The sequence below is a fragment of the Bradyrhizobium sp. 138 genome (assembly GCF_023074075.1).
Taxonomy (GTDB): Bacteria; Pseudomonadota; Alphaproteobacteria; order Rhizobiales; family Xanthobacteraceae; genus Bradyrhizobium.
The window spans coordinates 114,495-169,200 of the sequence record NZ_JADPKT010000007.1; the positions used below are offsets into that span (position 1 = coordinate 114,495).

Genomic DNA, 54,706 nt, shown 5'->3' on the forward strand with positions numbered 1-54,706 from the left:
CGTCCAGGATACCGCGCACGGTGGAAATGGTGACGTAAGGCATGTCTCTCTCCGTTCATGTCATGTGACGAGACCGGAAGATTGGACCGGACAGCGCCGGCAAGGCAGTGGCGGATAAGACAGAGATCGCGCAATTTCCGCCATGCGGCTCGCACAGCGATCGGGTAACATCGCGGCACCTGTCCGGAGGACCCATGAAGGTCGCAATTCTCGCGGTGGAAGGTTGCATGCATTCGGCGATCGCGGGGATCGCCGACATCCTGTCGCTCGCCAACCATGTCATGCAGCAGAGCGCCGCAAAATCCCGCTTCACCTGCCAGACGCTGTCGCTCGACGGCAAGCCCGTGCGTGCCGGCGGCGGCCGGATGGTGGCCGTCGATGGCGCGATCGATAGACACGCTCGCTTCGACGCGATCATCGTACCAGGCAACCTCGTCGATCACGTAACGGCCGAGCGGCTGCAACCGCAATATGCCCGTGCCGGCGCCTGGCTCCGGCAGCAGCACGCTAACGGCCGGCTGATCGGCGCGTTCTGCAGCGGCGTGTTCCTGCTGGCCGGCGCCGGGCTGCTCGACAACCGCCGCGCCACCATCACCTGGTGGCTGCAAGGCGAGCTGCGGCAACGCCATCCCACGATCGACCTCGCGGCCGACGCAGTCATCACGGCTGCGGACCGCCTCGTCTGCGCCGCCGGGCCGATGTCATGGGTCGACCTCCTGCTCAGGCTGATCGAGATGATCGAAGGCAAAGAGATCGCGAAGTTGTGCGCGGACTACGTCGTCATCGACACGGCCCAGCGGACCCAGTCGATCTTCATGCCCGTCGGCTATTTGCTCTCGCAGGACCCGCTGCTGACCAGAGCCGACCTGCTGGTTCGCCGCACCGGCAAGGCGCCGATGACGGTCAAGCGCCTTGCCGGCGCGCTCGGCCTCAGCGAGCGTACGCTGAACCGGAAATTTCAGGAGCTCACGCACGAACCGCCGCAAGCCTTCATCATGCGCCGCCGCGTCGAGCACGCGCGCACGCTGCTGGAGACGACGACGCAACCGATCAAGGCCATCGCACGCACGGCCGGCTACGAGGATGAGAGCAGCTTTCGCAAGGCGTTCCGCAAGCTGTACCTTGATGTCACCGCAGGCCTATCGCGCCCGGCGGATGGAGCGGACGGTGTAGAGACAAGCCTTGCGTGTCAGATCCGTCGGTTTTCGTTCTGCATCTGACTCCACTTCGTTCTCAAAGAACAAATCAGATCCGCAAAAACGGGGACGGACCAATTCCTACTGATTGGTTTATTCCGTCCGAGATTTGGAATGCGGCTTGAATGCATGGAGCCAGTTCTCGTAGGGCGGATTAGCCGAAGGCGTAATCCGCCGACTGTTCGCGACGCTCACGCAGATTCGCCAAAGTCACCGTCCGCGCTGCTATCCCCCGCCCAATCCTCGGGAAACAGCCCGGCCTCGACATCTCGGTGAAACGACGAATGTGGCCAGTCCAACACGCGGGTCACATATCCGTGCTTGACTGGATTGATGTAACAATACTCGACATGGCGTGCATAGTCGGCCTCGTCGCTGATGAGGTGCTCCCAGAATCGGTTCTGCCATATGCCACGTTCCCGTCCTGCGATCTGTACCGCCGTGAGGGGCTCCGTCTTCGGCAAGGTCTTGACGAATCGCGTCTTGATCAACCTCCACCGCATGGAAAAATCGGCATCGCCGTCCGGAAGCGTCCAGACAGCATGAGGGTGGTTCGGAAGAACGACAAACGCATCGATTGTGAAAGAATAGTCCCGACGCGTCGCTGCAACGGCCGCGCGCAGCGCTGCGATGTGCTCGACAAGCAGCCTCTGCTTCCGGTCGAGAAGATTGACCGTGAAGAACCAGCAACCACCCGGAACAAATGCACGGCGATAGTTTGGCATTGAAGCTGCCCGATCAGGTCAAGATGGCGGATTACGCCTTCGGCTAATCCGCCCTACGCACCAGCACACATCGTCACTTGTCCGGAAAGTTGACGAAGCGGATCGTCATCCGACAGCCACCTTGCATCTGACGGCCAAGCGCGCCGCCCGTCCAGTCGGTGACGAAGCCGCTCCCATTCGAAGCCGCTGACGAGGAACGGCTTGCCGTTGGCCTTCTGCACATCGGCAAGGCTCGATCCGATCGTGACGCCGGCGACGTTCCAGAGGCTGGTCTTGCCGGCGTCGCGCAAAGTCAGGCCGGAGGCGCGCCCGGCCTTGTCGTCGGTGAAGGCGACCTCGATGCGGCGGTCCCTCGCCTTTGGAAACAGCACGATCCCCTTGTCTCGCCCTCGGCGCCCGGCAGGTCCTGCACCACGGCGTCCTTGCCGTAGCGCTGTTTCAGGGTCTTCTCGGTGTCGTCAGGCCGCCACCGGCGAAGTGCAGGTGATCGGCCCCTCCTGCGCCGGAGCGCTTTGGGCAAATGCGGAGGACGCGAGCAAGAGAAGGACCCTGACGGTGACGCTGCGCTTCGTCGCGAGACAATCCAACAGTTGGCTTCAGCAGGTCCAGCTCAGGAATACCCTGCGGTAGGGCCTAGGCGCTCGTAATGACGGAAAGCGCGTTCCCCAGTCCAGCTCACAGCCGCGCATCGCGGATCGACTTTCGCAATCTCGCCGATGCTTTCGAGTTGTGCCGGATGATCGACGCGCGCTACCTTCCAGTTCGTTCGAAAGCAACTGCCGCCAGTTCCGAACAGCCAAATGCTGGACTCCGAATGCGACATCATGAACGAGGCCCGCCCCGACGATCCATCGCACACTGGCTCTGTTGCATTTGGCAGAAGGCCGCGCACCACTTCGGCTGTTGCTGGGTCGAGATAAAAAAGGTTCGTACCTTCCGCAGCAATGCAGAAGGTGATCAGGCCACCATCTCGAGGAATCAGAGCAGCGCGTGGGCAGGGCGCGGGTCCCACCCGAGTTTGAACGATCGTCTCCGGAACGTCCTTCTGCCACAAAACCTGCCCCTGAGCCCATCACCGCGATCAAATCATTCAGGACAGCGACCGAAGCGCCTCGTCCTGTTCCGAACGTCTTCTCCCAGATGATCTTTCCATCGCCAGATATCCGCGCGAGCCAATTTGTATCGTCTTCTCTGCCGACAATTACCGCGTCGCCGGAGGACAAGACCGCCATGTCAAATATGGCATGCTCACGCTTGCGCGCAGTTACAATTTCCCAAACCAGATGTCCGTCCGGGCCGAGCTTTGCGAGGTAGGCATCTGACAAAGGAGCGCTGGCATATGATCGCCCAATATTCGTCGTCCCACCGATCCAGATCGAGCCGTCGGCCGCCACTGCCGAATGAATGTCGTACGGAATTAGCTTCTTCGCGCTCTGAAGCGGAACGCGCGATCCTACACCCAGCGCGCTCGCGCTAATCAACAATGACAGGCGCTGCTCACGATCCTGGAGAACGAGAACGGCCGTTCCGTTCGCTGCTGGGGCAATGTCGACTATCCTGACGTCCGGGATGGACCAAAGGTATTTGGACGACGTTATCAGACCATGGCCATCGTTCGGCTCCGCCGACAGGGGTCCGTTCAGGCAGGCTAACAAGCCAAGAGCGAACAATAAGGCGCCTAACTTCCGAAGGGCCTGCGAAATGAGACTATACCCATCGAGCCTCGACAATTCTCTGATCTGTCGTATGTCTGGCATGTTCGTCCCTACAGCGCGCAGGCTATTTGAAATGTGTGAGCGCACAAGGGGAAAGTTGACGACGGCAAACGCAGCACACCAACACGCACCGTCGGTCGTGGCGGCCGGCACATCAAGAGTCATTGACGTCTTCAACGCTCCGCTTCTTCTCCGTCATGCTTGGCATGCCTGCGGAGCACAAGGTCCAGAATGACGAACAGAGGTCGAGCCCCCGCGAGGCGTCGGGCAAAACACCCCGTCAAGCCCTCCTCGCAAAAATATTCCACTTTCCCGAATTTCGGATTTGTGGCATACAGCCGCCATCCCGGCCCTTGCCAAAGGGGCGCTTCGCGATCGTCACGAGATGCGGGCCGGGTGGCGGTGGACGCGGTAGCGCCGGCGCGGCATGCATGAGACAGGGCGGGCGACCGTGAGTCCTCAGGCGGCGCGATACGACACGGCGCGGTCACAGCGGTCTCGTTGATGTCCGGGGGCGAGCACACGCAAGCCTCCAGGCATTTCGGCGGGATCGTCCGCGGACGGAGAAGTCGTGTGGTCCTGACGCCCGGGGTTCTGGCGTCAAGTCATGTGGTGATGTGGCGGCCAACCGGTGCGCGCATCGATCATCCGCAAGGCGACGGGGGCAATAGTGCAACGCTCCCCGGGGAGAGCACGAAGGACACCGTTAAAACCATCCGCGCAGGGAAGGCCGGGCGACCGGCACACCTGTGGTCCACCCCGTGTGCGTTTTTCGATGCACGCGGACCGCGGGTGCCGCCGGCGCCCGGCCTTCCCTGCGCCCTTTGGTCCTCATGGGGTGCAAACGACAGCAAGCCTCGGGCGAAACGGGCCGCGAGATTGCGAAGGCGCGTCTGCGAGTTGAACTGAGAGTTGGGGGATGCCGACGATCGACCTTGCTCCGTCATTGCAAGGGGCCCTTGCGACGAAGCAATCCAGGCTGCCGCTGCGGAACGACTCTGGATTGCTTCCGCCTTCGCCAAGGCTTCGGCGGACAAGTCGCTGCGCTCGCAATGACGATGCCGCTGAAGACTCGCGCCAAACCACCCTCGCCGCGTGCGGCTCAGGCCGCTGCCTTCTGCCTTGCGACCATCGCTTCGCCGAACGCCTCGAACAGCTTGCGGTTGATCGGATTGTGCTGGGGATCGTATTCGGCGTGCCATTGCACGCCGAGTGCAAAGGTCGGGGCTTCCGCGATGCGGATCGCCTCGATGGTGCCGTCCTCGGCGATGCCCTCGATCAGCACGCGCTTGCCGGGCTCCAAGATGCCCTGCCCGTGCAGCGAATTGACCCGGATCTTCTCGCAGCCGAGCAATCTTGCGAACGCCCCGCCGGGCGTCAGGTCGACGTCGTGACGGTCGGCGAACACGACGGTCGGATCGGGATGGATCTCGCCGTTCTCGAGCCGGGGCATGCGATGGTTCATGCGGCCGGGAATTTCGCGGATCTCGGGATGCAGCGAGCCGCCGAAGGCGACGTTCATCTCCTGCAGGCCGCGGCAGATGCCGAACAGCGGAATGCCGCGGGATACGCAGGCGACCGAGAGCGCCAGCGCCACCTCGTCGCGGTGGATGTCGTAGGGCTCGTGCCGCTCGCACGGGTCGACATTGAAGCGGGTCGGATGGACATTGGCGCGGGCGCCGGTCAGCACGATCCCGTCGACCACGTCGAGCAGCGCGCCGATATCGGTGATGTCAGGCGCGCCCGCGAACATCATCGGCAAGCCGCCGGAGACCTCGGCCACGGCCCGCAAATTGCGCTCGCCCACCATCTGGACCTGAAATCGATTTTCGACGCGATGGGAATTCCCGATCACGCCGACGACCGGCTTTCTCATCTATCTTTCCGCGCCTCTCCGTTAAGAAGATTCCCAAACATGCCCCTCCGATGGAACAAATTCAACAGAAGGGATCGCGGGACGGCAATGCTATTTTCGCGCAAATGCCTCCCGTGCCTCGCCCCCGGCGGGCAGGCCGGCGGCCTGCAGTGCGGTTGCCGCCGGATCGCCCGGCGCGGCCAGCCAGGGCAGTTTCGCGTTGATTCCGCGCGTCACGGGGTCCCCGAGCGCGCCACCGAAATCAATCGGCCAGAACCCGTTGGGCACGATTTCGGCGTTAAGGCCACGGATCGCGTAGCCCTCGCCGAGAGCCGCCTCCGCATGGTCGCCGGCGACAAGGCGCGCGGTCTTGGGATCATTGGGATCGCCAAAGCTCACGAGCACCGGGATGAGGTCTCCCTGCACCGGGACTACGCCGGTCTGCCGGTGGATATCGTTGAACGAGACGCGGCTGCCGCGCGCGGCGCCATAGGCGCGGAGCGCGACATAGTTGATGTCATCGAAGTCCAGCTTGGCGCCCTGCCGGTGCGCCAGCAACGCCACCAGATTCTTGCCTTTGCCACGGTCTTTGCCATGGTCTTGCCCGAGGTCGACGAACACCGCCTCCCCGCGCATCGTGGTGCGGCCGCCGCGGTTATAATTGCGGTCGGGCACGACGGCGAGAATGCCGGACCCGGTCTTGATCCCGTCAGGCGTCATCACCTCGACCGTGAGGCGAAATTTGTGGCCGGGCCGGTTGATGCGGATCTGATCGCCGATCACGAGCACGGCCAGGAGCCCGAGCAGACCGGCCCATTTGCTGATGAAGCTCAAACGGCCCCCGTTGTTCTTTCCTCATCGCTCTGCACCGTCGGCGCGCCGGCGTCAAACTAGCGCGTTGACGCGGCCTTGATCGGACGCGCATTTGCCGAGAGAGTGCGGCGCGAACCGCGCTGAAAAGGACCCGATGTGACCATGTCCAAAGATGAACGCACCCGCACCCAGGCTTGGGATCAGGCTTGGGCGATCACGGTCGGGGGCATCGGCGTGGTGCTGTTCACCGCGCTGCTCGCCTTCACCTGGTATTTCGCCGCCACGGTGCTGCTGATCTTCACCGGCATGCTGCTCGGTCTCGGCCTCAACGCGCTGACGATCGCGCTCGGCCGCCGCGTGCCCCTGCCGCATGCGCTGCGGCTCGCGATCGTCTGCACCGCGCTCGCTTTGATGCTCGCCGGCATCGCCTATCTCGGCGGCGCCACCATTGCCGAGCAGGCTTCGCTCTTGAGCAAGACCCTCAAGTCGCAGCTCGCCAATGTCCGGTCCTTCCTCGACAGCCACGGCATCGACACCAGCTTTTTCGATCTCGGCAACACTGCGTCTGAGTCCTCGGTCAATGCGCCATCGGAGGCGACGCCCGTACCGGCAGCGCCCTCGCGCGGTGCCTTGCCGGGCGCGGGCGCGCTGGCGTCGAGCGGCGGCGCGATCGTGAGCCAGACTTTCAAGCTGCTGCTCGGCACCATCCACGGTGTCGGCAACATCTTCATCGTGCTGTTCCTGGGCCTCGCCTTCGCCGCCCAGCCCGCCGTCTATCACGACGGCCTCTTGTTCCTGGCGCCGGCCAGGCACCGCACCCGCGTCGCTCTCGTCATCGACCGTATCGCCGAAACACTGGAGCGCTGGCTGATCGCGCAGATCATCGTCATGCTCGCGGTCGGCGCGGTGACCTGGATCGGGCTGGCCCTCATCGGCATCCCCGGCTCGTTCATCCTGGGGATTCAGGCCGGCCTGCTCGCCTTCATCCCGACCGTCGGGGCCATCATCGCCGGCGTCATCGTGGTGCTGGCAAGCCTGGCCTCGGGCTGGATTCCGGCGCTCTCGGCCTTTCTGCTGTTCATGGGCGTGCACGCCATGGAGAGCTACGCGCTGACGCCGATCCTGCAGCGGCAGGCGCTCGACATCCCGCCGGCCACGCTGTTCGCGTTCCAGATCCTGCTCGGCGTCGTGTTCGGCATCTGGGGCCTTGCGCTGGCGCTGCCGCTGGTCGCCATCGCCAAGGTCATGATCGACCATTTCAAGACGTATGAGGAGATGCCGCTGGCCGAGGCGGCCTGACCCGCCTCAGGTGGTGAGCACGATCTCGGTGTGCTCGACCTCCGGGGGCGCGGCAAAATACTGGCCGACGAGGCCGCGCCATTCGGTGAAATTCTCCGAGCCGCGGAAATCGACGGTGTGGTTTTCCAGCGTGGCCCATTTCACCATCAGCCGGTAGCGCTGCGGTTTCTCGATCGACTTGTGCAGCTCGAAGCCGTGAAAGCCCTTGGAGCGGCCGAAAGCGGCCTTGGCTTTGGCGACGGCGGCCTCAAAATCCTTCTCGCTGCCCGGCTTGACGTCGATTTGCGCGATCTCGGTGATCATGGTTTTCCACCCGTTTTTGTTCGATCGGCGTGTCTAGCGCAGCCGACGAAAAAGAAAAAGGCGCCGAAACGGCGCCCTGGTCGGCTCAAAAATGCAGGTCTCTCAGACCAGCAGCAGCACCGTGCCCGCCACGATGAGGGCGCAACCGACGAACATGACGAGCGGCCAAGTGCTGCGGCGGCTTTGCGTGTAGCGCCCCTGCGCGCGGCGCTCGGTGATCAGCGCGCTCTCATATTCATCTGCGGTCGAGAACAGACAGGCGAAACCGCTGCGAGCCGAAGTCGCAGCGGCTTCGAGCGACATCAGGGCAGCCTGCGGGTTCTGTCGACGGATCGATTCCATGACCGCAATGGTAGGGATCGAATGGTAAACAGAGCATTACCGCAAAGCCGCCTTGCGTCTCAGGCGGTGGCCGGCCGCACCTGCGGCGCACCGATCCGCGCGGCGCTCTGGCGGCGCCAGTTCTCCAGCGACAGCGGCAGCTCCTCCGCCGCCTCGACGCGGTTACGGCCGCCGCGCTTGGCCTGGTAGAGCGCGGTGTCGGCCGAAGCCAGCAGCACTTCGAGCTCGGTGCCGGCGGGCCCGCCGGCGACGCCGATGCTGACGGTGGTATCGACCGGGCCCTCGTCGACCACGACGCCGGAGGTCTCGAATGCCTCGCGCACGCGCTCGGCGACCAGCACGCCCTCCTCCAGCGAACACGGCAGGAGCGCTGCGAATTCCTCGCCGCCGATGCGGCCCGACAGGTCGGAGATGCGCAAATTACTGACGACGACGGTCGAGAACAGTTTCAGCATCTCGTCGCCGGCAGGATGGCCGAAGCGGTCGTTGATCGACTTGAAGTGGTCGATGTCGAAGATCATCACGGTGACGGGACGTCCGGCCTTGGCCTCACGCTCGATGACCCGCGAGCAGGCCTCGGAGAAGCCGCGGCGGTTGAGCATGCCGGTGAGCGGGTCGGTGGAAGCTGCGGTCCGGTGCGCGGTGACGGTGCGCTCGGACACCAGCATGAAGATCACGAAGACGGTGCCGACGGCATAGAGCACGAGCTCGACCGCGAACACGGTGACCCAGATGCTCGAGGAGAAGCCGGCATCGTGCGGACGCAGGAAGCTGCCGATCAGGATCGGCAGCATCAAGACGCAGCCATGAATCACCGGCACTACGAAGGCCGGCCAACGCCGTTGCACGCTCTTGCGCCGCTCGGTCCAGAGCTCGCTCGCGGTCAGCGCCGCATAGACCGAGACGATGCCGGCGCCGACGATCATGCGCAGCATGGACGCTGCGGGATCGAGCAGCGTGACGGCGGCGGCCCAGGCGAGTGCGCCGAGCACCAGGCCGGGCCAGTTCGGCTTGCGGCCGTGGAAGACGCGCGCCGCGTTCCACACCATGCCGCAGGCAACGAAGCCGACGGCATTTAACGCGAGATAGAGATGCGGACCGAGCTTGTCGCCGGCCGCGGTCCATAACGCGACGGAGGCGGCACCGAGCAGATAGGCGGTGCCCCACCATTTCAATGCAGGGCTGTTCTCCTGCCTGCCGAAAAACACCATCATGGCGCCGAGCAATGCGGCAACCATGGTGGCGACCAAATAGAGCGTGATGCTATCGAGCGACATCATGTCGGCCCCCTCTAGATATAGCAGTTACGCGACCGGCCCAGCCGGTTTGCGCGCCCTTCCGAATGCGACGCTAGGTCGGCCGGGTTCCATTCAGGTTTTCGCGCGCGCCTAAGTTTTCGGGAAACACGCCATCAATTTGCGTACAAACGAACAGCAAAAAGGGCGCTGAAATCAGCGCCCTTTTGCATCTCATTGAAGCCGCTTTCGCGGCGAATGCGACCGAAGCGATTAACGCTTCGAGAACTGGAAGGACCGGCGGGCCTTGGCCTTGCCGTACTTCTTGCGCTCGACCACGCGCGAGTCGCGGGTCAGGAAGCCGCCCTTCTTGAGCACGGAGCGCAGCTCCGGCTCGAAATAGGTCAGCGCCTTGGAGATGCCGTGACGGACCGCACCGGCCTGGCCGGACAGGCCACCGCCGGCAACCGTGCAGATCACGTCGTACTGGCCGGAACGCGCGGCCACGGAGAACGGCTGCTCGATCATCATGCGCAGCACGGGACGGGCGAAATAGACCTCGACCTCGCGCGAGTTGACGGTGACCTTGCCGGCGCCCGGCTTGATCCACACGCGGGCGACCGCGTCCTTGCGCTTGCCGGTGGCATAGGCGCGGTTGAACTTGTCGACCTTCTTCTCGTGCTTGGGCGCGTCGGGCGCCGCCGCCGTCTTGAGCTGCGAGAGCTGGTCGAGCGACTGGATGGATTCGGCCATGTTATGCGGCCCTCGTGTTCTTGCGGTTCAACTTGGCGATGTCGATCTTCTCGGGCTGCTGCGCCTCGTGCGGATGATCGGCCCCGCCATAGACACGCAAATTGCCCATCTGCACGCGGCCGAGCGGGCCACGCGGGATCATGCGCTCGACGGCCTTCTCGAGCACGCGCTCGGGATGCTTGCCTTCGAGGATCTGGCGCGCGGTGCGCTCCTTGACGTGGCCGACATAGCCGGTGTGCTTGTAATAGGTCTTCTGCTCGCGCTTGCGACCGGTGAGGACCGCATGCTGCGCGTTGATGATGATGACGTTGTCGCCGCAATCAACGTGCGGGGTGTAGGTCGGGAGGTGCTTGCCGCGCAGGCGCATGGCGACGATGGTGGCGAGACGGCCGACGACCAGACCCTTGGCGTCGATCAGCACCCACTTCTTCGTCACCTCAGCCGGCTTTGCCGAAAAGGTTTTCATGTCAGAGTTTCCGTGGACGGGGAGCATCGGCGCGAACACCGCACCGGACTGCGCGGCTTTCTAGAGAAGAGAGGCGCTACGGTCAATGCCAACAGATGGAATTTATATTCGCAATATCAATAGCTTAAAAATATGGTGCGATATTACCTGCAAAAAGCTCAAATAGTTGGAATGGAATAGGTCGAGGTGACATGAGCGATCGGATCGGGCGAGGTGCCGGACAACAGCTTCACCTCCCCCACCGCCAGCCGCTTGCCGAGCTTGAGCAGCCGCGCCTCTGCCAGCACGTCCTGGCCGGGCTGGCCCTTGCGCAGGAAGTTGATGTTGAGATTGGTGGTCACGGCGAGCCCGATCGGCCCGATTGCGGACAGGAGCACCACGTACATGGCGAAATCGGCGAGCGCCATCAGCGTCGGGCCGGACACGGTTCCGCCCGGCCGCAGCATCCTTTCGCTGTAGCGCTGGCGCAGAAGGCAGGTCTGGCCGTCCGCGCTTTCAATTGTAATGTCGTCGCCGCTGAAGGCCTGGGGAAACTCGTGACGGAGGAATTTCTCCAGCTCCGCCACGCTCATTTTCGCTGATGCCATGCTGTTCCCCACCCTCGCTTCACGTCCCCTGTTACATTAAGTTATCTGCGTCATCCAAATGCAATAATCCAACGGAAACGCTTCGATGTCCGGCCAGGCCGCCCGCGCCCCCTCCCCGCAACCACCGATCCTGCTGCGCGAGACCGCAGGCCCCATCGCCATCCTCACGCTCAACCGACCGGCCGCGCGCAACAGTCTGTCGGAAGCGATGATTGCAAGCCTGCATGCCGAGCTCAATGAGATCCGCGACGACAAGGCGGTCCGCGGCGTCGTGATTGCGGCCAACGGCCCCGCCTTCTCCGCCGGCCATGACATGAAGGAGCTCACCGCGCGCCGCACCGATCCCGATCGCGGCCGTGCCTTCTTCGCCGAGATGATGACCGCCTGCAGCGCGATGATGCAGGCGATCGTGCACCTGCCAAAGCCGGTGGTTGCTGCCGTCCAGGGCATCGCGACCGCAGCCGGCTGCCAGTTAGTCGCAAGCTGTGATCTTGCGATCGCATCGGAGGACGCGAAGTTCGCCACACCGGGCGTCGACATCGGCCTGTTCTGCTCGACCCCGATGGTGGCGCTCTCGCGCAACGTTCCGCGCAAGCAGGCGATGGAGATGCTGCTGACCGGCGAGCCTGTCACGGCCGAGCGAGCCCGCGAAATCGGCCTCATCAACCGCGTGGTGCCCGCCGGCACCGAACTCGGTGCCGCGATCGAGCTCGCGCAGCAGGTCGCGCTGAAATCCGCCTACACCGTCAAGCTCGGCAAGGAGGCGTTCTATCGCCAGGCCGAGATGAGCCTTGCGGACGCCTATCGTTATGCGGCCGAGGTGATGACCGAGAACATGATGGCGCGCGACGCCGAGGAAGGCATCGGCGCGTTCATCGAGAAGCGCACGCCGACATGGCGGGATGAGTAGTTAACTCCTCATCCTGAGGAGCCGCGGAACGCGGCGTCTCGAAGGATAGAGGCCCGACTGTGGCTTCATGGTTCGAGACGCGCGTGCCGCGCTCCTCACCATGAGGGTCCGAGAAAGAACAAGATGAACCACGACGCCTATCCCGACAATTACATCCGCGGCATCCTCAACAGCGTGAAGTCGATCGCGATGGTCGGCGCCTCGCCGGTCAATGTACGGCCGAGCTATTTTGCGTTCAAATATCTGGCGCAGCGCGGCTACGACATGATCCCGGTCAACCCCGGCCATGTCGGCAAAGAGCTGCTCGGAAAGCCTTTCGTCGCCTCGCTCGCAGATATCGACCGTCCCATCGACATGATCGACATCTTTCGCAATTCCAGCCACATCATGCCTGTCGTCGAGGAGGCGCTCACGCTCGATCCGCTGCCGAAGGTGATCTGGATGCAGCTCGGGGCACGTGATGACGCCGCGGCGGCGAAGGCGGAATCGGTCGGTATCAAGGTGGTGATGAACCGCTGCCCCAAGATCGAATATGGCCGCCTGTCGTCCGAAATTTCCTGGATGGGCGTGAACTCGCGCACGCTCAGCTCCAAGCGGGCGCCGGCACCGACGCAAGGCATGCGCCTCTCCCTCAATCGGATGAGCGTCGGCGGTGGCGACACTGCCGCCTCCGATCGCGCCGCCAAAAACAAGACTGAGCAAAGCTGACGCAAGCGCGAAGGATTCGTTTCGCGAACGCGACAATGCGTAGCACGATCATGCCCAAATGGCATTGATGTGAAGCGGCGCCTTGACGGCGAGCACCGCGCCCATCAGCATGCCGCGCGATTTCAGACCAAGAGCACAGGACGCCTCAATGAGCGATCGCCTTCCGGGATTTTCAACCCTCGCCGTGCATGCCGGTGCGCAGCCCGACCCCACCACCGGCGCGCGCGCGACTCCGATCTATCAAACGACCTCGTTCGTCTTCAACGACGCGGATCACGCCGCCTCGCTGTTCGGCCTGCAGGCATTCGGCAACATCTATACCCGCATCGGCAATCCCACCAACGCGGTGCTGGAAGAGCGCGTTGCCGCGCTCGAAGGCGGCACGGCCGCGCTTGCGGTGGCCTCGGGCCATGCCGCGCAGGTCGTGATATTGCAGCAACTGCTCCAGCCCGGCGACGAGTTCATCGCAGCGCGAAAACTCTATGGCGGCTCGATCAACCAGTTCACGCATGCCTTCAAAAGCTTCGGCTGGAATGTGGTGTGGGCCGACCCCGACGACATCGCAAGCTTCGAGCGCGCGGTGACGCCGCGCACGAAGGCGATCTTCATCGAGTCGATCGCCAACCCTGCCGGCAGCATCACCGACATCGAGGCGATCTCGACGGTGGCGCGCAAGGCGGGCGTGCCGCTGATCGTCGACAACACGCTGGCCTCGCCCTATCTGATCCGCCCGATCGACCACGGCGCCGACATCGTCGTGCACTCGCTGACGAAATTTCTGGGCGGCCACGGCAATTCGCTCGGCGGCATCATTGTCGATGCCGGCACCTTCGACTGGTCGACGGGCGGCAAATACCCGATGCTGTCGGAGCCGCGGCCCGAATATCACGGCATCCGCCTGCAGGAGACGTTTGGCAATTTCGCCTTCGCGATCGCCTGCCGCGTGCTCGGCCTGCGCGACCTCGGTCCTGCACTGTCACCATTCAACGCCTTCATGATCCTGACCGGCATCGAGACGCTGCCGCTGCGCATGCAGAAGCACTGCGACAACGCCAAGGCCGTCGCCGAATTCCTCGCCGGACATCCGGCGGTGGCCTCGGTGAGCTATGCCGGCCTGCCGAGCGACAAGTACCACCAGCTCGCGCGCAAATACGCGCCGAAGGGCGCGGGCGCCGTGTTCACCTTCAGCCTGAAGGGCGGCTATGACGCCGGCGTTAATTTGGTGTCGAAGCTGCAGCTGTTTTCGCACCTCGCCAATGTCGGCGACACCCGCTCGCTCGTGATCCACCCCGCCTCGACCACGCACAGCCAGCTCGACGACGCCGCCAAGGTGAAGTCCGGTGCCGGCCCCGACGTGGTGCGGCTCTCGATCGGCATCGAGGACAAGGAAGATCTGATCGCGGATCTGGAACAGGCGCTGGGCGCGTAGTTGGCAGTCATTCCGGGATGGTCCGAAGGACCAGACCCGGAATCTCGAGATTCCGGGTTAGGTGCTTCGCACCGCCCCGGAATGACCGGCCCCAGTTAACAGTCATTAACCATATCTGCCGCATAGATCGTCGTTGGATCGCCCCTTTGATTCGGAGCCGACGATGTTGCGCTGGATGGTGCCTGCCCTTGCGGCCATGCTGACGGTCTCGGCTGCCGTTGCCGCCGACTTGCCGGCCACACCGAAGCGGCGCGCCGTCGCGCCGGACCCGCCGAAGGTCTATGTCGAAACCGATCCGGATGCGTTGATCTCGCCGGCCTATGGCATCGGCAGCTACATTCGCAACCTGCCGGGCACACCGCTGCTGCCGGGCTCCCACACGTTGCCGGGCTACTACGGCCGCCCCTGGAGCTACGATTATCAGGGCGCGTATTACGGCGGGAAGCAGGTCGATTATTTCTGGCGCCTGCCCTACGCGTGCGGCATCTACGGCTATTGCTGATCTGATCAGCCGGCTGATGGTGATCAGCCGGCCTGACCGACCGGAACCACGCGCGGCTGCGCGTGCGTCTGCTGACGCGCAGCAAGCCGCTCGACCTGAACCACAGCAAGCGTCAAGACCACGATCGCGACTGCCTGGTGCGACAGCGCGAGATCAATCGGCACCTGGTTGAGCAGCGTCAGAATGCCGAGCACCGCCTGCAGACCCACCGCGGCGAGCAGCCACAGCGCCCCGCCCGCTGCTGCGCCTGCGCGCGCGCGCACCGCGTCGATCGCGTGCAGCAGCGCCAGCACGAACAGCGCATAGGCGGTCATGCGGTGCTCGAACTGCACCGTCAGGACATTGTCGAACATGTTGCGCCACCACGGCGTCTCGAACCACAGCCGCTCGGCCGACGGGATAAACGCGCCGTCGATCTGCGGCCAGGTGTTGTAGGCGCGCCCGGCGCGCAGACCCGCGACCAGCGCACCGAAATAGATCTGCACGAACGTCAGGACGAGCAGCAGCGCGCTCGTGAACCGCAGCCGCGCTGATGCAGCGATCTGCGGCCGCTGCTTGAGCCGCCGCACCGTCCAGACGATGCCGGCGAAGATCAGCAGCGCGAGCAGCAGATGCGTCGCCAGCCGATATTGCGAGACCTCGACCCGTTCCGTGAGGCCCGAGGCGACCATCCACCAGCCGACCGCGCCCTGAAGACCGCCAAGCGCGAACAGCAGCCACAGCCGGCGCTTCAATTCGCCCGACAGGCCGCCACGCCATAGGAAGAACAGGAACGGCAGGAGATAGGCGACGCCGATGAAGCGGCCGAGCAACCGGTGGCTCCACTCCCACCAGAAGATCTGCTTGAACTCGGACAGGCTCATGCCCGTATTGAGCTCGCGATATTGCGGGATCTTCTTGTAGGCCTCGAACGCCTCGGTCCACTGCGCCTCCGACAGCGGCGGCACGCTGCCCGTGACCGGCTTCCATTCGACGATCGAGAGGCCGGATTCCGTCAGCCGCGTCGCGCCGCCCACCAGCACCATCAACGCAATCAGCGCGGCGACGGTGATCAGCCACCAGCGCACGGCACGATGCGGGTTGTTTGGAACGGGATTCGTCGCCATTTCAGGAGCTAAAACCAGGGCTTGAACCGGATTGCGTGCCCCTTATAGTCCCCCGCTCCCGCAGCGCAAGTTACGCGAAAGCCGCTAAGCCCAGCCATGACGATCCGCACCCGCAAGTTCCTCGGCGCCATCCTGCTCCTGGTGCTGGCCACGGTCTGGGCCCTGCTCGGCATGGCCGCGGCGCAGATGCCCTGGATTGCCGAATCCGGCTGGCGGCAGGCGATCTATTACGTCGTGGTCGGCATGGGCTGGGTGCTGCCGGCGATGCCGATCGTGAGCTGGATGCAGCGGCCCGACCGCGCCAAATCCAGTTCGTAGCGTCTCTAGCTCGCAGCGCTGCCGGTCGGTTTCACCGGTGCAAAAGCAACACCCGACACCAGCACGCGCAACATGCGCAGCGAGCGCACGCGACCGTCCCAGGCGATCCGCGGCAGTGCGCGCAGATTGGTCCGCCCCTCCGCATCCACGATGCCCGGGATCGTCGACACCGCGCTGGCAAAGCCGGCCTCCTCCGCCATGACGACATGGCTGCGCCGGAACGAGGTGCGATCACCGAACGGAAAGGCAAGATGGCGGATCTCGCGCCTGAAAGCCGCTTCGGCGACCGCCTTGCCCATCGTCATCTCGCGCAGCGCGGCGGCGTCCTTCATGTTGGCGAGGATCGGATAGTTCACGGTGCCGCTGCCGATCGTGACGAGCGGGTCCGCCGCCAGCTTCGCCAGATCCTCCCAATCCATCGACGCCTGCCGCGAGAGCGCGGCGAGGTCGATCCGATAGCGCGTGCAGAGGTCGGCGATCGCCGCCGACAGATCGGCCGGCGGCAGCGTCTGCAGCCAGCTCTCGAGATGCGAAAACAGCGCCCGCTTCCCGGCAACATCAATGACTGTGAAGCGCTGCTCCTTCTCCCCCATCATCAGGCTGATACGGCTCTCGCGCGCGATCACCTGCTCGAGTCCGAGCCACCAGGCCTGTCCGACGCCGTCGGGAAAGGCGGTGGGCACGTAGATGGTGAAGGGCACGGCGTGATGCGTCAGCACCGGGTAAGCAAAATCGATCAGATCCTTGTTGGCACCGTCGAAGGTGAGTGCCACGAAGCGTCGCTGCTCCGGCAACGTCACCGCACGCCGGCAGACCTCGTCCATGCCGAGAAAATCGTATTTCCAGCGCTTGAGCGCGCGAATGGCGCGGTCGAGAAACTGTGGCGTGATCTCATGCGCGCGCAGCGGCTGAAACCCGCCGCGCTGCCGCGGGCGCACCCGCGCAAAGCGCAGGATGGCGCCGGCACCGCGGCTGCCTAGCGCGGCCCGGCCGGTGAACCAGGTCAGCTCGAGGCGCAGCCGTTCCAGCCATCTGTCGTCGGATGCCAATATCCCACCCTTCGCGCCCGCCGGCGCCTGTTCCCTCTCCCATTGTCCTTACCCTTTGTTGACATTTCTTTGCAAAGGTCGGCCACAGGCCGATTGACGTATATTTCTGTTTTCTCGACAGGTTTCGCGAATGACCATGGCTGCGGCGATGCAAAGCCGGACGGCAGAAGCGCCAGCGCGGTCGAAAGCAAGCCGTATCGCGCATGTCGATATCGTCACCGATCTCGGCGCCGCCGAGACGGTCTGGCGCGCCTTCGAGGAGCCCGGCCATCTCTTCACGCCCTATCAGCGGTTCGATCTGCTGAGCCCCTGGCAGCGACTGGTCGGCGAGCGCGAGGGCGCGCGCCCCTTCGTGGTGATCGGCCGCGACGCCGATCAAAAGCCGCTCGTGCTGCTGCCGCTCTCGCTGCGCCAGGGCCACGGCGTGCGCACCGCCTGCTTCATGGGCGGCAAGCATACGACCTTCAACATGGGCCTGTGGAACGCCGAATGCGCTGCGCAAACCGCTGCCGCTGATCTCGAGGCTCTGCTTGCGCCGCTCCGCGAGCACATCGACGTGCTCGCGCTGACGCAGCAGCCGCTGCGCTGGCACGACCAGCAGAACCCGTTTGCATCGCTGCCGCGGCAGAGCGCGATCAACGGCTGCCCGCAGCTTGTGATGGAGCCGGGCGGCCCGCCGGCTTCGCGGATCAGCAATTCCTTCCGCCGCCGCCTCAAGAGCAAGGAAAAGAAGCTCCAGGCGCTCCCCGGCTATCGCTATCACCTTGCTACGTCAGACGCAGACGTCACCCGCCTGCTCGACTGGTTCTTCCGCGTCAAGCCGGCGCGGATGGCGGAACAGAAGCTCCCGAACGTCTTCGCCGAGCCCGGCGTCGAACAGTTCGTCCGCAGCGCCTGCCATGCGCCGCGCGGTGAAGGCCGCGTCATCGACATCCACGCGCTCGAATGCGACGACGAGGTGATCGCGATCTTCGCAGGCGTCGCCGACGGCCAGCGCTTCTCGATGATGTTCAACACCTATACGATGTCCGAGCACGCCCGCTACAGTCCCGGCCTGATCCTGATGCGGTACATCATCGATCGCTACGGCGAGCGCGGCTATCGCTCGCTCGACCTCGGCATCGGTTCGGACGATTACAAGCGGATGTTCTGCAAGGACGACGAAGAGATCTTCGACAGCTTCGTCCCGCTGACGTCGCGCGGAAAACTCGCGGCGATGGCGATGTCCTCGCTCAGCCACGGCAAGCGGCTGGTGAAGCAGAACCAGATGCTGTTCGATTTGGCACGCCGGCTGCGACAGGCGTTCGGGTAAAAGCTCTCCGCGAACGTCGATATCGTAGGGTGGGCAAAGCGAAGCGTGCCCACGTCTTTCATTACTGTAGCGGATTGGAGGTGGGCACGGCGCAAGCGCGCCTTTGCCCACCCTACGAAACCGAGTGCGCGGAGAGATAATCCTACGCCGCCACCACGCGCGGCGCGTCCGTCGAATTCGACGCCTGCACCGGCTTGCTCAGCATGGTCACCTCGCTGAAGCCGACCGCTCTCAGCTGCTCGCACATCAGCGTGCGCGCATCCGGCGCCATCGACGCATCGGGCACCACGACGGCGCGGGCATGCGCCGTCAACAGCTCGGCCGGAAGATCCGAGGCGCTGCCGGCATCGATCAGCACGTGATCATAGGCGCGCAGCAGCGCGTCGATGGCGAGCGTCACTCGCGGCGATTGCAAGAGGCTACGGTCGAAGCCGGGACGGCCGGCCATGACGAGATGCAACCGCGACAGCTTGTCCCGGGTGATCACTTGCGCGAACGACGCCTCGCCCTGCATCAGCTCGGCAAGGCCGCAAGCCGAAGCATCGACCGACACCGCGGCGATCGTCGGCGAGGACGCGGCGAGGTCGACCACGACGACGCGCGCCTCGCGCGCCAGATGCCGGGCGAGCGTCAGCGTCGACAGCGTGATGGCTTCGCCTGAGGCGGTGCCGAGCACGGTGACCTTCTTCGCCGCGCTGCCTGCGGCACGCAGGCCGTCGGCGAGACGCTCGATCTCGGTGAATTCGGTGACGTCCCCATCGCTCGTCATCTCCGGCTGGAGCGGCGCGGGCTCTGCCAAAGCGGGATCGATGCCGGGATCAATAACGGGAGCGACGGCCGGCTGGACCTGCACGTCTCGGCGCGCCGGCGCCTGCGCCGGGCGGACCGCCGCCACCGCGCGCGGCGCGGTCTGGCGCAATAGCTCGCCGGTGACGACGACGCCGGACGACAGCAGCAGCGTCGCGATCGTCGCGATCAGCACGATCGGCAGCTTCTTCGGATAGGCCGGCGTGTTCGAGACGATGGCGCGTGAAATGATGCGGCCGTCGGTCGGTGCCGTGTCGATGGTCTCGCGGGTGTTGGCCTCGCGGTACTTGGCCAGATAAGTCTCGAGCAGATCGCGCTGCGCCTTGGCCTCGCGCTCCAGCGCGCGAAGCTGGACGTCCTGGCCGTTGGTGGACGCCGCCTGCTTCTTGAGTTGCTCGAGGCTAACGGTCAGGCCATCGACCCGGCCGCTGGCGATCCTTGCGTCGCTTTCGAGCGAGCGCGAGATCTTGGCCGCTTCGTCGCGAATCTGGTTGTCGAGGTCACCAAGCTGGGCCTTCAGCTCCTTGATCCGCGGGTGATTTCCGAGCAACGTGGACGATTGCTCGGCGAGCTGCGCGCGCAACGTCACCCTCTGCTCCGACAGTCGGCGCATCAATTCCGAGTTCACGACCTCGGATGCCTCGATCGGCTTACCGCTCTGGAGCATTTCCTTGATCAACCGCGCCTTGGACTCCGCGTCGGCCTTCATCGAGCGTGCATTGTTGAGCTGGGTGTTGACTTCACCCATCTGCTGGTTCGACAGCGTCGTGTTGTTGGTACCGATGAAGAGCGACGACTTGGAACGGAAGTCCTCGACCTTGGCCTCGGCGTCGGAAACCTTCTTGCGCAGATTCTCGATCTCGCCCGCGAGCCACTGGCTGGCGTTCTTGGCCTGCTCTTGGCGCACGCCCTGCTGCAGCACGAGATAGCCGTCGGCGATCGAATTGGCGACGCGGGCGGCAAGCTCGGGATCGGCGGACTGGAATTCGATCACGATCACACGCGACTTGTCGACGGCGTAGGCCTGGAGGCGCTCGTAATAGGAATCGAGCACGCGTTCTTCCGGCGTCATCGAGAACGGATCGCGGCCAATACCGATCATCGCCGCCAGCGACTTCAATGGCGAGATGCCTTGCAGCACCGGATCGAATTCGGGGCGCTCGGCAAGCTTGTTCTTCCTGATGATCTCGCGCGCGAGATCGCGCGACAGCACCAATTGCACCTGGCTGGTGACGGCCTCGGCGTCGAGCGCCTGGCGCTCCTCGGTGCGGTCGCTGCTCGGGCGCAGGAACACGTTCTCGCGGCCATCGATGAGGATGCGCGATTCGGACTTGTAGCGCGGCGTGACGAGATTGACGACGGCAAGGGATGCGACGAGCGCCAGCACCGTCGGCACGATGATCCAGCCACGCCGGCGCGCCAATGCCGCGCCGAGCGCGTGCAGGTCGATGTCGCCGGATTCGATCTGTGGCTGCTTGGTGAGGACGGCGGCAGGCTTAACCTCGACCTCGGCTTCAACCCTGGTTTCAACCTTGCGTTCAACCTTGGGCGCGGTGTCGGCTTTGGGCTTTGAAACAGCCCGCGCAACCACCGCCTGGTCCTTGCCGGCACGCCAAAACGCTAAACGCATCGAACACTCCCGCAGGGGCAACGCCACTAAGCTACCTCAACCCCGGCGATTACACTCCATTAAGGTTGCCGCTGGGTTAATCGCGACGACAGGTGATCGCCGCGCTCGCGCTCGTCACCGTTTGTTAACCACGAGGGCTCTTAATCCGTCGCGATATTTCGTCGAATTGTTCGATATCCGTCGTCGAGCGCTGGTTTTGATCATGCCCCCCTCACCCGACCGGCCGCTTCGTATCCTCCACGCCGTGCGCGCACCCGTTGGCGGCATCTTCCGCCACATCCTCGACGTCGCCAACGGCCAGGTCGACCGCGGCCATCACGTCGGCATTCTCGCCGACAGCCTCACCGGCGGCGAGCGCGCCGACAAGGCCCTTGCCGAACTCGCGCCGCGGCTGAAACTCGGTGTGCACCGGCTCGCGATCCGCCGTGAACCCTCGCCCGACGATGTCCTGGTGTGGCTTCGCATGCGGCGCCTGATTGCCACGCTCAAGCCCGACGTCATGCACGGCCACGGCGCCAAGGCCGGCGCCTTCATCCGCATGCGGCGGCGTTCCGACGACACCATCCGCATCTACACCCCGCATGGTGGCTCGCTGCATTATCCGCTCAACACCTTCAAGGGCGAGTTTTACGCGCGGCTCGAGCGGACGCTGATGGATGCGACCGATCTGTTTCTGTTCGAAAGCGCATTCGCCCGCGACACCTATCAACGCATCGTCGGCACGCCCAAGGGCGTGGTGCATTGCGTGTTCAACGGTGTCACGCCGGAGGAGTTCGAGCCTGTCGTGACCGCCGACGATGCCACCGACCTCTGCTATGTCGGCGAGTTCCGGCACATCAAGGGCGCGGATCTCCTGGTCGATGCGGTGGCACGCCTGCACGAGGGCGGCAAGAAGGTCACGCTGACGCTCGGCGGCGACGGCGAGGAAACGGCGGCGCTCAAGGCGCAGGTCGAGGAGCTCGGCCTCACCAATGCCATCCGCTTCATCGGTCACGTCAAGGCACGCTACGGCTTTTCCAAAGGGCGGCTGCTGGTCGTTCCCTCGCGCGGTGATTCCATGCCCTATGTCGTGATCGAGGCCGGCGCCGCCGGCATTCCCATGATCGCATCCCGCATCGGCGGCATCCCCGAGATCTTCGGCTCCGACAGTCCGGCCCTGTTCGCGCCGAGCAATTCCGAGGCCATGGCCGAGGCGATTGCGGCCGCCCTCAACAATCCCCAAACAACGGCGCAGCGCGCGGTCACCTTGCGCGAACGCATCTCGGCGCATTTCTCGCAAGCGGCGATGGTCGACGGCGTGATCGCCGGCTATCGCGACGCGTTTGCCAATCATTAACCATCCTTAAACCCGCTTTAGAAAATCTTCCGATTTGTTCGATAATCGAAGGGCCAGGGGATGCTCGCCCGGGCGCGCAAGGCCGTGCCGTGGGCTTTGGAATGGACGTGGACACCCGTGGAACCGCTCAACGCACGCTCGATGCTCGACGCCGCGGCCAGCGCTGCGGCGAAGCCCGCTGACCAGCCCTTCGTCGAGCGCCGCCGCCGGCTGTCGCCCGCGGCGCTCGACGTCGTCAACCAGAAGGTCGCCCGCGCCTATTCGCCGATCGTGATCGCCGGCTTCGTGCGCCTCGCAGACTTCGCGCTGCTGAGCCTCGTCGGTGTCGCGCTCTATCTCGGCTATGTGATGCCGCTCTCCGGCTTCAGCTGGGTCTATCCCGCCGAGGTCATCGCCGTGGCGGTCGCCACCGTCGTTTGCTTCCAGGCCGCCGACATCTATCAGGTGCAGCTGTTCCGCGGCCAGCTGCGGCAGATGACACGAATGATCTCGTCCTGGTCGTTCGTCTTCCTGCTGTTCATCGGCATCTCGTTCTTCGCCAAATACGGCAGCGAAATCTCGCGGCTTTGGCTTGCCGCCTTCTACTTCCTCGGGCTTGCCGCGCTGATCGCCGAGCGTCTGGTGCTGCGCTCGCTGGTGCGCGGCTGGGCGCGCCAGGGCCGGCTCGACCGCCGCACCATCATCGTCGGCTCCGACAGCAATGGCGAGCAGCTGGTCGAAGCCCTGAAGGCGCAGGAGGATTCCGACATCCACGTGCTCGGCGTGTTCGACGACCGCAATGACAGCCGCGCGCTCGACACCTGCGCCGGCGCGCGCAAGCTCGGCAAGGTCGACGACATCGTCGAATTCGCCCGCCGCACCCGTGTCGATCTCGTGCTGTTCGCGTTGCCGATCTCGGCGGAGACGCGCATCCTGGAGATGCTGAAGAAGCTCTGGGTGCTGCCGGTCGACATCCGCCTCTCCGCGCACACCAACAAGCTGCGCTTCCGGCCTCGCTCCTATTCCTATCTCGGCGAGGTGCCGACGCTCGACGTGTTCGAGGCGCCGATCACCGACTGGGACCTCGTGATGAAATGGCTGTTCGACCGCGTGGTCGGCAGCCTCGCCCTGCTCGCGGCCCTGCCGGTGATGGGCCTCGTCGCGCTCGCGGTGAGGCTCGACAGCCCCGGCCCGGTGCTGTTCCGCCAGAAGCGCTTCGGCTTCAACAACGAGCGCATCGACGTCTACAAATTCCGCTCGATGTACCACCATCAGGCCGACCCCACGGCGTCGAAGGTCGTGACCAAGAACGATCCGCGCGTCACCCGCGTCGGCCGCTTCATCCGCAAGACCAGCCTCGACGAGCTGCCGCAGCTCTTCAATGTGGTGTTCGCCGGCAATCTCTCGCTGGTCGGTCCGCGTCCGCACGCGGTGCAAGGCAAGCTGCAGAGCCGGCTGTTCGACGAGGCCGTCGACGGCTATTTCGCCCGCCATCGCGTCAAGCCTGGAATCACCGGCTGGGCCCAGATCAACGGCTGGCGCGGCGAGATCGACAACGAAGAGAAGATCCAGAAGCGCGTCGAGTTCGACCTCTATTACATCGAGAACTGGTCGGTGCTGTTCGACCTCTTCATTCTCCTGAAGACGCCGATCTCGCTGCTGACCAAGAACGAGAACGCGTATTGAGTTTCCGTCATGCCCCGGTCGAGCCGGGCGATGACAGCGCATTGTAGCGTACGAGCAGCGTGAGCGTGTGATGGCGTATGCGGCGACAGCCGGTGAAGTGAAGTTGGCCGCATCGGCTGCGCCCGGCGTGCTGGCGCTGCAGCGCGCGCTGGTGTGGCTGGTCGGCGCCTCCGGCGCGGTCGTCTTCATCGAGCCGAGCCCCTACGAGATCGTGACGCTGCTCGCCGCCGTGATGTTCTTCGCCACCGGCCTGCGCTTACGGCTCGCGCTGATGCCGCTGGTGGCGCTGCTGATCCTGCTCAATGTCGGTTACACGATCAGCGCGATCCCGCTGTTCGACAAGTCCGAGGTGGTGAGCTGGATCGCGACCTCCTGGTACATGGCGGTGACCGTGGTGTTCTTCGCCATGGTCATGTCCGAGGATACGCTGGCCAGGCTCGACATGCTCCGCCGCGGCCTCGTGGTCGGCGCGATGGTCGCCTCGGTGCTGGCGGTCGCCGGCTATTTCCACCTGGTTCCCGGCGGCAACGACCTCCTCACGCTGTACGGGCGCGCGCGCGGCACGTTCAAGGATCCGAACGTGCTCGGCGCCTTTCTGATCCTGCCCGCGTTGTTCGCGCTTCAGAGCGTGGTTTCGGACAAGCTCGGCAAAGCCTTTCGCCACGTCCTCGCCTTCGGCATCATGTCGCTGGCGATCCTGCTCGCCTTCTCCCGTGCCGCCTGGGGCGGGCTGGTGCTGACCTCCGCCTTCATGCTGGCGCTGATGGTGCTGACCAGCCGCACCAACGCGCAGCGCTCGCGCATCATCATCATGGCGATCGTCGCCGCGGTGCTGGGGCTGGCGCTGATCGCGGTGCTGCTGTCGTTCGATTCCACCGCCGAGATGTTCAAGCAGCGCGCAAGCTTCGACCAGAGCTACGACGAGGGACGCTTCGGCCGGTTCGGCCGGCATATCCTCGGCGCGGAGATGGCGCTCGACCTGCCGTTCGGCATCGGGCCGCTGCAATTCCACCGGTTCTTCCCCGAGGACACCCACAACTCCTATCTCAACGCCTTCATGTCCGGCGGCTGGCTGGCCGGCGTGTGCTATCCTGCGCTGGTCCTCACCACCGTCATCATGGGCTTCCGGCACGTCTTCGTCCGTGTGCCCTGGCAGCGCGCTTATCTCGCCGTATTCGCCGCCTTCGTCGGCACCGTCGGCGAATGCCTGGTGATCGACACCGACCACTGGCGACACTTCTGGATGATGCTGGGCGTGATGTGGGGCATGATCGCGGCCGCACAGATCTACAGGATCAGGGCTGGCGAGGACGCGTCTTCAGCTTGAGAGCCGGACGCTTCTCCGGCGGCGTGTCGAGCAGGCCCTTCAGTGCCTCCGTCGCCGCGAGCACACCCTTGTAGCCCTCATTGGCGAAACGCAGCAGCAGCCGCAACTCCTCGTCGGAATAACCAACGAAGACCCTCTCCATCGCCTGCTGCATCGGCACGTAGAACTGGCCGATCTTCATCGCCGCCTCCGGCACGACCGCAATGAAGACCTTGCGGCGGTCTTTCTCGTCGCGCTCGCGGCGCACCAGGCCGGCCTTTTCGAGCCGGTCGACCACGCCGGTGATGGCACCCGTCGTGAGGCCCGTGACCTCGGCGAGGCGGCCGGCGGTCACGCGGCCTTCGAGGTACAGGATGTCCATGCATTCAAGGTCGGAATTGGCAATTCCGGCAACGTTCGCAACGGTCTGGCCATAAAGCACACCCTGCGCCGACGACCGGCGCATCGCCTCCTCCAGTTCCTGCAACAGCGCCGTGCGCGCCTTCGTCCTTGACAAGGTCGGCCTCATATCTTAGGCGATATATATCTTAGCCACTAAGAGATTTAGTGGCCGTAATTTCTCCTAGCACCACGGAAACGTCGGGAGCAAGCCATGTCCTATCGTCCCCGCAAGGCGCTGATCATCGGCGCCGGCATTGCCGGACCCGTGGCCGCGATTCTGCTGCGCGGCGCCGGCATCGAGTCCGCGATCTACGAGGCCTGGCCCTATTCGAAGGGCATCGGCGGCGGCCTTCAGATCGCGCCGAACGGCATGCATGTGATGGACGAGATCGGGCTGGCGAATGAGCTGATCAGCCGCGGCTCAGTCGCGGAGGCCTTCGACTTCTATTCGCAAGGCGGCGAACGGCTCGGCTCGATCAACCGCGACATGGCGCGGCGCTTCGGCCAGCCGGCGCTCAACATTTCCCGCGCCACGCTGAACGAGATCCTGATCGACAAGGCCTGGTGTGCCTGCGTCTCGCTGTATTTCGAGAAGCGCCTGATCAAGATCGAGGACCGCGGCGACCAGCCGATCATCGCCTATTTCGCCGACGGCAGCACGGCCGAGGGCGACTTCCTGATCGGAGCCGACGGCGTGCATTCCGTAGTGCGCCGCCAGGTGGTGCCTGACGGGCCGCAACCGTTCGACACCGGCCTGATCGGCTTCGGCGGCTTCGTGCCGCACGCCGTGCTCGACGGCAGATCGATCGGCCGGCACGTCGAGACGACCTTCGGCCAGAGCGGCTTCTTCGGCTACGGCTATTGCAGCCCGGATCCGAACGACGGCGTGATGTGGTGGAGCACGCAGCCGGCGCACGGCATGGACGCGGCGATGTTTCGCGCGCTCGACCCGGCGACGCTGAAGCAGCATTTGCGCGGCTTCCACCGCGGCTGGCACGATCCCATCCCCGCCATCATCGACGCCGCGGAGAACATCGTCGTCACCGACACGCTCGACGTCGCGACATTGCCGACGTGGTCGCGCAAGCGCTCGCTGCTGATCGGTGACGCCGCGCATGCAACCAGCCCCCATGCTGGGCAAGGCGCCTCGCTCGCGCTCGAAGATGCGATGCGGCTCGCCCGCCTGATGCAGGAGGGCCAGGAGCTCGGCGTCACCTTCCAGGCCTTCGAAGCCGAGCGCCGCCCGCGCACCGAGAAGATCGTCGCCATGGCGCGCCGCAACGGCAACAGCAAGCGCGAATTCAGCGCCACCGGCGCCTGGATCCGCAATCAGATGCTGAAATGGCTGTTGCCGCTGGGATCGAAGAGCATGGAGTTCATGTACGCGTATGATGCGCGGGCGGTGTAGCGGCACGAACACCGCCGTAGGGTGGGCAAAGGCGCGAAGCGCCGTGCCCACGATCTCGTCGAAATCGGCACATTCGTGGGCACGCTTCGCTTTGCCCACCCTACGATACCGAACTACCCTTCCACATCAAATGTCAGCCCCGCATTGTCTTGCAGCCGCTTGATCAGCTTGTGCTGCATCGCTGCGCCCGGCGTCCAGAAGCCAGCCGGAACATCCGTGGCGTCGCGCAGCAGGCAGATCGCGCATTCGGAGATCATCTTCGAGGTCGAGCCGTAGCCGGGGTCGCGGTCGCCGGTGACGCCGGCGCGGACCATGCGGCCGTCGGGCGCGATGGCGACGTAGAGCAGATTGAACAGGCCGTTCTCGCGCTCCTCCTTCGACGGCCCCTCGCCCGGCTTCGGCGCGTTCGGGCCGGTCTTCTCGGCATTGACCGCCATCACGCGCTTGGCATTGGCCTCACCCTTTTCGCCGGGACCGGTCAGAACCATCTCGTCGTAGACAAACTCCTTCCCGTAGGGAAAACCCATCAGCATATTGGAGCGATGGACGTTGCGGGTGTTGATCAGCGCCATCATGAACGGCGCGGCCCAGGATTGCAGATCATCCTCGAGGATCGCCCTGTTGCCCTTCGGCTGCTTCGGGCCGGTGAAGCCCGGCGTCAGCGCAAAGTGATCGTTGAGGATGGCGACGAGGCTGAGGTCCTTGGCGACCGCATCGAAGGTCGCTTTGGCACTTGCCGCGGTGCCGCCTGACAGCGTGCCGCGCATGTCACGCACGCGGCCTTTCACGCGCGGCGCCGGCGCGCCGAATACCCTCTTGGCCTCTTCCTGCACGAAGAAGGTCCCAAGTTCGAACGGCACGGAATCATAGCCGCAGGAAAACACGATGCGCGCACCGCTGGCCTTGGCCGCCGCCTCGTATTTGTCGATCATCTGCCGCATCCAGACCGGTTCGCCGCAGAGATCGAAATAATCCGTGCCGGTGGCGACGCAGGCAGCTAACAACTCCTCGCCGTAGAGCTGGTACGGACCGACCGTCGTGATCACCGACATCGTCTGCTCGGCCATCGCCTTCAGCGAGGCCGCGTCCGACGCATCCGCAACGATCAGCGGCGTATTCCCGGGCGCGCCGATCGCATCGCGGACCGATTTCAGCTTGCCGAGACTGCGGCCTGCCATCGCCCATTTGAGCGAATTGTCGGTCTTGTATTGCCTCGTCAGATACTCGGCGACGAGCTGGCCGGTGAAACCGGTCGCACCGTAGACGACGATGTCGAATTTCGCAGAGCTCATGCTCGTCCCTTACTTCTTCGCGTAACTCACGCCCATGCCGGCACGGACGTCGCTTTGAATGCCATAGGGCGGGATCGGATAACGCAGGCCGTTCCTGGCCAGCGCCTTCATGCCCACAACCGCCTTGGCGAGATGCGCTGGCTTCAAGGCCATCAGCATCTCCTCGTCCGGCACGCCGCCATAGCGCCGTTCGGCATAGCATGGCAAGGACAGGCTGGGCTCCCCGGTCTTGAGCGCCCGCCCCCAGGAATCCGCGCAAGCGGTCTCGCCGACCACGCCCCATTCGAACTTCTTGTACCCGGTATATTGCAGCCCGTTGATCAGGATGATCATCTGCCCGGGCGTCGCATAGACGAGGCAGATGTCGGGCGGATCGAGCCGGCCGCTCGCGAGCGGACTGACGGCGAGCGCCTGATATTGGCCGAACGGAACCACGTCCAGCGCCTCCTGGCGCTTGCGCGCATCCTCCGCGGTGCCGTGCCAGACCCCGACATAATTTTCGCCGGCGAGCCATTTGTCGTCCTGCGGGCTAAGCCCGATCACCGCGCGGCACTGCGCACCGACGAGGTCATCGGCCGTGATGCCGACGGTCCAGCCCAGCCGTGCGGCCATGCTGACGATCTGATCGGTGGTGTGGATCGCATTCGGCCGCCGGATTTTCGGGATCGCCTCCATCTCGGCCGCTTGCGCGAACAGCTTCATGCCGATCACATTCGTCTTCAGCCGCAGCAGGCTGTTGAGATCGGCGACGAGGCCGGCAAGATCGATGCTGTCCGCATTGTGCTGTTGCATGGCTTCCTCCGGGCCGGCGCTTCCCGCCTGCGTATTCTTGTTTTGTGGTCCTCGTTCTAGTCCTTGCTGGGGCCCGGAAGCAACTCGCCGGTCCTGCCCATCAGGCGGTAAGCCACGAGGCCGATCCACTCGCGCATAGCAACTTCGGTCCGGCCCAGCCCGTCCGCGCCTATGTTGGTGAAGGAAAAAAGATCGTCACGTCCGCCCATCCGCCAGTCCACGGGATAGGCCTCGACGTCAAATCCGGCCTTGCGGAAGATTCCCATCGAGCGCGGCATGTGGAAGGCCGACGTCACCAGAAGCCAGCGCTCGCCCGGCTTCGGCGTCACCAGTTGGCTGGTGAAGATCGCATTCTCCCAGGTGTTGCGCGAACTCCGTTCCAGGATGAGGCGCTCCTTCGAGATTCCGAGATTTTCCAGGATCGGCGCGGAGTAGTCGGCCTCCCTGGAATCGGTGGAGACCAGGTTCGCGGTCCCGCCGGTAAACACGATGCGCGCATTCGGATAGCGGCGCGCGAGCTCGGCCGGCGCAAACAGACGATCGGCTGCGTGCGCGACGACCGGCGTGCGATGCGCCTTCGACAGATCGGTGTCGACCGAGCCGCCGAGCACGATGATGCCGTCGGGCGCGCCGCGCGAGGCGTCCCACGCGGGAAAGCGCGATTCAAGCGGATAGATCAGGAGATTGCCGAGCGGCGAGAACGCCGCCAGCGCCAGCAGCACCAGCGTGGTCACGGCAAGCTTGCGGCCGAGCGCGGCGAAGCGCGTCACCATCAGCAGCAGCGACAGGATGCCGAGCTCGACCAGAAGGTTGATCGGCAGCAGCGCGGTGCCGAGGGTCTTGGACAGAACGAAAAACAGGGGAGCCTCGCGGGAATGAGCTTGCCAGTCTGCGCAGGGCTTGACCCGCCCGGCGATCCTCGGAAATCTTCTTGGAAGAGGATCGATCGCCGGGTCAAGGCCGGCCTGATGAAAGCGACCGGACGCGGCAAATGACCCATCACCACCTGCATTCCAGCGCCAAAACCTGCCATTGGGGCTTCTTCGAAGCCGCGCTCAAGCCCGTCCTCACCATCGCCAGCGGCGATGAGGTGACGGTCGACACCATCAGCGGCGGTCCCGACATGCTGCCCGACCGCGACAAGTTTCATATTCCGCCCGAGATGCACGAGGTTCATGCCACCAACGAGCGCATGCTGCCCGGCCACATCCTCACCGGCCCGATCGCGGTCGAAGGCGCCGAGCCCGGCGACGTGCTCGCGGTCGAGATCCTCGACGTTCAGCTCCGGCAGGATTGGGGCTGGAACATGATCAAGCCGCTGTCCGGCACCCTGCCCGACGATTTCCACGAGACGCGCATCCTCAACATCCCGCTCGATCGTACCCGGATGGTCGGCCGCATGCCGTGGGGCCTCGACCTGCCGCTCAAACCATTCTTCGGCGTGATGGGCGTGTCACCGCCACCGAGCTGGGGCCGCATCTCCTCGCTGATCCCGCGCGCCATGGGCGGCAATCTCGACAACAAGGAATTAGGTGCGGGCGCGACGCTGTATCTGCCGGTGTTCGTGCCGGGCGCGATGTTCTCCTGCGGCGACGGCCATGGCGTGCAAGGCGACGGCGAAGTCTGCGTCACCGCGATCGAGACTGCGCTGCAGGGCCGCTTTCGCCTGACGCTGCGCAAGGACCTCAGGTTCGACTATCCGCGCGCGGAGACCGCGACCCACTACATGACCATGGCGATGGATCCCGACCTCGACCAATGCGTGGTGCGCGCGCTGCGCGACATGATCACGCTGCTCGGCGAGACGCGAAGCCTGTCGCGCGAGGACGCCTACACGCTGTGCAGCCTCGCCGCCGATCTCAGGGTGACCCAGACCGTCAACGGCGCCAAGGGCATCCATTGCATGATCGAAAAGGCGATCGTGCACGGCTGAGCCCGGCGCTCTTCCCCGACCTGTTGACGACGCGGCCGCCGCCGGTCTTCCGCGCGGCGAGCTCAGTCGCGTCTAATTTCTCGTGCGATTCCAACATGCTGAGCGTCAAGCGCAGGCTGCATTTGACTTCCTCCCCTGAACCTAAATAGAGTCTTAATCGTTACTTTTATGTACCTGAGTAAGAGGCTAGCGTTCGGGCCATGGCCACCGAAAAAGCCGAGACTGACCGTATTCCCGTAACCCTGGCGCTCTCGACCATCACCTACCTGGAGAAGCTGGTGAGACAGGGCACCCACGGCACCAGCGTTCCCGGCGTCGCGCGTACCTTGATCGAGGAAGGCATCCGTCTCGCCATCAAGGACGGGCTTTTGTCGATTCGCGACAATGGCAGGACGTGAGCGCGCGCCGAACGTGAAGCGGACCGATCTCGAGAGGCGGATGGCCACATCTGCAACCTGGGACCGCACCACATGCCTGTTCTCTCCCCCACCTGGACCGACGAGCGCATCGAACTTCTGAAGCGGCACTTCGAGGCCGGCCTCTCCTGCCGCGAGATCGCCGCCGATATCGGCGTCAGCCGCAACGCCGTGATCGGCAAGCTGTCTCGCCTCAATCTGACGCGTGGCAGGACGAACGACGATCGCAAGGTTCAGGAGCGGGGCCTGGCGCGAGCATCGAGGGCCGTGCCACGGCTGCAATACGAGATGCTCGCCACGATCTATGGCGACACCGATGCACCCGTGGTGACAGGTCCAATCGACGACACCAATCGCTGCTCGCTGCTGGAGCTCGCCGAGAACCGCTGCCGCTGGCCGATCTCGACGCCGGGTGCCGAGGATTTCTGCTTCTGCGGCAACTCCGCGCCCGACGGCCAGCCCTATTGCGCCGGCCACAGCCGCCTCGCCTACCGGACGAACGCGCGCGCCCGTGCGATACGCGGCTGACGTTGCGCGCATCCAGACAACAAAAAACCTCCGGCGGGGCATCGCCGGAGGTTTCTGGAGGCTTAGCATGAAGCTAAGAGCCGCAACTTTCGTATCTGGCTGAGAGCTATATAGCTTAGTAGCTCAAGTAAGTAAATAAATTTGACGCCGTCGAATCGCATGGCTCGCCTTCGTGTTCCGCAACACCATTCGATTTTTCAGAAGGCCAATGCCCGCGAAAAAACCCCGGCGGTTTCCCGCCGGGGTTCTCCGATCGATTTGCGATCGATGATCAGAAGTTGCGCTGAGCGCGCAGCAGCATGCTCACCGAGTTCTGGTCCTTCAGCTCGTACACGGCCGCCGGCTTTGCAGCCGAGGCGATGCCCGGGCTCGCGATGGAGCCAGAGTACTTCTGGTCCAGACGCGACCAGCTGAGGTCGGCCGTGAACGCCAGGTTCTTGACCGGGGTCCACACGGTGTTGACACCGACCACCGCGAAGTTGAAGTCCGGATTACAGGTCGAACCGGCCACGGCGATCGCAGCGAAGTTGGTGCAGATCAGGCCTTTGCCCGTCGTGCCGTACCGCAGCTGGGCATAACCACCGTACACTGCGCTCGCCCAGTTCGGGCTCCAGTTGTGGGTATAGCCACCGCGGACGCCCCAGGTCTTGACGGTATCGATGCCGGTAGCCGTTCCGAACACGCCGTCGGCAACACCGGCGAACCCGGTGCTCTGATAGGCGCCGTTGCTGCTGCCGCTGAACATGAAGAAGCTCTGCGGGAACAGGCTCTGGAAGTTGTAGCGGGTCGCACCGTCCGTGTAGACGGCCTGCAGGTTGATGTTGTCGCCCGCGCCGGTCGGGATATTCTTGATCGACAAGGCGCCCGCCACGGCCCAGCCCCACTTGTCGGAGGGATGACCGGAGACTTCAGTCGCGCCGTAATAGGCCGCATGAAGCTCATGCGCGGCAACCGACAGCTGAGCCAGACCCCAGGCCTGGTCGACACGAACCTGACCGATGATATCGGGCGAACGCGTACCGCCCCAGGCGCTGGCACCATAGACGCCGGTCACGAACTGCGCCGCCGTACCCGACGACACGTTCCAGAGGTTCGACTGACCATTGTTCGCCGAGGTCTCGTCTTGCAGCGCGAACGAAGCAGTGATGCCCTGGCCGAAGTCAGCCGTGTAGGCAACCTGGTTCACACCGTTGACGTGGTTGGAGCCGCCCGGAATGGTGTCGGGGCCGCCAGCCGGATAGCTCTGCCAAGGAGCGTCGAAGATCGAGACCGTGCGGCCGAAGGTGAAACCAGCGAACTGAATGAACGCATGGTAGAGACCGAGCGAAGCCGAACTGGTCGAGAACGCCGAGGGATTGCTGCCGGTGACGTTCGTAGAGTCATAGCTGAAGACCGCGTCGGCGTAGGTGCGAACAACGCCGTATTCGGTCGCCGTGCGGGTATCGATATTGAAGTCGAGACGAGCGCGGCTGTAGTAGTAGTTCGTCAGACGGTTGTTCGAGCCACCGTTCACGGTGCTCGAGCTGTTCCTGAAGCCATAGTCGCCGCCGCCGCCGAGAAGCATGTCAGCGCGGACGTAACCACCCAGCTTGATGCAGGTGTCGGTGCCCGGGATGTAGTAGAAACCCGCACCATACAGGGAGCAGATCTTCACGTATTCGACCGCCTTGGCCTTGACCGGAAGATCAGCCGCCTGAGCTCCACCGACGGCGATCAGGGTCGCCGCAGTGCCGAGCAAAAGGCTCTTCACCACTTTCATTTAAAACCTCCAAGTTGCTCATTTCACGGAGACCGGACCGTGCGGCCCCCCAGATCCCCGTCTCTTCATCAAATCCGCTCGGCCGCTTCGCGTTTTTCGGACGTACCCGCATTCGACGCGAGGGACGTGAGCGAACCACCTGCAACGGGACGATCGAGAACCCCCCACCGTCACGGATCAATATGCCCGCGCCGTTCCGTTAATCAAAATAGTTTATTAGATCAGGTTTGTGGTTTCACTTACTCTGTGTCCTCGGCGCAACACCGATGTTGGGTGAAAAAGCCTGATCGGGTCATATTTGTAATTTGCATGACACAATTACCCTGCTCTGCACTTGCGTCAGAGCAGCATTGCGTGGACTATGTCCGCCGCAAATGAGCCATGGGAAAGAGAATCAACCTGCGGGAGTGACGCTGTGTCCGCGACGAGGAAGGAAGGCGTGCGCCTGCGCACCATCGGCAACCTGGATATCATCAGGCGCTTCACCTGGGAGATATCGTCGATCAACATGTATCTCGAGGAGCTGCGTCAGTTCTGGGCGAGGACGCTCGGCATCAGCGGCCCGCAATGGCTGATCCTGATGGCCATCTCCGACCTCGACAAGGACGACGGCATTCCGGTCAACGTCGTGTCCAAGCTCCTCCACGTCGATCCGTCCTTCGTCACCACCCAGTCCAAGCTGCTGGAAAAGAAGGGCCTGTTGCGCCGCCGCCCCTCGCCGACCGACGCGCGCGTGGTTCGGCTGTCCCTGACCGAGAAGACGCAGAAGCACCTGGCGAGCCTCAACGAGCAGTACAAGACCATCAAGGAATTCGTCTTCCAGGAGTTCGACGAGGCCGAGCTCGCCGAATTCACCACCAAGCTCGCGACGTTGAAGACCCGCCTGGAAAAGGCCTGCGTTCGCCTCACCCTGGACTTCTGACGCCCGGCCGCCGCTAGCTTCGCCCGCCGGCGCCGAGCCGCGATTCCAACCAGTCGAAGATGTATTCGTTGGCAAGACTCGGATTGTCGGCATGGGCCTGCGCCGCGCCGGTCTCCGCCGCAGTGAACACTTTCAGCATGACATCCGAGCTGCCGAGCCGGGAGCTCCGGACGAGCTGACGCGCCCGGTCGGCCTTGAGCCAGCCGTCCTCGCCGAGCGTGATCAGCACCGGGCAATCGGCGCTGGAGGCCATCAGCGGCGCATGCGGCACCGGAACGATGCTGACGTCGCTCATCGCGAAACGGCTGGCGAAGAAGGCCCGCTCGTGCAGGTCCCACAGGCCGCCGTCGCAGACGGCGGCGGCAAGCCGCGGCTCCTGCAACACCGCGCGCGCCACGAAGGACGAGCCCCAGCCGTCGGCGATGATCCCGACGCGCGCGAAATCGACGTCACTGCGCGTCTCCAGATAGTCCATGACGCATGGAATCGCGCTCTCGAGATCGCTCCGCCGCAGCAGCGCATCGATATAATCGTCGCGCTGGTCGCCGAACAGGTCGAGCGCCAGCAGCGAGAATCCACGCTCGCGCGCATGCGGCACGAGCTTGAACAGAAACTCCTCCTTGCGGTGGCCGGGCTCGCCGATGCAGATCACGGTCGGCGCCCGGCCGCTTTCCGACGGCGCTGGGAGGAAGTAGCCCTGCAACGCGTGCCCGTCGAGCCAGGGAATCGTCACGACCTCGCCCGTCGGGCTGCGCGCCGAAAGGTAGCGGCGAGCGCAATCCTGCATCGCGAGCACCGCAACCCAGCGGCGCTCGTCATCCGGCTCGAGCGGCATCGCCGCCGCACCATAATAGTTCATCGCGCGCAGCCAATTGCGCTGTGCGCTGGCCATATGACCATCCGCGAACGCGGCCTCGGCGCGCTGCCGATTGGCCTGCGCCAGCCGCTTCCACTCGCGATGCCAGGAGCGGTCGTCGCCCCGCTTCAGCTGCCGCGCGATCATCAGGCATTCGGCGATGGTGGCGCCGCCCTCCTGGGCCGCGGTGAGCAACCGGGTGAATTCAGCGGAGATATCCTCTCGCTCCGGGCAAAAGGTCCAGTCGTCCGAGAGGCATGCGGGTATCATCGGAGCTACGCTCTGTCATCGCGTTACCCCTGATTGACTAAACTATTTCGGTTCCCCAACCAAGCAGCCATGCGCCGGATGAGAGGCGTTTCAGATCACCATCGCTTGAACATCGTCAGTCGCATGCGTGATATTCCGATGGGTCATGGAGCGGGCGCACATTGGCAAGAGGTGGCACACAAAATTGTTCGCGCATGTCTTGCTATGATGGTCATCATACCTATATCGGCGCCCGCCCGGAGGCGGCCTCAACCGAGCCGCCAGCTGATCTCCTGCGTAAGGCTTTCGTAGAAGGCGCGGTCGTAGGCCTGCTCCGGTGTAGCGCGCACGCGTGCGTCGATGCGCTTGGCGTCCTCGCCGACGAGGATGCGCCAGCGCTCCGCCTTGACCCCGTCGAGAATGATCTTCGCGGCCTCTGCCGCCGTGGTCGGCGCATCCTCGAGAAAGCTGCGGGCGCGCTCGACGAACGCCGCCTGGATGTCCTCGTCCGACATTTTGTCAGCATCTGGCACGCCGGCCGCGGCCATGCGCCTGCGGGTCAGCGCGATGTCGTCAGCGTTGAGCCGCTCCGATCCATCGGCGCTCTGCACCTTGCGCGAATTCGAGACGATCGAGGTGCCGATGTGACCGGGCATCACCACCGAGCATTTGACGTGCGGCGCGTGCAGGCGCAGGTCGTTGATCAGCGCTTCGGTAAATCCCTTCACCGCGAACTTGGCCGAGCAATAGGCGGTGTGGGCCTGGCTCATGCCGATCGAGGCCCAGAAGCCGTTGACGCTGGCGGTGTTGACGATGTGGGCCTCGTCCGCGGCGACCAGCATCGGCAGGAAGGTGCGCACGCCGAGATAGACGCCGCCCCAGCAAATGTTGAAGGTACGCTCCCACTGCTCGCGCGTGTTGGTGAACAGGCTGCCGCCGCCGCCGATGCCGGCATTGTTGAACAACAGATGGATCCTGTCGGTCTTCTGCTGCTCGGCGAGCTCGTCGCGAAAACGCTTGAGATGATCCTCGATCGCGACGTCGGCGACATGCGTCGTGACGCGCAGGCCCTGCGGCAGCTTCTCGGCCTCGCAGAGCCGCTTGGTCTCGGCCATCGCGGCCTCCGAGACGTCGCACATCGCGACATTGCAGCCCTCGGCCACGAGCTGCCGTGCGAGCTCGCGCCCCATGCCCGTGCCGCCGCCGGTGATGACCGCGATCTTTCCAGCAAAATCCTTCATGGGACTTCGGTCCCTCCCTGTCGGTATGTTTCTTGGTTACTGCGCCATTCGCCGGCACGCGCGAAATGTAGCAGCGCTGCATCCGCAGGTAAAAGCGGCGTGCTGCGATCTTCGATCGCTTATTTCGGTGGGCGGACTATTGGCCGGTCGCCTGGCCCCACAATCGGACATTTTCGGCCGGTTCCCATATTTGTCCGGCTTCGGTTTATGGGCAAAGTTTTTACAATCCGAATCGCCAAATGGACTCCGGACGCTGGGTTGAGTCGGCCAGGCCAGCGTGTTGTTTGCGTGTCACAGGCTCTGGCACTCCGCTTGCATCCTTGTCGTGGTCAGAAACAACCGATGAGGTGACAGGAATGTTCGTGACCGTCGTTGCCGTGCTCTGCCGGCTTAGCGCAGCCAGCTCAGGCAGTTGCGTCGAGGAAATCGTGACCGACAGCAACATGACGCCCGAGATTTCGATGATGCAATGTGCGGTCGGCGCACAGGCCCCCCTGGCGAAATGGATGGGCGAGCATCCGATCTATCACGCCAATTGGCGCCTCGAGCGCTTCAAATGCGTGCCGGGACACTACGAGATCAAGGGCCACGCCTAAGGCCCCGAAAAACTACTGAAGACGACGAATCGAGGAAACGCCCCGGAGGCCGCCTCCGACGGGCCGCACAGCGCCAGTCCGATGAGACGGCGCGCTCCGTGACGACGATCACATCCCACTTCAATCACGCCACCGCACGCATGATGAGCGCACGCGCCCGTCGCCCTTCCGGCGTCGGCATCAACGCGTAGTTGTGCGGCTGGTCACGCAGCAGATGCAGCTCCACCGGCACGCCCACCGCCCTCGCCCGCTCCGCCAGATCGACGCTATCGGGGTACAGCAGATCGCGAGTCCCTGCGAAGATCGTCATCGGCGCGAGGAAACGGAAGGCGCCGTTGAGCGGGCTGACGAAGGGATGGCCGATATCGAGCTCGCCGGCATAGAGCCGCCCCGCCTCGACGATGCCCGGAATGTCCTGGATCGGATCGCGCGTTGCGATCTCGACCTGCTCCGGACGGCTGACCGAGGCATCAGCCGCCGGCGAGATCAGCACCAGCCGCGCCGGCTGCCGATGGCCGCGATCGCGCAGCCATTGGCACGCAGCGAGCGCGAGCCCGGCGCCGGCCGAGTTGCCGACAACCGTGACCTTTGCGGAGCCGGCGTCTTCCAGCAGCATTCGCAGCAGCTCGGCCGTCTTCGGCACGACATCCCCAGCGGTCGCGCGCGGCGCCAGCGGATAGATCGGCACGACGCACGAGACGCGCGCCTTGCGCGTCATCTCGCCGATGAAGCGCCAATGCGCCGGCACGATCTCGTTGATGAAGCCGCCGCCATGCAGGAACATGATGTAGTTGCAGCCCTCATGGCCCGAGGACGGCGCCGTATAATACACCGGCCAGCCGCCCATCCGGGTCAGGATCGCCTCGACGCCGCAGCCAAGCCCGGTCGGCTCGAAGGAGGCCGGCTGCAAGGCAAGCTTCTGCACATGCGCCTGCACGGCCTCGGCGGAGGCGAGTTGCTTCTTGTAGGGAAGCTGTCGCAGCAGCAGGTTGAAGGTGCGGCTTTGCAGGCTTGGCGCGGGGTCGCGGCTCCCAGGTCCGCAGATGTCAGGACAAAACTGCAGGGCCGACACAAGCCTTGCGACGCTCATGGTCAGTTCTCCACCTGGCTCGGCATCCATATGGCGACGAGGAGGCTTGCCGAAAGGCCGCCATAGGCGGATATAATGCGAGCATTCGCTCGCTTTTCCTACTCGCATTCGGATCGCAAGGCCATGGCGCGCCCACCGCCGACAAAACCCCGGAAAAACGCCTTGCAGGCGCGATCACGCGCCACCGTCGACGCGCTGGTCGAGGCGACCGCTCGCATTCTCGTCCGCGACGGCTTCGAGAAAGCGAGCACCAACCGCATCGCGGAGATCGCCGGCGTCAGCGTCGGCTCGCTCTACCAGTATTTTCCGAGCAAGGAAGCCCTCGTCGCCGCCGTGATCGAGCGTCACAACGAGGAGATCATGGGCATCGTCCGCGCCGCGCTCGCCGAAGTCGCGGACGTCCCGATCGACAAGGCCGTGCGAAAGCTCGTCACCGTCGCGATTGAAGCCCACCGCATCAACCCGAAACTCCATCGGGTGCTCGCCGAGCAGATCCCCCGCGCCGGCCAGCTCAAAGACGTCGAAGCCTTCAACCGCGAGGTCCACGCGTTAGTGCGGGCCTATCTCGAGAGCCACCGCAAGGAAATGCGCAAGATCGACCTCGACGTCGCGACCTTCATCTGCGTCAGCGCGATCGAGGCGGTGGCGCACAATACGGTGCTGAGCGGGGCGGAGATGTTGTCGGAGAAGATGGTGAAGGTGCTGGTGGATGAGACGACGAGGATGGTGGTGGGGTATTTGAGGTAGGGAGCACCACATGCGCGCTCTACGCCAGAGAGCACTCATCCCCTTAAGTCCCTGATTCCATTCAATGCGTCCGTGCATTAGCGTTGCGCCTACTACTAGTTGACTGACGAAGGCTTGGCTGCGCGTGGAATCTGTTCGGATGTCAACGGGCTACGCATATAGCCTCGATAGGTAGGAGGGTTCAGCACTCTTCCGCGTAGAGCGCGCATGCCTACCGCTTTTTGTTAACCCATTGAAAGAGTTCGTAATTCAACTTCACCTATTCAAAACAGTTGTTCCCCGGCCAGGAAACGAGATCATCGGAGGCATCGCTTTCACCACAACGGAAAACGCAATGCGCCACCCCCAACGACTCGACATTCGGTTTCTCGGAACTCAAATTCATGCCGAAGGAATTTTAGGAATTATCGCCACCATCATCATCGTTGCTGTCCTCATTGATTATTTGAGAGGTTGAAAAGCTCCATGCCGGACACGTTAGGCCAGCTGATCGAGATCTTCCGGAAGGACGCTCAATCCCCCTTCCAAAAACTGAGCTATGGAGTCCGTGTTAAGCACGAGCGGTTGCTGGAGCGGATCACTCGGCAATACGGACACCGATCGCTTCGAGGAGTGCGAGCACGCGATCTAGTTAAATGGCATGACCTGTGGGCAGGACAAGGAAAGATTGCTGCCGCACATTCGCTGATAAGTCGACTGCGGGTAGTATTGCGTTTCGGAGCAACGATCCTGGAAGACAAGGAATGTCGTCGACTTGCCACCGGGCTCGGCGAATTGAGATTCGCGAGGCCCGCGCCACGACGAAAAACCATCTCGGCCGAACAGGCGAAACTGATCAGGAGCAAAGCGCGCGAGTGGGGTTGGGATTCCATTGCTATTGCCCAAGCTTTTCAGTTCGATCTTCGGCTCAATCAAAAAACAGTAATAGGCGAGTGGGTGCCTATGAGCGAACCCGAGCTGTCAGACGTGACCCGCATAAAGGATGGCAGAGAGGAAAAGTGGGTAAGGGGCCTTCGCTGGTCAGCTTTGGATGAGACATTAGTTCTGCGGCTCGCCGGCAGCCGACGCTCAGGTGAGCTTCAATTCGACCTCAAGAACGCACCGATGGTTATGGATGAGCTAGCGATCTATTCGGAGGTCTCTGTTGAGGAGCTTACTCGTGCTCACCTTCCTCGCAGCGGTCCAATCATCCTGAACGAGCAAAAAGCTTTTCCGTGGTCAACCGCGGAGTTTCGCCGGAAATGGCGACTGATCGCCGCTCAAGCGGGAATTCCGAAGCACCTGATGAACATGGACAGCGCTAAGACTTTACGAGCGATCGTAGGGGCTGCTTAGAGCTTAGACCGCACAGTTGGCCGATGCAGAACAGCGCGCGAACTAAAATTGCAATTATCTTCAAACGGGCGGCAGGCTACAAACCAACCGCCCAAGAACGAATTTGATTCTATTGAAGAAAATGGTCGGAGCGAGAGGATTTGAACCTCCGACCCCTAGTCTCCCAGACTAGTGCGCTAACCGGGCTGCGCCACGCTCCGAACGTCGTTCCATTAGCTAGGATCGGCGCGATGCGCAAGGCGAGCGACACCATTTTGGTGTCTCCATCCAAGCCGGGGAACTGACCGCGGAGCCGGGCGAAAGCGCCCTAGCCGTCGTTCAGCGCCTGATCCAGCATTTCCTTAGCTGCGACGAGGTCGGCGAGCGCCCGTCCCAAGCGCTCCCGGTCCAGCGCGCTGGGGCCGGCTGGTGCGGCGGGAGCGCCGCCCTTGCGGAAGGTGGTGAGGATGTCCTCGTCGTCGATCTCGGTGAAGCGGAAGTCGATGCCTTCCTCTTCATCGCCCTGGTAGTCGTCATCGTCGGTGTCAGCGACGCCCTTGATCGGCGCCTCCTCGTCCTCGGGCTCCCTCAGGCTCGCCCCGATGGCATCCTCGATCGCGCCGAAGGAGACCGCGGCTGCGCTGTCGGCGAGACCCTGCACCGATTTGACGCCGTGCTCTTTCAGGATCCGCTGCACCCCGCGGATGGTGTAGCCCTCGCCGTAGAGCAGGCGGCGGATGCCCTTGAGCAGGTCGACGTCGTCGGGGCGGTAATAGCGGCGGCCGCCGCTGCGCTTCATCGGCTTGATCTGGGAGAAGCGGGTCTCCCAGAACCGCAGCACGTGCTGCGGGATGTCGAGCTCCTGCGCTACTTCGCTGATGGTTCGGAACGCATCCGGCGCCTTGTCCAAATGCCAAATCCTTCGCGAAAGGCGTTACGCCTCGGGTTGAGCCTTGCTGGCATCGCCATTGGTGCGGTGCTGGGCGTTGATCCGCTGCTTCAGGATCGCCGACGGCTTGAACACCATCACCCGGCGCGGCGAGATCGGCACCTCGGTGCCGGTCTTCGGGTTGCGGCCGATGCGCTGGCCCTTCTTGCGGACCATGAAGGAGCCGAACGAGGACAGCTTCACCGTCTCGCCCTTCTCCAGGCAGTCGGTGATCTCCTTCAGCACGAGTTCCACGAAGGCGGACGATTCCGTGCGCGACAGGCCCACCTTCTGGTAGACGGCTTCGCACAGATCGACACGCGTTACGGTTTTACTTTGATCGGTCATCGCCCTGCCCCCACATCACGGCGAACAATTGTTGTCTGAAATTAGGAGCTTACGTTACGGCGGTCAACAGCGCTCATCAATGCAGGCGCATCGATAATCGCGGCTAAATCGGCAAAATTTTATCGAGTGTGGCTCTACCAGCGCACCAGCGCGGAGCCCCAGGTGAAGCCGCCTCCCATCGCTTCCAGCAGAATGAGGTCGCCCTTCTTGATGCGACCGTCCTTGCGCGCCACCGACAGCGCCAAGGGAATCGAGGCCGCCGAGGTGTTGCCGTGACGGTCCACCGTCAGCACCACCTTCTCCGGCGCGATATGGAGCTTGTGGGCGGAGGCGTCGATGATTCGCTTGTTGGCCTGATGCGGCACGAACCAGTCGATGCGGTCGGCATTGAGCCCGGTCGCCTGGAAGGCGTCGACGATGACGTCGGTGATCATGCCGACGGCATGCTTGAAGACCTCGCGGCCCTCCATGCGCAGATGGCCGACGGTCTGGGTCGAGGACGGCCCGCCGTCGACGAACAGCTTTGCCTTGTGGCGGCCGTCGGAGCGCAGATGCGTGGTGACGAGGCCGCGGTCGGTCGCGGCATTGCCCGGCTGCTCCTGCGCCTCGAGCACCACCGCGCCGGCACCGTCGCCGAACAGCACGCAGGTGCCGCGATCGTTCCAGTCGAGGATGCGCGAGAAGGTCTCCGCGCCGATCACCAGCGCGCGCTTGAAGGCGCCGGTACGCAGGAAATTGTCGGCGGTCGCGAGCGCGAACACGAAGCCCGAGCACACCGCCTGGAGGTCGAAGGCCGCGCCGTGGTTGATGCCGAGCCCGTTCTGCACGGCGACGGCGGTGGCGGGGAAGGTGTTGTCCGGCGTCGAGGTCGCCAGCACGATGAGGTCGATCGACTGCGCGTCGATCCCGGCATCGGTGAGCGCGGCCTGCGCCGCCCTGAGCGCCAAATGCGAGGTGAACTCGCCCTCGGCCGCGATGTGCCGCTCGCGAATGCCGGTGCGCTGAACGATCCACTCGTCCGAGGTATCGATGCGCGCCGCCAATTGGGCGTTGGTCACCACCTGCTCCGGCAGATAGGAGCCGCAGCCGAGCACGACCGAACGAATTTGAGTCACGAAACAGCCTCCTGCGCGGCCTGCACGGAATTGAGTGCACCACCCTCGCGGTTGAGCATCTGATTGATCTTGTTCAGGAGATCGTAGTGAGCCATCTCATAGCCAACATCGATCGCATAGGCAAAGCCTTCGGCGCTGGTTCCGCCGTGGCTCTTGACCACCAGTCCGTTCAGACCCAGGAACACGCCGCCATTGGACTTGTTCGGGTCCATCTTGTCGCGCAGGGCCTGGAAGGCGCCGCGCGCGAAGAGATAGCCGAGCTTGGACAGCCAGCTGCGCTTCATCTCGTTACGGAGTAATTCGGCCATCTGCCGGGCGGTTCCCTCGGCGGCCTTGAGCGCGATGTTGCCGCTGAAACCTTCGGTCACGATGACGTCGACCAGCCCCTTGCCGATGCCGTCGCCCTCGACGAAGCCGATATAGTCGAGCTCCGGCAAGTTTCTGGCCCGCAGGATTTCCCCGGCCTCGCGGATCTCCTCGTGCCCCTTGATCTCCTCGGTTCCGATATTGAGGAGCCCGACCGTGGGCCGCTTCTTGTCGAACAGCACGCTCGTCATCGCCGCGCCCATCAGGGCGAGCGCCACCAGATGGTGCGCGTCGCCGCCGATGGTGGCACCAAGGTCGAGCACGGCGGACTCGCCGCGCAGGGTCGGCCATAACCCCGCAATCGCCGGGCGGTCGATCCCCTTCAGCGTGCGCAAATGGAAGCGCGACATCGCCATCAGCGCACCGGTATTGCCGGCGGAGACCGCGACATCCGCCTCGCCCTTCTTCACCGCGTCGATGGCAAGCCACATCGAGGACGTCTTGCGGCCGCGCCGCAGCGCCTGGCTCGGCTTGTCCGAACCACTGACGGCGACCTCGGTATGGATGATCTTCGAGGTGGCCTTGAGCTGAGGATACCGGTCGAGCTCGGGCTCGATCTTGGCGCGGTCCCCGACCAGCAGGAATTCGGTCTCGCGATGCCGGCCAAGCGAGATGGCCGCGCCCGGAATGACCACGGCGGCGCCGCCGTCGCCCCCCATGGCGTCAAGCGCAATGCGAACCTTGCTTGGCATGAAAGTCCTGGAAAACCTGATCTGGTGCGGTCTTGAGCGAGCGGAGCCGCAGAATGGGTTCGCCATGGCCATGGCGACCGGTCGGGCGCCACGCCGCGCCCCGACCGGGGCGCGACAATAGCGTTTTGTTATCCCGAAACAACCTCTTGCCCCCAGCCTTTTGCTTTCAGAGCGATCCGGCCGCGAACCCCGGAATTTGCAAGAAATACAGTTAAATCAGTCAGATAAAGACCTCTTTGAAACCATCCCGGCAAATGCCTCGCGCGTCCGTGCAGGATGATCCCTCCGGGAATGCCTCGCTACTGGTCCTTCTTGTTGTCCTGAAGCGCCTTCAGCGCGGCGAAGGGATGGTCCTCCGGATCCGGGGCGGTGACCTCCGCCTCGAACACGGCCCCCTCCTTGCGGGGATAGGGGTCCACCGCCAGGAACAGGGCGTCGGTGGCGATCCGTCCGAGGTCGATGATGCCGTTGATGATCGGCTCCGGCGGATCGATCACCTCCGGCGGCTCCTCATCGTCCTGCCCCTCCTCGATCAGGTCGGCCATCTTCCGAACCTCGGCCTCGGGAGCGAACACCAGGTCCACCTCCTCCTTGATCTCGCTCTCGATCGGATCGAGGGTGACCACGCAGGTCTGGCCGATCCGGGCGCGAATGTGCCCCGTGACCTGGACCCGGCCGCCGCTCCTGGGCACGACGTCGAGGTCGGCCTGGGCGGATAGGACCTCCCGCAAGCCGCCGACCTCAGCGATGGCCTGCCGCTCGGCGGCGGTGGCCTCGAGCTTGCGATGCAGGCCGGTATCGGGGATCTGCGCGACGATGACGGGGGACCGCCAGGGATCAGGCCTGGATTCGGCATTCGATCGGCTCATGGCGTGACATCCTCGGCAATCGCTGGAGGAAACCTGAAGGAGGCGCGCAGCAGCGTAGCCTCGTCGGTCCGGCCGAGATCGGCCTCACTGGCCCGGGCATAGGCCGCGAGCCGCTGCGCCCGGTCCAGGCCAGTCCCATTCAAGATATTCTTGCAGATCGCCGCTGCCAGGGCCTCGCCGCCGCCCTCCATGGCTTGGTCATAGGCCTGGACCCGGCCGTAGAAGGCCTCACCAAAAGCCCGCATCCGCTTCGGCACGGTCTGGTCGCCGATCCCCATCTCGCGCAGATTGTCATCCATGTCCTCGCAGAAGCGGTCGAATAGCGCCTGGGACAGCTCAGTGGCGCCTTGAACCGTGCGCAGGCGGCGCAGCAGCAGCCACAGATGCAGCAGCAACAGGTCGAAACGCCCGTTAACCGTATCGGGCACGCCCAAGTCGCGGTAAAATATGGGTTCTCGCGCCTGCGTCACGATCATGCCATAGATGGCTTCAATGGTGCCCGACGGGGTTAGCCGGGGTTTCCTGAAGTGATTGAACGGCCAAAGCATTGTGGTTTCCGCAAGCGGGCGCGCGCGAGTTGCATTCAGACGCCCTGCCCGGTACTTCAGCGCCTCGCGCGACGCAAGGGGACGGAATCAGTTCCGCTATGACCACAACGATTGAGACCAGCCTGCGCGCAGGTAAGCGGCGCGGCCTTCATGCACGCTGGCGCGGCTTGCGCATGCTCGCGGCCGTCACCCTGATCGGCGCGGCGCTCGCGGGCTGCACCGGCGAGCAATTCCAGAAGGGCTACATCCTGCCGCCCGGCGCGCTCGAGCAGATCCCGATCGGCGCGAGCCAGGATCAGGTGCTGATCGTGATGGGCACCCCCTCGACGGTCGCGACCCTCGACGGTGAAGTGTTCTATTACATCTCGCAGCGCTCGGAGCGCGCGGTCGCCTTCATGAACCAGAAGGTGGTCGACCAGCGCGTGATCGCGATCTATTTCGACAAAACCCGGCGCGTGCGCCGGCTGGCGAATTACGGCCTGCAGGATGGCAAGATCTTCGACTTCATCAGCCGCACTACGCCGACGTCGGGCCAGGAGATGAGCTACCTCACGCCGCTGTTCAAGCTGCTCAGCTTCAACTGAGCAGAGCGTTCTCGAGCGAAGTGGACGGGCTCGCGTCAAGAAGCGCGTCGAACAAGCTAGAAGCCCGTTTCAATTCCACCGGAAGGTAAATGGCTCTCACCTGCGGCGTCGTGCCACCCTTCGCACGGCCTTTGCCGTGGCGTGCGACTTGCCGCCGCAAGCCAGGTTCCCTACGCTCCCTCCAAAGCAAGAAGCTGGGAGTGGATTCGTGTCCAAGAAACTTCAGAACACTTTGTTGTCCCGCCGTCGCGTGCTTACCGGTGCTGCCGGCCTTACGGCCGCAGCGATCCTGCCGCGTTCGAGCCTTGCCGACTGGAAGCCCACCGAGAATGTTCGTCTCGTCGTGCCGGCCGCGGCCGGCGGCTCGACCGACGTGATGGGCCGGCTCCTGGCCGCGCATCTGCAAACCGCCTGGGGCCAGTCGGCCGTCGTGGAAAACCGCTCGGGCGGCGGCGGCACCATCGGCACCGCCGAAGTGGTCCGCGCCAAGCCTGATGGCCACACCATCCTGGTCGGTAATCCCGGTCCGAACGCGATCGCCTACAGCATCTTCAAGAACCTTACCTACAAGCCGGACCAGCTTCAGCCTGTGACCAACATGATCCGGATTCCGAACATCGTCTCGGCGCATCCGAAGACCGGCATCAAGTCGATCGCCGAGCTGATTGCCTATCTCAAGGCCAATCCGGACAAGCTCAGCTACGCCTCCTCCGGCGTCGGCCAGAGCCCTCACCTCACCGGCGCCTGGTTTCTTCAGCTCACCGGACTGAAGATGACCCACATTCCGTTCCGCGGCGCTGGCCCGGCGCTTCAAGCCGCGCTCGCCGGCGACATCCAGATCCTGTTCGACAATCTCTATCCGAGCCTGCCGCAGGTGCAGAGCGGCACGCTCAACGGTCTGTGTGTCACCACCACCGAGCGCAGCGAGCTCGCGCCGAACCTGCCGACCATGCGCGAGAGCGCGCCGGAGCTGGCGAATTTCGATGTCTCGTCCTGGTTCTCGGTTTTCCTGCCGAAGGGCGTCTCACCCGAGATGCTCAACGCACTCAATCTCCAGGTGAAGGCGATGCTGGAGCGCGACGACGTCAAGAAGCAGATCGCCGCCATGGGCGCCCGCGCCGACTACGGCACGCCCCAGCAATTCGCCGCCTTCGTGGACGCCGAGACGAAGAAATTCGCCGGCATCATCCAGAAGGAAGGGCTGCAGATGGACGTGCAGTAGCGGAACGGCCACGATCCGTAGGGCGGATTAGCGCAGCGTAATCCGCCGATTGCTACGGGACGTAAGGTGGCGGATTACGCTGCGCTAATCCGCCCTACGCAGTTTTTATTGTCCCGATCGGCCAGCTCTCCGGCACAACTGTGCTGCCGATGGCGCGAAACTCGCATCGGCCGGCCCAAATGTCTCTTGACTTAGAGTGCGCTCGAACTCGTAGTTTCCGCGCGTCGTGATGAGAGACAGGTATGAAGATCGGCGAACTCGCCAAGCGTTCCGGACTGACGGCCCATACGATCCGCTACTACGAGCGGATCGGACTGTTGCCTTACGCGGACCGGGATCGATCCAGCCGACGTGACTACGACGCCTCGATCCTTGCCTGGATCGAGTTTCTCGGCCGCCTCAAGACAACCGGCATGCCGATCCGGCACATGCTGCTCTACGCGGATCTCCGGGATCGCGGCAGCGGCACCGAGGCCGAGCGGCGCGCGCTGCTGGAGCGGCACCGCGAAAGCGTGCGGGCCCACGTCGACGAGCTCAATGCCTGTCTTCTCGTCCTCGACACCAAGATCGGCGGTTATGCCGAAACGGAACAGAGGATGAAAGACTATGACGCAACACTTCCTGAACGCCGGCGAAAGCCGGTTGGAGCGCGGTCGGCGCGCACTCGCTGAGATCGACGGAGAGGCCGGCCATAAGGTCGTGGCGGCGCTTGGTGACATCGCCCCAGACTTCGCCACCTATGTATTCGAATTTCCATTTGGCGACATCTACTCACGGCCCGGGCTCGACCTCCGTTCGCGGGAAATCGCAACGATCGCAGCTCTTGCGGCCATGGGAAACGCCACACCTCAGCTCAAGGTGCATATCGAGGCAGGTCTGAATGTCGGGCTCGCCCGAGAGGAGATTATCGAGATCCTCATGCAGATGGCCGTCTATGCCGGCTTCCCGGCTGCCGTCAACGGCCTGTTCGCAGCGAAGGAGGTATTCGCGCAAAGAGCCGAGGGCGGATCGGAGTCGAAAGCCTGAGGCTCGGCCATCGAAAGCTTGGCGAAGGCGGAAGCAATCCAGACTGTTCCTGCGGAAAGACCCCTGGATTGCTTCGTCACAAGAGCTCCTCGCAATGACGTGGTGAGAGCGTCTGTCCCACCCAAACAAAAACCCCGCGGCTCGCACCGCGGGGTTTGTCTTGTGTCGTCGACGGCGCTCAGTGTGCCAGGATCGCCAGCAGCAGCAGCGCCACGATGTTGGTGATCTTGATCATCGGGTTCACCGCGGGACCGGCCGTATCCTTGTAGGGATCGCCGACGGTGTCGCCGGTCACCGCCGACTTGTGGGCATCACTGCCCTTGCCGCCGAAATGGCCGTCCTCGATGTACTTCTTGGCGTTGTCCCAGGCGCCGCCGCCCGAGGTCATGGAGATCGCGACGAACAGGCCCGTCACGATCACGCCGAGCAGCATCGCGCCCACCGCGGAGAACGCCGCCGACTTGCCGGCCACCCCGCCACCCGCGATCGCGTAGATCAGGAAGTAGACCACGATCGGCGACAGCACCGGCAGCAGCGAGGGGATGATCATCTCCTTGATCGCCGCCTTGGTCAGCAGGTCGACCGCCTTGCCGTAATCGGGCTTGTCGGTGCCCTGCATGATGCCGGGCTTCTCGCGGAACTGGCGCCGCACCTCCTCGACGATCGCGCCGGCCGCACGCCCGACCGCCGTCATGCCCATCGCGCCGAACAGATACGGCAAGAGGCCGCCGAACAGCAGACCGACAACCACGTAGGGATTGTTCAGCGAGAAGTCCGGATTGACGCCGGCGAAGTACGGATGGTGCGCGCTGTCTGCAACGAAGAACTTGAGGTCCTGGTTGTAGGCCGCGAACAGGACGAGGGCACCGAGACCGGCGGAGCCGATCGCGTAGCCTTTCGTCACCGCCTTGGTGGTGTTGCCGACCGCGTCGAGCGCGTCGGTCGACTTGCGCACCTCCTTCGGCAGACCCGCCATTTCGGCAATGCCGCCGGCATTGTCGGTGACGGGGCCGAACGCATCGAGCGCGACGATCATGCCGGCCAGCGCCAGCATGGTGGCGGTCGCGATCGCGATGCCGAACAGGCCGGCGAGGCTGTAGGTGACCAGGATGCCGGCGATGATCACGATCGCGGGCAGCGCGGTCGCTTCCATCGAGACGGCGAGGCCCTGGATCACGTTGGTGCCGTGGCCGGTCACCGAGGCCTGGGCGATCGACTTCACCGGACGATAGTCCGTGCCGGTGTAGTATTCGGTGATCCAGATGATCAGCGCGGTGACGACGAGGCCGACCACGCCGCATTCGAACAGCGCCATGCCGGTATAGTCGACGCCGTCGAGCTTGCCGAAGCCGATCAGGTAGTAGATCACCAGCGCGATGCCGACCAGCGACAGGATGCCGGTTGCGATCAGGCCCTTGTAGAGCGCGCCCATGATCGACTGGCTCGGCCCGAGCTTGACGAAGAAGGTGCCGATGATCGAGGTGATGATGCAGATGCCGCCGATCGCGAGCGGCAGCGTCATCATGTTGGCGAGGATGGGCGTCTTGGCGAAGAAGATCGCAGCTAAGACCATGGTGGCGACCGCGGTCACCGCATAGGTCTCGAACAGGTCGGCAGCCATGCCGGCGCAGTCGCCCACGTTGTCACCGACGTTGTCGGCGATGGTCGCGGGGTTGCGTGGATCGTCCTCGGGAATGCCGGCCTCGACCTTGCCGACGAGATCGCCGCCGACGTCCGCACCCTTGGTGAAGATGCCGCCGCCGAGACGGGCGAAAATCGAGATCAGCGAGGCACCGAAGCCGAGCGCCACCAGGGCGTCGACCACGACGCGGCTATCGGGCGCCAGCTTGAGCGAGTGGACCAGGAAGCCGAAATAGAGCGTCACGCCGAGCAGCGCGAGACCTGCCACCAGCATGCCGGTGATCGCGCCCGCCTTGAAGGCGAGCTCGAGGCCGCCGGCGAGCGACGTCGTCGCGGCTTGCGCGGTACGCACATTGGCGCGAACCGAGACGTTCATGCCGATGAAGCCGGCCGCGCCCGACAGGACGGCGCCGATCAGAAAGCCGATGGCGACGTAGATACCGAGGAAATAGACAAGCAAGAGGAAGATGACCACGCCGACGATGCCGATCGTCGTGTACTGGCGCCGCAGATACGCCTGTGCGCCCTCAGCGACCGCTGCTGCGATCTCCTGCATGCGCGCCGACCCCGCATCCGCGCTTAACACCGAAGACGTCGCCCAAATCGCGTAGACGACGGAAAGCACTCCGCAGAGCACAATCAACCATAATGCTGTCATGTGATTTTTGCCTCAGATCCTTGATGTACCCCCGGCGCCTTTTGTTGTCCGTCGTGCGGTGCGGCGCCTTGATTTCGAACAAAGCCGCCCCTTGCCCAAAAGGGGCGGCCTCAGTCGATCTGAAGCTTGCCAAAATCAAATTGAGGGTGCAACGCCGGATAAGGCCGAAAACGCCGATCTCGGCAGGTATTTAGCAGCACGTGCCGAGAACCAGGATGCCGGTTTGGAGCAATTCCTAGAAGTGGCTGTAGGACAGCCGCTCCAGGGCCAATTCCTGGCCATGTCCGTCCAGGAAGCGCGGCGTCTCATTCCCCGCGACGATGGTGCCGATCGCCGTGACGACAAGACCGGCCGCCCGCCCCGCGGCAATCAGTGCATCGGCTTGCGCCGGCGGCACGGTGCACAGCACCTCGTAATCGTCGCCCCCAGCAAGCAGCGTCTCGACGCAAACGATTTTGCGGGCGATCAGGCCCGCCGCCGCGGCCGAGAGCGGCACGCTTGCCACGTCGACCGTGGCCGAGACCCCCGACGCTGCGCAGAGTTTCACCAGATCGCCGGCAAGCCCGTCGGAGACGTCCATCGCGGCGGTCGCATGATCGCGCACGGCCTGCGCCAGCACATTGCGCGGCTGCGGCACGCGATAGCGCGAGATCAGGGCGTCCCTTGCTGCGGGATTGGTCGCGAGCGCTGCCGCAGCGGCGCCGCCTGTGAGCACGTCGAGGCCGAGCGCAGCATCGCCGATCGTACCCGTCACCAGGATACGATCGCCTGCCCTCGCGCCGGTGCGGCCGACCATCCGCCCCTGCGGCACGCGGCCGAAGGCGGTGATCGAGATCATCTGCGGGCCCGGCGTCGAAACCGTGTCGCCGCCGAGCAGCGGACAAGCGAATTCTCTTGCGTCCTCGCCCAGCGCGTCCGCGAACGGCCGCAGCCAGGCATCCTCCTTGCTGCGCAGCGCCAGCGTCAGTACGAAGCCGGCAGGCACCGCGCCCTTGGCGGCGAGATCGGACAGGTTCACCCGCAGCGCCTTGCGCGCGATGGTGTCAGGGGGGTCATCGGCAAGATAGTGCACGCCCTCGACGACGGCGTCGGTGGTGACGACGATGTCGTCGCCGGATGAGGACAGCACCGCAGCGTCATCGACCAGACCGAGCGCGCCGGGATCAGTCGCCAGCGGCTTGAAATAGCGCGCGATGAGGGAGTCTTCGGGGGAGCTCTGTCTTTGGCCCTGTGTCATAGCAGAAGACCCGTCATCCCTGCGCGATGGCGAAGCCATCGTCGCTGGAGGTGCGAGCCCTTGCGAGCCTCGAAGGATGCACGGCCGAGGTACACCTTCAGTGCCACGCCGTCGTCCTTCGAGGCCTTCGCTTCGCTACGGCACCTCAGGATGACGGCTACCGCACGGGCCATCGACTGATCCTACCCCCGCCCGAACTCGTCACCGCGAAACTGGCGACCGATCTGGTCGAGCACGGCGTTGACCAGGCCGGTCTCCTCGCGGTCGACGAAGGCGTTGGCGACGTCGACATATTCGGAGACGACGACGCGGCCCGGCACGTCCTTGCGGTGCTCCAATTCGTAAGCCCCGGCCCGCAGCACCGCGCGCAGGATCGCCTCGATCCGCTTCAACGGCCAGCCCTTCGACAGCGCCTCGTCGATCAGCGGATCCAGCTTCTTCTGGTCGCGCACGACACCCGAGACGACGTCACGGAAGAACGCGGCTTCCGCCGGCAGATAAGTGTCGCCCTCGACCTCGTTGCCGAGCCAATGGCTTTCGAACTCGGCGAAGATGTCGTTGATGCCGGCGCCCGCGATATCCATCTGGTACAGCGCCTGCACGGCCGCGAGCCGCGCCGCACCGCGTCGGTTCGCCTTCTTCTCGTTAAGCCCCGCCGGCTTTTTGATATTGTCGGCCATGGCGTTAGGCCTGCGCCAGACGGCGTTTGATGCGCAGCATCGCAAGCGCCGCGCGCGCGGCATCGCCGCCCTTGTTGAGCTCGCTGGCGCGCGCCCGCGCCCAGGCCTGGTCCTCATTGTTGACGGTGAGGATGCCGTTGCCGAGCGGCAGTTTTCGCGAGACCGCAAGATCCATCAGAGCGCGCGAGGATTCCTGCGACACGATCTCGAAATGAATGGTGTCGCCGCGGATGACGCAGCCGAGCGCGATCACGGCGTCATAGGGCTTGCCGTGCGCCGCCGCGGCATCGACCGCGATGGCCACCGCCGCCGGGATCTCCAGCGCGCCGGGAACCGTGAGGACATCATGCGTCAGGCCGGCCGCCTTCAGCTCCGCCACTGCGCCGTCCAGCAGCGCGTCCTGGAGATCGTCATAGAACCGCGCCTCGACAATCAGCGCGCGCGCGCCGGAAATGTCGGTCTGGTCCTTCAGGGGTGCGCGCCGCGCGTCTGCCATCATTAAGATCCGTTCTAGAGGTTGGCGCGTTATGTAGTCGCCGCAGGCACGTAAGCCAAGTTTTAAACCGTCATTTCCGTCAGCCGCGCCGCGTAGCGGGCCATCAGATCGACCTCGATATTGACCTCGTCCCCCGCCTTCCAGCCGCCGATCGTGGTCACCGTCAGGGTGTGCGGGATGATCAGCACCGAAAAGGTCACGTCCTTGACCGTATTGACCGTCAGCGAGACGCCGTCGAGCGTGATCGAGCCCTTGGTGGCGATGAACCGGGCCAGCTCCCGCGTGGTCGCGAGCTCGAACCGCGCCATGTCGGGCAGGTCCTCGCGGCTGACGAGCGTGGCAATGCCGTCGGCGTGGCCGGCGACGATATGCCCGCCGAGCTCATCGCCGATCTTCAGCGCACGCTCGAGGTTGAGGCGCGTGCCGACCTTCCAATGCTTGGCCGTCGTCAGCGCCAGCGTCTCGGCGGCGGCATCGACGTCGAACCAGGTTTTGCCGTTCGCAACGCCCGAAGCGACCACCGTGAGGCAGACGCCGTTGCAGGCGATCGAGGCGCCGTCGGCAATGGTGGTCTGATCGTAGCGGCAGGCGATGCGCAGCCGGTGCAACTGCCCCTGCGCGGTCGGCGTGAAGCCGACGATCTCGCCGATATCGGTGACAATGCCGGTGAACATTACGCGCGCTCGTAAATGGTGAGAGTATCCTTGCCGAATGTCTCGCTAGCATGAACCTTGTAGGCCTGCGACTGCGTGATTTTCGACAGGGGCAATGCATCGAGCGCATCGACGCCGCCAGAGCCCACCGCTTCCGCCCCGCGGAACAGCCAGATCTCGTCGACGAGGTCGGTCGCGACGAACGAGGACGCAACGCGGCTGCCGCCCTCGACCATCAGCCGCGTGATGCCCTTCCCGGCCAGCGCATGCAGCACGGCCGGAAGGTCCAGCCCCGAGACATTTGCCGGCGGGACGCGGATCACTTGCGCACCGGTCGCACCGAGACGCGTCGCTGCTGCGGCTTCCGCAAGGTCAGACCCCACGACCCAGAGCGGCGTCTCGCGCGCGGAGCCTATGAGCCTGCTCGCGCCGGGAATCCGCAGGCTCTGATCGAGCACCACGCGCACCGGCGAGCGCGCCGCCATGCCCGGCAGGCGGCAGGTGAGCAGCGGATCGTCCGCCAGCACCGTGCCGATGCCGACCAGGATCGCATCGCTCTGGGCGCGGAGCAGATGCACGCGATTGCGCACAGCTTCGCCGGTGATCGCAACCGGCTTGCCGCCGGCGACGCCGATCTTGCCGTCGGGCGACACCGCGAGCTTCAGGATCACATGCGGACGCTTGTCCCGGATACGGCGGAAGTGCCCGGCATGGTCGAATGCGGCTTCGGC

58 protein-coding genes and 1 tRNA gene (2 of these 59 only partly in view) are annotated in these 54,706 nt (G+C 64.2%); 24 read left to right on the forward strand and 35 right to left on the reverse strand.

Going from position 1 to position 54,706, the window contains the following annotated elements; genetic code table 11:
* Nucleotides 1–43, reverse strand: partial view of a tautomerase family protein gene (locus IVA79_RS04890; protein ID WP_247550733.1) — the 5' portion only. Its footprint begins 212 nt before the window's first position; 43 of the gene's 255 nt are visible here — the first part of the coding sequence; its start codon is at nucleotides 41–43; its stop codon lies beyond the left edge, outside the window.
* 151 nt (nucleotides 44–194) lie between these two features.
* On the opposite strand from IVA79_RS04890, the gene IVA79_RS04895 reads away from it, so the two are divergent.
* Nucleotides 195–1,220: a helix-turn-helix domain-containing protein gene (locus IVA79_RS04895; protein WP_247550734.1), complete on the forward strand. Its 1,026-nt coding sequence runs from the start codon at nucleotides 195–197 to the stop codon at nucleotides 1,218–1,220.
* Nucleotides 1,221–1,387: 167 nt separating this feature from the next.
* On the opposite strand, the gene IVA79_RS04900 is transcribed toward IVA79_RS04895, so the two are convergent.
* The 4 genes from IVA79_RS04900 to IVA79_RS04915 form a co-directional block, all read right to left on the reverse strand.
* Entirely contained in the window at nucleotides 1,388–1,921 is a 534-nt protein-coding gene (locus IVA79_RS04900) for a transposase (RefSeq protein WP_247550735.1), read from the reverse strand.
* A 53-nt stretch (nucleotides 1,922–1,974) separates the two neighbouring features.
* A complete protein-coding gene (locus IVA79_RS36900; RefSeq protein ID WP_346658145.1) occupies nucleotides 1,975–2,292 on the reverse strand; it encodes a hypothetical protein in 318 nt (105 codons plus the stop codon).
* A gap of 2,446 nt (nucleotides 2,293–4,738) precedes the next feature.
* On the reverse strand, nucleotides 4,739–5,512 hold the full coding sequence (locus tag IVA79_RS04910; protein ID WP_247550736.1) for a gamma-glutamyl-gamma-aminobutyrate hydrolase family protein: 774 nt from the start codon (nucleotides 5,510–5,512) through the stop codon (nucleotides 4,739–4,741).
* Nucleotides 5,513–5,602: 90 nt separating this feature from the next.
* Nucleotides 5,603–6,325, reverse strand: a complete 723-nt coding sequence (locus tag IVA79_RS04915; RefSeq protein WP_247550737.1) for a hypothetical protein — start codon at nucleotides 6,323–6,325, stop codon at nucleotides 5,603–5,605.
* Between the two features lie 135 nt (nucleotides 6,326–6,460).
* Here IVA79_RS04915 and IVA79_RS04920 point away from each other — a divergent pair, with 135 nt between their 5' ends.
* Nucleotides 6,461–7,603: an AI-2E family transporter gene (locus IVA79_RS04920; protein WP_247550738.1), complete on the forward strand. Its 1,143-nt coding sequence runs from the start codon at nucleotides 6,461–6,463 to the stop codon at nucleotides 7,601–7,603.
* Between the two features lie 6 nt (nucleotides 7,604–7,609).
* Here the strand turns inward: IVA79_RS04920 and IVA79_RS04925 are convergent, their stop codons facing one another.
* From IVA79_RS04925 to IVA79_RS04950, 6 genes are all read right to left on the reverse strand, one after another.
* Nucleotides 7,610–7,906, reverse strand: coding sequence for an antibiotic biosynthesis monooxygenase family protein (locus tag IVA79_RS04925; RefSeq protein ID WP_247550739.1), 297 nt, complete (start codon nucleotides 7,904–7,906; stop codon nucleotides 7,610–7,612).
* 102 nt (nucleotides 7,907–8,008) lie between these two features.
* Nucleotides 8,009–8,248: a hypothetical protein gene (locus IVA79_RS04930; RefSeq protein ID WP_247550740.1), complete on the reverse strand. Its 240-nt coding sequence runs from the start codon at nucleotides 8,246–8,248 to the stop codon at nucleotides 8,009–8,011.
* Nucleotides 8,249–8,307: 59 nt separating this feature from the next.
* Nucleotides 8,308–9,528 carry a GGDEF domain-containing protein gene (locus tag IVA79_RS04935; RefSeq protein WP_247550741.1) on the reverse strand — a complete coding sequence of 407 codons (1,221 nt, stop codon included), beginning with the start codon at nucleotides 9,526–9,528 and terminating at the stop codon, nucleotides 8,308–8,310.
* Between the two features lie 228 nt (nucleotides 9,529–9,756).
* The gene (gene rpsI, locus IVA79_RS04940; protein WP_008547917.1) at nucleotides 9,757–10,236 is read right to left on the reverse strand and encodes a 30S ribosomal protein S9; all 480 of its coding nucleotides are present in this window, start codon (nucleotides 10,234–10,236) and stop codon (nucleotides 9,757–9,759) included.
* 1 nt (nucleotide 10,237) lies between these two features.
* The gene (gene rplM / locus IVA79_RS04945) at nucleotides 10,238–10,702 is read right to left on the reverse strand and encodes a 50S ribosomal protein L13 (protein ID WP_011087726.1); all 465 of its coding nucleotides are present in this window, start codon (nucleotides 10,700–10,702) and stop codon (nucleotides 10,238–10,240) included.
* Nucleotides 10,703–10,860: 158 nt separating this feature from the next.
* The gene (locus IVA79_RS04950) at nucleotides 10,861–11,289 is read right to left on the reverse strand and encodes a PaaI family thioesterase (RefSeq protein WP_247550742.1); all 429 of its coding nucleotides are present in this window, start codon (nucleotides 11,287–11,289) and stop codon (nucleotides 10,861–10,863) included.
* A gap of 85 nt (nucleotides 11,290–11,374) precedes the next feature.
* On the opposite strand from IVA79_RS04950, the gene IVA79_RS04955 reads away from it, so the two are divergent.
* From IVA79_RS04955 to IVA79_RS04970, 4 genes are all read left to right on the forward strand, one after another.
* Nucleotides 11,375–12,199, forward strand: a complete 825-nt coding sequence (locus IVA79_RS04955) for an enoyl-CoA hydratase (RefSeq protein WP_247550743.1) — start codon at nucleotides 11,375–11,377, stop codon at nucleotides 12,197–12,199.
* A gap of 123 nt (nucleotides 12,200–12,322) precedes the next feature.
* Nucleotides 12,323–12,907, forward strand: coding sequence for a CoA-binding protein (locus tag IVA79_RS04960; RefSeq protein ID WP_247550744.1), 585 nt, complete (start codon nucleotides 12,323–12,325; stop codon nucleotides 12,905–12,907).
* A 148-nt stretch (nucleotides 12,908–13,055) separates the two neighbouring features.
* Nucleotides 13,056–14,336: an O-acetylhomoserine aminocarboxypropyltransferase gene (locus IVA79_RS04965; RefSeq protein WP_247550745.1), complete on the forward strand. Its 1,281-nt coding sequence runs from the start codon at nucleotides 13,056–13,058 to the stop codon at nucleotides 14,334–14,336.
* Nucleotides 14,337–14,499: 163 nt separating this feature from the next.
* Entirely contained in the window at nucleotides 14,500–14,838 is a 339-nt protein-coding gene (locus tag IVA79_RS04970) for a hypothetical protein (protein WP_247550746.1), read from the forward strand.
* A 23-nt stretch (nucleotides 14,839–14,861) separates the two neighbouring features.
* On the opposite strand, the gene IVA79_RS04975 is transcribed toward IVA79_RS04970, so the two are convergent.
* On the reverse strand, nucleotides 14,862–15,944 hold the full coding sequence (locus IVA79_RS04975; protein ID WP_247550747.1) for a COX15/CtaA family protein: 1,083 nt from the start codon (nucleotides 15,942–15,944) through the stop codon (nucleotides 14,862–14,864).
* Between the two features lie 96 nt (nucleotides 15,945–16,040).
* Here IVA79_RS04975 and IVA79_RS04980 point away from each other — a divergent pair, with 96 nt between their 5' ends.
* Nucleotides 16,041–16,262, forward strand: coding sequence for a DUF2842 domain-containing protein (locus tag IVA79_RS04980; protein WP_045003154.1), 222 nt, complete (start codon nucleotides 16,041–16,043; stop codon nucleotides 16,260–16,262).
* Between the two features lie 5 nt (nucleotides 16,263–16,267).
* On the opposite strand, the gene IVA79_RS04985 is transcribed toward IVA79_RS04980, so the two are convergent.
* Complete coding sequence (locus IVA79_RS04985; protein ID WP_247550748.1) at nucleotides 16,268–17,311, reverse strand: polysaccharide deacetylase family protein; 1,044 nt, start codon at nucleotides 17,309–17,311, stop codon at nucleotides 16,268–16,270.
* Between the two features lie 130 nt (nucleotides 17,312–17,441).
* Between IVA79_RS04985 and IVA79_RS04990 the strand changes: the two genes are divergently transcribed.
* Nucleotides 17,442–18,623 (forward strand): GNAT family N-acetyltransferase, encoded by a 1,182-nt coding sequence (locus tag IVA79_RS04990; RefSeq protein ID WP_247550749.1) that lies wholly within the window; start codon nucleotides 17,442–17,444, stop codon nucleotides 18,621–18,623.
* A 142-nt stretch (nucleotides 18,624–18,765) separates the two neighbouring features.
* Here the strand turns inward: IVA79_RS04990 and IVA79_RS04995 are convergent, their stop codons facing one another.
* A complete protein-coding gene (locus IVA79_RS04995; protein WP_247550750.1) occupies nucleotides 18,766–21,060 on the reverse strand; it encodes an exopolysaccharide transport family protein in 2,295 nt (764 codons plus the stop codon).
* 202 nt (nucleotides 21,061–21,262) lie between these two features.
* On the opposite strand from IVA79_RS04995, the gene IVA79_RS05000 reads away from it, so the two are divergent.
* The 3 genes from IVA79_RS05000 to IVA79_RS05010 all read left to right on the forward strand — a co-directional run bounded on the left by IVA79_RS05000 (nucleotide 21,263) and on the right by IVA79_RS05010 (nucleotide 25,388).
* Nucleotides 21,263–22,396 carry a glycosyltransferase family 4 protein gene (locus tag IVA79_RS05000; protein ID WP_247550751.1) on the forward strand — a complete coding sequence of 378 codons (1,134 nt, stop codon included), beginning with the start codon at nucleotides 21,263–21,265 and terminating at the stop codon, nucleotides 22,394–22,396.
* Between the two features lie 117 nt (nucleotides 22,397–22,513).
* Entirely contained in the window at nucleotides 22,514–24,061 is a 1,548-nt protein-coding gene (locus tag IVA79_RS05005) for an undecaprenyl-phosphate glucose phosphotransferase (protein ID WP_247550752.1), read from the forward strand.
* 70 nt (nucleotides 24,062–24,131) lie between these two features.
* Complete coding sequence (locus IVA79_RS05010; RefSeq protein WP_247550753.1) at nucleotides 24,132–25,388, forward strand: O-antigen ligase family protein; 1,257 nt, start codon at nucleotides 24,132–24,134, stop codon at nucleotides 25,386–25,388.
* On the opposite strand, the gene IVA79_RS05015 is transcribed toward IVA79_RS05010, so the two are convergent.
* Entirely contained in the window at nucleotides 25,357–25,833 is a 477-nt protein-coding gene (locus IVA79_RS05015) for a MarR family transcriptional regulator (protein WP_247551420.1), read from the reverse strand. The two genes, IVA79_RS05010 and IVA79_RS05015, sit on opposite strands and share 32 nt — an antisense overlap.
* A gap of 147 nt (nucleotides 25,834–25,980) precedes the next feature.
* On the opposite strand from IVA79_RS05015, the gene IVA79_RS05020 reads away from it, so the two are divergent.
* Entirely contained in the window at nucleotides 25,981–27,177 is a 1,197-nt protein-coding gene (locus tag IVA79_RS05020; RefSeq protein WP_247550754.1) for an FAD-dependent monooxygenase, read from the forward strand.
* A 113-nt stretch (nucleotides 27,178–27,290) separates the two neighbouring features.
* On the opposite strand, the gene IVA79_RS05025 is transcribed toward IVA79_RS05020, so the two are convergent.
* Genes IVA79_RS05025 through IVA79_RS05035 form a run of 3 tightly spaced genes read right to left on the reverse strand, consistent with a single transcriptional unit; the run spans nucleotide 27,291 to nucleotide 30,085 of the window.
* A complete protein-coding gene (locus IVA79_RS05025; protein WP_247550755.1) occupies nucleotides 27,291–28,469 on the reverse strand; it encodes a saccharopine dehydrogenase NADP-binding domain-containing protein in 1,179 nt (392 codons plus the stop codon).
* 9 nt (nucleotides 28,470–28,478) lie between these two features.
* Entirely contained in the window at nucleotides 28,479–29,261 is a 783-nt protein-coding gene (locus tag IVA79_RS05030; protein ID WP_247550756.1) for a DUF169 domain-containing protein, read from the reverse strand.
* Nucleotides 29,262–29,317: 56 nt separating this feature from the next.
* The gene (locus IVA79_RS05035) at nucleotides 29,318–30,085 is read right to left on the reverse strand and encodes a YdcF family protein (protein ID WP_247551422.1); all 768 of its coding nucleotides are present in this window, start codon (nucleotides 30,083–30,085) and stop codon (nucleotides 29,318–29,320) included.
* Nucleotides 30,086–30,252: 167 nt separating this feature from the next.
* Between IVA79_RS05035 and IVA79_RS05040 the strand changes: the two genes are divergently transcribed.
* From IVA79_RS05040 to IVA79_RS05050, 3 genes are all read left to right on the forward strand, one after another.
* Entirely contained in the window at nucleotides 30,253–31,194 is a 942-nt protein-coding gene (locus IVA79_RS05040) for an acetamidase/formamidase family protein (RefSeq protein WP_247550757.1), read from the forward strand.
* Between the two features lie 200 nt (nucleotides 31,195–31,394).
* A complete protein-coding gene (locus tag IVA79_RS05045) occupies nucleotides 31,395–31,592 on the forward strand; it encodes a hypothetical protein (protein WP_007603456.1) in 198 nt (65 codons plus the stop codon).
* A 72-nt stretch (nucleotides 31,593–31,664) separates the two neighbouring features.
* Complete coding sequence (locus IVA79_RS05050) at nucleotides 31,665–32,138, forward strand: GcrA family cell cycle regulator (protein WP_247550758.1); 474 nt, start codon at nucleotides 31,665–31,667, stop codon at nucleotides 32,136–32,138.
* Nucleotides 32,139–32,409: 271 nt separating this feature from the next.
* Here IVA79_RS05050 and IVA79_RS05055 read toward each other — a convergent pair whose 3' ends face one another.
* The gene (locus tag IVA79_RS05055) at nucleotides 32,410–33,897 is read right to left on the reverse strand and encodes a porin (RefSeq protein ID WP_247550759.1); all 1,488 of its coding nucleotides are present in this window, start codon (nucleotides 33,895–33,897) and stop codon (nucleotides 32,410–32,412) included.
* Nucleotides 33,898–34,312: 415 nt separating this feature from the next.
* Between IVA79_RS05055 and IVA79_RS05060 the strand changes: the two genes are divergently transcribed.
* A complete protein-coding gene (locus IVA79_RS05060) occupies nucleotides 34,313–34,819 on the forward strand; it encodes a MarR family transcriptional regulator (protein WP_247550760.1) in 507 nt (168 codons plus the stop codon).
* A 13-nt stretch (nucleotides 34,820–34,832) separates the two neighbouring features.
* Here the strand turns inward: IVA79_RS05060 and IVA79_RS05065 are convergent, their stop codons facing one another.
* Both IVA79_RS05065 and IVA79_RS05070 read right to left on the reverse strand, forming a co-directional pair.
* Entirely contained in the window at nucleotides 34,833–35,945 is a 1,113-nt protein-coding gene (locus tag IVA79_RS05065) for an alpha/beta hydrolase (protein ID WP_247550761.1), read from the reverse strand.
* Nucleotides 35,946–36,193: 248 nt separating this feature from the next.
* On the reverse strand, nucleotides 36,194–37,165 hold the full coding sequence (locus tag IVA79_RS05070) for an SDR family NAD(P)-dependent oxidoreductase (protein ID WP_247550762.1): 972 nt from the start codon (nucleotides 37,163–37,165) through the stop codon (nucleotides 36,194–36,196).
* A gap of 356 nt (nucleotides 37,166–37,521) precedes the next feature.
* Here IVA79_RS05070 and IVA79_RS05075 point away from each other — a divergent pair, with 356 nt between their 5' ends.
* Nucleotides 37,522–37,761, forward strand: a complete 240-nt coding sequence (locus IVA79_RS05075) for a hypothetical protein (RefSeq protein WP_194407791.1) — start codon at nucleotides 37,522–37,524, stop codon at nucleotides 37,759–37,761.
* Nucleotides 37,762–37,885: 124 nt separating this feature from the next.
* On the opposite strand, the gene IVA79_RS05080 is transcribed toward IVA79_RS05075, so the two are convergent.
* Nucleotides 37,886–38,851, reverse strand: coding sequence for an alpha/beta fold hydrolase (locus IVA79_RS05080; RefSeq protein ID WP_247550763.1), 966 nt, complete (start codon nucleotides 38,849–38,851; stop codon nucleotides 37,886–37,888).
* Nucleotides 38,852–39,013: 162 nt separating this feature from the next.
* On the opposite strand from IVA79_RS05080, the gene IVA79_RS05085 reads away from it, so the two are divergent.
* The 3 genes from IVA79_RS05085 (at nucleotide 39,014) to IVA79_RS05095 (ending at nucleotide 40,933) form a co-directional block, all read left to right on the forward strand.
* Nucleotides 39,014–39,598 carry a TetR/AcrR family transcriptional regulator gene (locus IVA79_RS05085; protein WP_247550764.1) on the forward strand — a complete coding sequence of 195 codons (585 nt, stop codon included), beginning with the start codon at nucleotides 39,014–39,016 and terminating at the stop codon, nucleotides 39,596–39,598.
* Between the two features lie 232 nt (nucleotides 39,599–39,830).
* Nucleotides 39,831–40,055 carry a hypothetical protein gene (locus tag IVA79_RS05090; protein WP_247550765.1) on the forward strand — a complete coding sequence of 75 codons (225 nt, stop codon included), beginning with the start codon at nucleotides 39,831–39,833 and terminating at the stop codon, nucleotides 40,053–40,055.
* Nucleotides 40,056–40,063: 8 nt separating this feature from the next.
* Nucleotides 40,064–40,933 carry a hypothetical protein gene (locus IVA79_RS05095; protein ID WP_247550766.1) on the forward strand — a complete coding sequence of 290 codons (870 nt, stop codon included), beginning with the start codon at nucleotides 40,064–40,066 and terminating at the stop codon, nucleotides 40,931–40,933.
* A gap of 122 nt (nucleotides 40,934–41,055) precedes the next feature.
* On the opposite strand, the gene IVA79_RS05100 is transcribed toward IVA79_RS05095, so the two are convergent.
* The 7 genes from IVA79_RS05100 to IVA79_RS05130 all read right to left on the reverse strand — a co-directional run bounded on the left by IVA79_RS05100 (nucleotide 41,056) and on the right by IVA79_RS05130 (nucleotide 45,778).
* Nucleotides 41,056–41,133, reverse strand: a tRNA-Pro gene (locus IVA79_RS05100).
* A 107-nt stretch (nucleotides 41,134–41,240) separates the two neighbouring features.
* Entirely contained in the window at nucleotides 41,241–41,822 is a 582-nt protein-coding gene (locus tag IVA79_RS05105; protein ID WP_247550767.1) for a MerR family transcriptional regulator, read from the reverse strand.
* Nucleotides 41,823–41,846: 24 nt separating this feature from the next.
* Nucleotides 41,847–42,188, reverse strand: coding sequence for an integration host factor subunit alpha (locus tag IVA79_RS05110; protein WP_018456841.1), 342 nt, complete (start codon nucleotides 42,186–42,188; stop codon nucleotides 41,847–41,849).
* Between the two features lie 134 nt (nucleotides 42,189–42,322).
* On the reverse strand, nucleotides 42,323–43,303 hold the full coding sequence (locus IVA79_RS05115) for a beta-ketoacyl-ACP synthase III (protein WP_247550768.1): 981 nt from the start codon (nucleotides 43,301–43,303) through the stop codon (nucleotides 42,323–42,325).
* Nucleotides 43,300–44,361: a phosphate acyltransferase PlsX gene (plsX, locus tag IVA79_RS05120; RefSeq protein WP_247550769.1), complete on the reverse strand. Its 1,062-nt coding sequence runs from the start codon at nucleotides 44,359–44,361 to the stop codon at nucleotides 43,300–43,302. Before plsX ends, IVA79_RS05115 begins: the two co-directional genes overlap by 4 nt.
* A gap of 299 nt (nucleotides 44,362–44,660) precedes the next feature.
* A complete protein-coding gene (locus IVA79_RS05125) occupies nucleotides 44,661–45,230 on the reverse strand; it encodes a DUF177 domain-containing protein (RefSeq protein ID WP_247550770.1) in 570 nt (189 codons plus the stop codon).
* Nucleotides 45,227–45,778, reverse strand: a complete 552-nt coding sequence (locus IVA79_RS05130; protein WP_247550771.1) for a ubiquinol-cytochrome C chaperone family protein — start codon at nucleotides 45,776–45,778, stop codon at nucleotides 45,227–45,229. Before IVA79_RS05130 ends, IVA79_RS05125 begins: the two co-directional genes overlap by 4 nt.
* 98 nt (nucleotides 45,779–45,876) lie before the next feature.
* Here IVA79_RS05130 and IVA79_RS05135 point away from each other — a divergent pair, with 98 nt between their 5' ends.
* The 4 genes from IVA79_RS05135 (at nucleotide 45,877) to IVA79_RS05150 (ending at nucleotide 48,610) form a co-directional block, all read left to right on the forward strand.
* Entirely contained in the window at nucleotides 45,877–46,362 is a 486-nt protein-coding gene (locus tag IVA79_RS05135) for an outer membrane protein assembly factor BamE (RefSeq protein WP_247550772.1), read from the forward strand.
* A 208-nt stretch (nucleotides 46,363–46,570) separates the two neighbouring features.
* Complete coding sequence (locus IVA79_RS05140; RefSeq protein WP_247550773.1) at nucleotides 46,571–47,584, forward strand: tripartite tricarboxylate transporter substrate binding protein; 1,014 nt, start codon at nucleotides 46,571–46,573, stop codon at nucleotides 47,582–47,584.
* 242 nt (nucleotides 47,585–47,826) lie between these two features.
* Nucleotides 47,827–48,255, forward strand: a complete 429-nt coding sequence (locus IVA79_RS05145; RefSeq protein WP_247550774.1) for a MerR family transcriptional regulator — start codon at nucleotides 47,827–47,829, stop codon at nucleotides 48,253–48,255.
* Nucleotides 48,191–48,610, forward strand: coding sequence for a carboxymuconolactone decarboxylase family protein (locus tag IVA79_RS05150; protein ID WP_247550775.1), 420 nt, complete (start codon nucleotides 48,191–48,193; stop codon nucleotides 48,608–48,610). The genes IVA79_RS05145 and IVA79_RS05150 overlap by 65 nt, the downstream gene beginning before the upstream one ends.
* Before the next feature lie 178 nt (nucleotides 48,611–48,788).
* On the opposite strand, the gene IVA79_RS05155 is transcribed toward IVA79_RS05150, so the two are convergent.
* From IVA79_RS05155 to ribD, 6 genes are all read right to left on the reverse strand, one after another.
* Nucleotides 48,789–50,909, reverse strand: a complete 2,121-nt coding sequence (locus IVA79_RS05155; RefSeq protein WP_247550776.1) for a sodium-translocating pyrophosphatase — start codon at nucleotides 50,907–50,909, stop codon at nucleotides 48,789–48,791.
* Nucleotides 50,910–51,144: 235 nt separating this feature from the next.
* Entirely contained in the window at nucleotides 51,145–52,146 is a 1,002-nt protein-coding gene (gene thiL / locus IVA79_RS05160) for a thiamine-phosphate kinase (RefSeq protein ID WP_247550777.1), read from the reverse strand.
* 182 nt (nucleotides 52,147–52,328) lie between these two features.
* Complete coding sequence (gene nusB / locus IVA79_RS05165) at nucleotides 52,329–52,826, reverse strand: transcription antitermination factor NusB (protein ID WP_247550778.1); 498 nt, start codon at nucleotides 52,824–52,826, stop codon at nucleotides 52,329–52,331.
* A gap of 4 nt (nucleotides 52,827–52,830) precedes the next feature.
* A complete protein-coding gene (gene ribH / locus IVA79_RS05170) occupies nucleotides 52,831–53,322 on the reverse strand; it encodes a 6,7-dimethyl-8-ribityllumazine synthase (protein ID WP_247551424.1) in 492 nt (163 codons plus the stop codon).
* 62 nt (nucleotides 53,323–53,384) lie between these two features.
* A complete protein-coding gene (locus IVA79_RS05175) occupies nucleotides 53,385–53,996 on the reverse strand; it encodes a riboflavin synthase (protein ID WP_247550779.1) in 612 nt (203 codons plus the stop codon).
* A protein-coding gene (gene ribD / locus IVA79_RS05180; RefSeq protein ID WP_247550780.1) for a bifunctional diaminohydroxyphosphoribosylaminopyrimidine deaminase/5-amino-6-(5-phosphoribosylamino)uracil reductase RibD crosses the window boundary here: on the reverse strand, nucleotides 53,996–54,706 show its 3' portion. The gene runs 438 nt beyond the window's last position; 711 of the gene's 1,149 nt are visible here — the last part of the coding sequence; its start codon lies off the right edge, out of view — the gene reads right to left on this strand; its stop codon occupies nucleotides 53,996–53,998. Before ribD ends, IVA79_RS05175 begins: the two co-directional genes overlap by 1 nt.

What these genes read in the sequence shown, in the direction of transcription:
- IVA79_RS04925 (WP_247550739.1), bottom strand. Translation starts at nt 7,906, where the DNA reads ATGATCACCGAGATCGCGCAAATCGACGTCAAGCCGGGCAGCGAGAAG.
- IVA79_RS04995 (WP_247550750.1), bottom strand. Translation starts at nt 21,060, where the DNA reads ATGCGTTTAGCGTTTTGGCGTGCCGGCAAGGACCAGGCGGTGGTTGCG.
- IVA79_RS04950 (WP_247550742.1), bottom strand. Translation starts at nt 11,289, where the DNA reads ATGGCATCAGCGAAAATGAGCGTGGCGGAGCTGGAGAAATTCCTCCGT.
- IVA79_RS04955 (WP_247550743.1), top strand. Translation starts at nt 11,375, where the DNA reads ATGTCCGGCCAGGCCGCCCGCGCCCCCTCCCCGCAACCACCGATCCTG.
- IVA79_RS05130 (WP_247550771.1), bottom strand. Translation starts at nt 45,778, where the DNA reads ATGCTTTGGCCGTTCAATCACTTCAGGAAACCCCGGCTAACCCCGTCG.
- IVA79_RS05095 (WP_247550766.1), top strand. Translation starts at nt 40,064, where the DNA reads ATGCCGGACACGTTAGGCCAGCTGATCGAGATCTTCCGGAAGGACGCT.
- IVA79_RS05055 (WP_247550759.1), bottom strand. Translation starts at nt 33,897, where the DNA reads ATGAAAGTGGTGAAGAGCCTTTTGCTCGGCACTGCGGCGACCCTGATC.
- rpsI (WP_008547917.1), bottom strand. Translation starts at nt 10,236, where the DNA reads ATGGCCGAATCCATCCAGTCGCTCGACCAGCTCTCGCAGCTCAAGACG.
- nusB (WP_247550778.1), bottom strand. Translation starts at nt 52,826, where the DNA reads ATGGCCGACAATATCAAAAAGCCGGCGGGGCTTAACGAGAAGAAGGCG.
- IVA79_RS05150 (WP_247550775.1), top strand. Translation starts at nt 48,191, where the DNA reads ATGACGCAACACTTCCTGAACGCCGGCGAAAGCCGGTTGGAGCGCGGT.
- ribH (WP_247551424.1), bottom strand. Translation starts at nt 53,322, where the DNA reads ATGGCAGACGCGCGGCGCGCACCCCTGAAGGACCAGACCGACATTTCC.
- IVA79_RS05050 (WP_247550758.1), top strand. Translation starts at nt 31,665, where the DNA reads ATGCCTGTTCTCTCCCCCACCTGGACCGACGAGCGCATCGAACTTCTG.
- IVA79_RS05070 (WP_247550762.1), bottom strand. Translation starts at nt 37,165, where the DNA reads ATGAAGGATTTTGCTGGAAAGATCGCGGTCATCACCGGCGGCGGCACG.
- IVA79_RS05075 (WP_194407791.1), top strand. Translation starts at nt 37,522, where the DNA reads ATGTTCGTGACCGTCGTTGCCGTGCTCTGCCGGCTTAGCGCAGCCAGC.
- IVA79_RS04990 (WP_247550749.1), top strand. Translation starts at nt 17,442, where the DNA reads ATGACCATGGCTGCGGCGATGCAAAGCCGGACGGCAGAAGCGCCAGCG.
- IVA79_RS05045 (WP_007603456.1), top strand. Translation starts at nt 31,395, where the DNA reads ATGGCCACCGAAAAAGCCGAGACTGACCGTATTCCCGTAACCCTGGCG.
- IVA79_RS04895 (WP_247550734.1), top strand. Translation starts at nt 195, where the DNA reads ATGAAGGTCGCAATTCTCGCGGTGGAAGGTTGCATGCATTCGGCGATC.
- IVA79_RS04960 (WP_247550744.1), top strand. Translation starts at nt 12,323, where the DNA reads ATGAACCACGACGCCTATCCCGACAATTACATCCGCGGCATCCTCAAC.
- IVA79_RS05010 (WP_247550753.1), top strand. Translation starts at nt 24,132, where the DNA reads ATGGCGTATGCGGCGACAGCCGGTGAAGTGAAGTTGGCCGCATCGGCT.
- IVA79_RS05110 (WP_018456841.1), bottom strand. Translation starts at nt 42,188, where the DNA reads ATGACCGATCAAAGTAAAACCGTAACGCGTGTCGATCTGTGCGAAGCC.
- plsX (WP_247550769.1), bottom strand. Translation starts at nt 44,361, where the DNA reads ATGCCAAGCAAGGTTCGCATTGCGCTTGACGCCATGGGGGGCGACGGC.
- IVA79_RS05065 (WP_247550761.1), bottom strand. Translation starts at nt 35,945, where the DNA reads ATGATACCCGCATGCCTCTCGGACGACTGGACCTTTTGCCCGGAGCGA.
- IVA79_RS04900 (WP_247550735.1), bottom strand. Translation starts at nt 1,921, where the DNA reads ATGCCAAACTATCGCCGTGCATTTGTTCCGGGTGGTTGCTGGTTCTTC.
- IVA79_RS04930 (WP_247550740.1), bottom strand. Translation starts at nt 8,248, where the DNA reads ATGGAATCGATCCGTCGACAGAACCCGCAGGCTGCCCTGATGTCGCTC.
- IVA79_RS05015 (WP_247551420.1), bottom strand. Translation starts at nt 25,833, where the DNA reads ATGCGCCGGTCGTCGGCGCAGGGTGTGCTTTATGGCCAGACCGTTGCG.
- IVA79_RS05025 (WP_247550755.1), bottom strand. Translation starts at nt 28,469, where the DNA reads ATGAGCTCTGCGAAATTCGACATCGTCGTCTACGGTGCGACCGGTTTC.
- IVA79_RS04965 (WP_247550745.1), top strand. Translation starts at nt 13,056, where the DNA reads ATGAGCGATCGCCTTCCGGGATTTTCAACCCTCGCCGTGCATGCCGGT.
- IVA79_RS05030 (WP_247550756.1), bottom strand. Translation starts at nt 29,261, where the DNA reads ATGCAACAGCACAATGCGGACAGCATCGATCTTGCCGGCCTCGTCGCC.
- IVA79_RS04935 (WP_247550741.1), bottom strand. Translation starts at nt 9,528, where the DNA reads ATGATGTCGCTCGATAGCATCACGCTCTATTTGGTCGCCACCATGGTT.
- IVA79_RS05135 (WP_247550772.1), top strand. Translation starts at nt 45,877, where the DNA reads ATGACCACAACGATTGAGACCAGCCTGCGCGCAGGTAAGCGGCGCGGC.
- thiL (WP_247550777.1), bottom strand. Translation starts at nt 52,146, where the DNA reads ATGACACAGGGCCAAAGACAGAGCTCCCCCGAAGACTCCCTCATCGCG.
- IVA79_RS04975 (WP_247550747.1), bottom strand. Translation starts at nt 15,944, where the DNA reads ATGGCGACGAATCCCGTTCCAAACAACCCGCATCGTGCCGTGCGCTGG.
- IVA79_RS05145 (WP_247550774.1), top strand. Translation starts at nt 47,827, where the DNA reads ATGAAGATCGGCGAACTCGCCAAGCGTTCCGGACTGACGGCCCATACG.
- IVA79_RS05125 (WP_247550770.1), bottom strand. Translation starts at nt 45,230, where the DNA reads ATGAGCCGATCGAATGCCGAATCCAGGCCTGATCCCTGGCGGTCCCCC.
- rplM (WP_011087726.1), bottom strand. Translation starts at nt 10,702, where the DNA reads ATGAAAACCTTTTCGGCAAAGCCGGCTGAGGTGACGAAGAAGTGGGTG.
- IVA79_RS05040 (WP_247550757.1), top strand. Translation starts at nt 30,253, where the DNA reads ATGACCCATCACCACCTGCATTCCAGCGCCAAAACCTGCCATTGGGGC.
- IVA79_RS05080 (WP_247550763.1), bottom strand. Translation starts at nt 38,851, where the DNA reads ATGAGCGTCGCAAGGCTTGTGTCGGCCCTGCAGTTTTGTCCTGACATC.
- IVA79_RS05175 (WP_247550779.1), bottom strand. Translation starts at nt 53,996, where the DNA reads ATGTTCACCGGCATTGTCACCGATATCGGCGAGATCGTCGGCTTCACG.
- IVA79_RS05020 (WP_247550754.1), top strand. Translation starts at nt 25,981, where the DNA reads ATGTCCTATCGTCCCCGCAAGGCGCTGATCATCGGCGCCGGCATTGCC.
- IVA79_RS04910 (WP_247550736.1), bottom strand. Translation starts at nt 5,512, where the DNA reads ATGAGAAAGCCGGTCGTCGGCGTGATCGGGAATTCCCATCGCGTCGAA.
- IVA79_RS05155 (WP_247550776.1), bottom strand. Translation starts at nt 50,909, where the DNA reads ATGACAGCATTATGGTTGATTGTGCTCTGCGGAGTGCTTTCCGTCGTC.
- IVA79_RS05000 (WP_247550751.1), top strand. Translation starts at nt 21,263, where the DNA reads ATGCCCCCCTCACCCGACCGGCCGCTTCGTATCCTCCACGCCGTGCGC.
- IVA79_RS04980 (WP_045003154.1), top strand. Translation starts at nt 16,041, where the DNA reads ATGACGATCCGCACCCGCAAGTTCCTCGGCGCCATCCTGCTCCTGGTG.
- IVA79_RS04970 (WP_247550746.1), top strand. Translation starts at nt 14,500, where the DNA reads ATGTTGCGCTGGATGGTGCCTGCCCTTGCGGCCATGCTGACGGTCTCG.